The following is a 55,269-nucleotide window of genomic DNA, read 5'->3' on the forward strand; positions in this document are numbered from 1 at the left end:
GGCCACCTTGCCGGAGTCGGCCTCGTAGTGCCGGACGAGCTCGTCGGCCTCCTCGGCGGTGTTCGCGATGAGCCGGTCGGCGGCGGCGACGATCTGGGTCTCGCCGATGACGCGGGCGGCGGGCTCGGGGGTGTCGCCCTCGGCCAGCGACGCGTTCTTGACCTTGGCCATGGTGTGCATGGCGTGCACGAGCGGGACGCCCCAGCGCTCGGCGGCGAGCCACCCGACGTGGCCGGAGAGCCAGTAGTGGGAGTGCACGAGGTCGTAGTAGCCGGGGCGGTGGCCGGCCCAGGCCTGCATGACGCCGTGGGTGAAGGCACACAGCTGGGCCGGGAGCTCCTCCTTGGCGAGGCCTTCGTACGGGCCCGCGTCCACGTGCCGTACGAGTACCCCGGGAGCCAGCTCGACCACGGGCGGGAGGCCGCCCTCGGTGGCCCGGGTGAAGATCTCGACCTCGATGTTGATCGCGGCGAGGCGCTTGGCCAGCTCCACTATGTACACGTTCATCCCGCCGGCGTCGCCGGTGCCGGGCTGGTGCAGCGGTGAGGTGTGCACGCTGAGCATGGCCACGCGGCGCGGCTTGCGGTGGTGGCCGACGGCCGGGAGGCGTAGTCGCGGCGGGTCGTGGAGGGTGGAGCGGGCCGCTGCGATGCGGCCGCTGAGACTGCCGCCGAGGCGGGACACGTACTGGCTCAAGGGAGCAGTTCCTCTCGCTCGGGCGACGCTCGGACGGCCTGGCGGACGGCAGGACGACATGCCGGGCGGCATGACGGCACGAGCGCGGTCGGCGCCCTGCAAGGAGTGCAACCCGGACGGCCGTGCCCCGCATTCCGGCGCGCCTGGTTTTCCTCGATGTTTCTCGGGGGCCGCCGGGGGGAAGCGGGGTTTTCATCCGGCGCGGGCCCTCCGCTTACCCTCGGCTCATGGCCTCCCGCAGCACCCCACCCCCGAGCCGCCCTGTGGGCACGGTGACGCGCGGGACGACGAATCCGAACCGGCTGCGCCGGATGGACCGCTGGATCGCGGCCACGCACGGCGCCGCGCTGCGGCGCGCGCCGGCGCCGGTCGCGGTGGACCTCGGCTACGGGGCCGCGCCCTGGACCGCGGTCGAGCTGCTGGCGCGGCTGCGGGAGGCGGCGCCCCGGGTACGGGTGGTCGGCATCGAGATCGAGCCGGCGCGGGTCGCCGGGGCGAAGCCGTACGAGCGGGAGGGGCTGAGCTTCCGGCACGGCGGCTTCGAGGTGCCGCTGGACGGGCCGGGCGGCGGGGAGCGGCCGGCGCTGATCCGCGCGGCGAACGTACTGCGCCAGTACGACGAGGAGCAGGTCGCCGATGTGTGGCGGCGCCTGTGCGCGCGGCTGGCTCCGGACGGGCTGCTGGTGGAGGGGACCTGCGACGAGATCGGGCGGCGGCACGTGTGGGTCGCGCTGGGGCCGGAAGGGGCGCGCACGGTGACCTTCGCGACCCGGCTGGGCTCCCTGGAGCGCCCCTCGGACCTGGCGGAGCGGCTGCCGAAGGCGCTGATCCACCGGAACGTTCCGGGTGAGCCGGTGCACGCGTTCCTGCGCGACTTCGACCGGGCGTGGGCGGCTGCGGCCCCGTACGCCTCGTACGGGGCGCGGCAGCGCTGGATCCGGACGGCGCGGGCGCTGGCGGCTGACTGGCCGCTGGCGGACGGGCCGGGGCGGTGGCGGCAGGGGGAACTGACGGTGCGCTGGGAGGCGTTGCGCCCGCAGGGGTGAACGCGCGGGAACGTGCGGGAACACGGGTGAACGTACGGGAACACGGGTGAACGTGCGGGAACGAGGGTGAATGCGGGTGAATGCGGCGCGCGGGGGGAACCGGTGCCGGGAGCCGCCCGTTGGGTCGTCAGGGGTGGGCGTGGCGGGGTTCTCCGAGGTGGGCGGACAAGCTCGGACCGGGGGAAGGCGCGGGGGTGTCGGAATGCGCGGACTCGTGGCACCATCCCGATGGCAGTGACAAGTTACTGATGAATAGTCAGATCTGATACCGGCTCTGACCGGGGTGTCTGGGGGGACCATGGGGACCGTAAGGCGACGCCGGGGCGGGAGCACGCTCACACTGCTGTGCGCCCTGGCGATACTGAGCGCCCCGGCCTTCGCGGCGGGCACGGCGCATGCGGCGCCGGCGCTTCCCACGGCACCCGCGGCGCCCGTACTGCCCGCCGCACCGGGGGCGCCCGCGGCGCCTGCCGCACCGGCACCCGAGCCGGGCGTCAAGTCCCTGGATCAGGTCCGCAAGGAGATGGAGGACCTCTACCGCCAGGCGGGCACCGCGACGGACGCCTACAACCTCGCCGAGAGCGAGACCAAGGCACAGTCCGCCAAGATCGTCGAGATCGCCAACCTGGTCGTCGCGGGCCGGGAGCGGATCGTCGCCCTGAAGGACCGCGCGGGCGCCGCCGCGCGCGCCCAGTACCGCTCGGGCGGACTGCCGCCGGGCGCGAAGCTGGTGCTGAGCGAGAGCCCGAGCCAGTTCCTCGACGGGGCGAGCCGGCTCCGCCAGGGCGAGAAGGCCACCTCGGACCTGCTCTCCGAACTGGACCGCACTCAGAGCGACTTGCAGCGGTACGCGCAGGAGGCGAGCGAGCGCTGGGCGACGCTGGAGGCCAACCGGGTCAAGCAGGAGGCCTCCAAGAAGCAGATCGAGGAGAAGATCAAGGCGGCGGAGGAGCTGGAGAACAAGCTGGAGGCCGAGGAGAAGGCCCGGCTGATCCAGCTGGAGCAGGAAGCCCAGTACAAGGCGCAGACGGCGTGGCTGTCGACGGGCGCGATGAAGGACGTCAAGGCCTCGGCGACGGATGCCGGGAAGCGGGCCGTCCAGTTCGCCACCGCGCAGATAGGCAAGCCGTACGTCTGGGGCGCGGAGGGACCGGGCTCGTTCGACTGCTCCGGCCTGACCTCCCAGGCCTGGCGCGCGGCGGGCAAGGGGATCCCGCGCACCTCGCAGGAACAGCTGCGGCTGTTGCCGAAGATCGCGCTGAAGGACATGCGTCCGGGCGACCTGATCATCTACTTCGACGACGCGAGCCACGTCGGGATGTACGTCGGCGACGGCGCGATGGTCCACGCCCCGCGCCCCGGCCGGAACGTGACGATGGCAGGCGCGGGCTCCATGCCGATCAAGGCGGTCGTCCGCCCGGACGCGTAGCCGGGGGCCGGCGGCGCCCTTGGCGGCTCCGGCCTGGCCCCGCCCGGGCCCGCGGGCCGGGCAGCGGGGGCGCCCAAGCCGGGTGCGGCGATCCCGCGCGGGGGTGGCGCCCAGGGCGGCCCCGTGCCCGTACCCGAACTGCGGGGCGGGGGTCGCGGCCGTACCGGAGCGGGGGCGGTGCTCGGCGACGGCCCGGGTTCCTTTTCGCCGGACGGGCGTCACCGGCATGCCTCGCGCTCCGTACCGTTCGGGGCGCTCAGGCAACCAACCGCCCGCCCGCGACGTCTCGCTCCACGGGACGGACCACGGCCCCGCCGTGACGTTGGTCATCCAGGAGACCGATTTTCCCCCGCGATAACGGCATATGACGGAGGCCCTGGCCCAGAACGGCATTCCGCTCGCCGGGTGGGGACCGCTAGGGTCGGCGCACGAGCGCACCCTCGGGGGGAGGGAAGGAACCGGAGACGATGCCCGTACCCGTACCGCGGCAGAGGGACGATCCGGCCCAGGAGGGCGGTCAGGCCGTTCTACAGGCCGCCACCACCACGGCGCCGGCGACCCCGCTGACCCTGCTGGTGATCGAGGACGATCCCGCAGGCGGCCTCACCGTCCCCGAGATCCTCGACGCCGACGGCCACCGCATCCGGCTGCGCACCGCCCGCAACCTCACCGAGGCCGCGCGCCTGCTCACGCAGGACGTGCACTGCATCCTGCTCGACCTGTCCCTGCCCGACGCGGCCGCGCGCCCCTCGGGCAGCACCGCCACAGCGACGCCCTCCGCCACCGGAACGGCGACGGCCACGGCCACGGGACCCGCCGCCGGCTCCGGCACCGCCACCGGAACCGGCACCGCCGGCGACCAGCTGGCCGGCCTCCGCCAGGTCCTCCGTATCGCCCCCGGCCATGCCGTCCTCGTCCTCACCACCGAGGCCGACGCCGAGCGCGCCGCCGAGGCCGTCCGGGTCGGCGCCCAGGACTTCCTCTTCCGGGACGAGCTCGACGGCCGGCTGCTGAGCCGCGCCATCCGCTACGCGGTGGAGAGAAAGCGGGCCGACGTCGCCCAGTACAAGCTCGCAGAATCGAAACTGCGCGCCCAGGAGAACGCCCGCCTGGAACGCGGTCTGCTCCCCACGCCCCTCCTTGAGGGCTCCGACCTCCGCTTCGCCGCCCGCTACCGCCCGGGCCGCAGCCGCGCCCTTCTCGGCGGCGACTTCTACGACACCGTCCGCACCCCCGACGGCACCGTCCACGCCATGATCGGCGACGTCTGCGGCCACGGCCCCGACGAAGCGGCCCTCGGCGTCGAGCTGCGCATCGCCTGGCGCGCCCTCACCCTGGCCGGCCTGAGCGGTGATGATCTCCTCGCCACCCTCCAGCAGGTCCTGGAGGTGGAACGCCCCTGCGACGAGATCTTCGCGACGCTGTGCACCGTCGACATCGCCCCGGACGGCCGCCGCGCGGGCCTGTGCCTGGCCGGGCATCCCGCCCCGCTGATCTCCCGCCCGGGCGGACCCGCACGACTGCTCCCGTACGAGAACAGCGGCCCGGCTCTCGGACTGCTTCCGCGCGCCCGCTGGCCCCGCCGACAGGTGGAGCTCGGCGGCACCTGGAGCCTGATGCTCTACACGGACGGCCTGATCGAGGGCCGCATCGGCGCGGGCAAGGAGCGCCTCGGCCAGGACGGCATGGTCGAGATGATCAACCGCCATCTGGACCGCGGTCTGAGCGGCGAGAGCCTGCTGGAGGCCTCGGTCACCGAGGCGCGCCGCCTCAACGGCGGCGAGCTGACCGACGACGTGGCCGTCGTCCTGCTCTCCCGCGCCGCAGGCTGACCGGTTCAGGGCCCGCATCAGAGCCGGATCAGAGCGCGGAACCGAGCCCAGACCGGAGCGGGATCAGAACGCGGACCCGAGCCAGACCGGAGCAGGTCACAGCCCAGGACGGCTGAGGGACGGCGCGGGCCGAGTGCCGCGACGGCCAGGCGCCGGGCGGAGCGCCTACCGACCGCCGTTGTAGGGCCCGTACGGCCCGTCGCTGCTGCTGCCGCCGCTGCGCCGGCCGCCACCCGCGACCCGCTTGAGGGCCGGGCGCACGTCGACGAAGAACACGATGGTCGCGACCAGGCCGGCGATCTGCAGGAACAGCATCCCCAGGAAGAAGTCCACCAGGACGGTGATGCCGAGGATGACCAGCCAGAAGGTCTTGGTCTGCTTGTCGGCAGCCCGGTACGCGTCCTCGCGCGCCAGCAGCGCGAACACGAAGGCCACCACGGCGAGGACCAGCATGGCGAGCCCGAGCAGCGGGATCACGCCTCGATCGAACCCGTCCATCAACATCGCTTCGCCCGCCTTCTCCTGCTCCGCACGTGCTGCGCACGCCTGATGGCGCCTGCCTCCACGCTACCGGCACAGCAGGCCCTCAAGAACGCCAACGGGCCGGACACCCTCAAGGTGCCCGGCCCGCCGTCGCTCATGCGGTTCAGCTCGCGTCGCCCTCGGAGACGGCGGCCTTCTTGGCCGTGCTCTTGCGCGCGGTGGTCTTCTTGGCCGCGGGCTTCTCCTCGGCGGCGGCCTCGACCGCCGGCGAGGCCGCCGGCTCGGCCTTGGGCTGGGCCACCGGCTCCGCCACCGGCTCGGTCTTGGGCTCGGCGCCGCCCTTGGGCTCGACGGCCACGGCGATGTCCACGATCTCCTCGGAGACCTCGCCCCGCCAGGCCCGTACGGCCTGCTCGCCGTGCTCGGCGACCTTGTCGTAGGTCTCCTTGGCGCGTACGGCGTACTCGGCGGCCACACCGACACCGCGCAGCGCCAGGTCCTGGGCGGTCTCCCCGAGCTTCTTCGGGTCGATCGCGCCGAACACCTCGGCGACCTTGGCGGCGACCGCCTCCTGCGCCTCCTTGGCCTTCTCCTGCACGACCTTCGGGTCGGTGTTCTTCACTGCCTCGATGCGCGCGGGGGCCTCGGCACGCAGCTGCTCGATGAGCCCCGGCACCTTCTTGGCCTGCTGCACGGCGAGGTCGGCGGTGCCGGCGGCGAAGTAGAGCGGCGTCGGGTCGGTGAGGGTCTTCTTCAGGTCATCGGCGATGGCCATGTGCTGGTCCTCCCGGATCAAGTTCAGTTCGTCTTCGACGGCATCTCGTCATCGAGCGCGTTTTCCTTGCGGAACGACTCGTAGATCTGGAGCAGCACTTGCTTCTGCCGCTCGTTGATGGACGGGTCGGCGAGGATGACGGCGCGCGTCTCCACCTCGTCCCGGTCCCGCTCATCCAGGATCCCGGCCTGCACGTACAGCGTCTCCGCGGAGATCCGCAGCGCCTTGGCCAGCTGCTGCAGGATGTCCGCGCTCGGCTTGCGCAGCCCGCGCTCGATCTGGCTCAGGTACGGATTCGACACCCCCGCCGCCTCGGCCAGCTGCCGCAGCGAAAGCTGGGCCTGCCGCCGTTGCTCACGGAGAAACTCGCCGAGATTTCCGACGTTGAGCGATGCCATGCCTCGATCCTGCCGCACCTTGCTAACTATTGCAAGCAGCCGCTTGCAATAGCTCCCACCGCGGTCCGGACCACGGGCTGGCGTCTCTGCCCCGATCGAGGAGAGCGAGGCGGTGGGAGTCAACGCCCAACTGCCAAAGTTGATCAAGGCGATGGCCGACCGCTCGATCGCCGCCGGACACGGTGGGGAGCAGTACCCCGTGCTGATCGAAGAGTTCGGCAAACCCCGCGCGGACTGACTGCCCGAGCAGTCACACGTACGGGCGCCGGGGCGCCACGCCTGCCCAGGCGGAGGCCTCCATGCGGGTCTACGCTGGCCGTGGGATCTTGTCCTCGTCTGGCAGGAGGCCTGCCATGAGGTACTCGCACACGCGGTTGCGCAGGTCATGTGTGGCATGCGCCGCGGCCGGGCTGCTGGCCGTACCGGCGTCCGCGGGGGTGGCGTACGCGGAACGCGCCCCGACCCCCACCCCCACGGCATCGGCACCCGCCACGCCCTCCCCCGACGGCGCCTTCACCGAGCTGACCCCGGCCGTCGCCCGCCAGCTGGACGCGGCCGTGCGGCAGGTCATGCGTGAGGCGCAGGTGCCGGGCGTGATGGTCGGGCTGTGGACCCCGGACAAGGGGAGCTACGTACGGGCGTTCGGCGTGGCGGACAAGAGCACCGGCCAACCGATGACGACCGGGCTCAACATGCGCATCGGCAGTGAGACCAAGACCTTCACCGTGACCGCCCTGCTGGAACTGGTCGATCAGGGCAAGGTGGGCCTCGACGATCCGATCGCGAAGTACGTGGACGGCGTCCCCAACGGGGACGAGATCACGCTGCGCGATCTGGCGGGCATGCGCAGCGGACTCTTCAACTACTCCATGGACGAGGACTTCTTCGAGGCGCTGACCTCCGACCCCCGACGGCCCTTCACCCCGCAGCAGTTGCTGTCCTACTCCTTCAAGCACCCGGTGCAGTTCCAGCCCGGCGAGAAGTTCGAGTACTCCAACACCAACCTGATCCTGGTCGGCCTGGTGGTGGAGAAGGCCGGGGGCCAGCCGCTCCACGAGTTCATCGAGCAGCACGTACTGGAGCCGGCGGGCCTGCACCGCACCGTCTTCCCGGCCGATGCCGCGTTCCCCGAACCGCACGCGCACGGCTACACCAACCAGACCGCCTCCGGCAAGACCGAGGACGCGACGGACTGGAACCCCTCCTGGGGCTGGGCGGCCGGGGCCATGATCTCCGACCTGCACGACTTGCGCAGCTGGGCGCGCACCCTCGCCCAAGGCACCTTGCTCACCCCGGCGACCCAGGCGGAACGCCTGAAGACCGGCCCCACCGAAATCCCCGGCGCCGGTTACGGCCTCGGCATCTTCAACGTGCAGGGCTGGATCGGCCACAACGGCTCACTGCCGGGCTACGAGTCGCTGGTCGTCTACCTCCCGGAGTCGCGGGCCACGATGGTGGTGCTCCTCAACACGGACATCCTCCACGGCGGTTCGGAACCGAGCACCTCCTTCGGCCAGGCGATCACCCGCATAGTGACCCCGGACCACGTCTACAACCTCCCGTCCCAGCCGGTGGCGCGCTGATCGACGCCCGGTCCGGGGGCGTGTCCGTACGCGCTCACGTCCGCGCCCGTACCGGCCTCCGCAGCAGGTAGACGGCCGCGGTCGAGACCAGGGCGGCCATGCAGGCGATGAACACGAGCCCCGCCCCCTCCAGGCCGATGGGACCCGCCAGGACCCCCACACCGATCACCGGTACCGAGATACCCGCGTACGCCACGACGAACAGCGTCGAGATCACCGCCGCGCGCCGGTCCGCGGGAGACGCCTCGGCCACCGCGGCCAGCGCCCCGCGAAACGCCAGCCCCTGCCCGGCCCCGCCGACGAGCGCGCTCAGCACCACCAGCGGCAACAGGTCCCACCGCAGCGCGCCCGCGAGCAGCGCCAGCCCGGCGAAGAGCCCGGCGCAGCCCAGCGGCAGCGACCGCTCCACCCCGACCCGGCCGACCGCCAGCTGCCCGGCGGTCGAGGCGAAGAAGGCCAGTGCGACGACCAGCCCGCTCACGGCGTGGTTGTGGACGTCCAGGGACTGCGCGAGGAACGCCGGGCTGACCGACGTGAACACCCCGAACAGTGCGAACCCCACGAACGACGCGGTCGCCGCGGGCCCGAACACCGGCCGCACCTGCGGCGGCAGCCCGGGCCGCTGCGGCCGTACGGTGCGCAGCGGCCGCCGCTCCCGCAGGGTCTCCGGAAGCCACAGCAGGACGGCGGCCGAGCCGGCCAACAGGGCGAGGTGCACGGCGAACGGCAGGTACAGCGGCCAGGCCGCGTACTGCGCGAGCAGGCCGGCGAGCAGCGGTCCGCAGCCCAGCCCGCCCATGTTGGCGGCCGTCGCCACGAACGTGGCCCGGGAGCCGCCGCCGTACGGCGCCAGCTCCATCACGTACACGGTGGCGGCCCCGGTGAACAGGCCCGCGGACAGTCCCGACAGCAGCCGCCCCGCATACAGCCACTCCAGCCCGGTGGCGCACAGGAAGCAGACGGCGCTCGCCGCAGCGCATCCCAGGCCCGCCAGCAGCACCGGCCGCCTGCCCACGGTGTCCGAGGCGTTGCCCGCCAGCAGCAGCACGCCGATGACCCCGAAGGCGTACACGGCGTACACGACGGTCACCATCAGCTCGGAGAAGCCGAACTTCTCCTGGTAAAGGCCGTAGAGCGGGGTCGGCAGCGTGGTACCGGCCATGCACACCGCGAACACCGCTCCGCCGAGCGAACACTGGCGCCACCCTCGGCGATCACGGTCCATGCCGCCGACGGTAACCCCGCAAGGCGCCCCGGGGCGGGGCAACATGCCCGGCGCGCCGCCGGGAGCGGCCCGGTCCGCGTCGGCAGGGGCAGGCCGCGCGGTCAGCCGGAGCCACCGCCGGATACCCGGCCGACCGCACCGATCGCCACCGTCGCGCACAGCTCCTCCGAGGTGACCACCCGCACCGCGAGGCCCGCCGCCGTCAGGGCCGAAGCCGTCGCCGGGCACTGGCGCGCGCTCGTCTCGATCAGCAGGTGGCCGCCGGGAGCCAGCCACGGCAGGGCGCCCGCCGCCACCCGGCGGTGGATGTCCAGGCCGTCCGCGCCCCCGTCCAGGGAGACCAGCGGCTCGTGGTCGCGGGCCTCGGACGGCATGAGCCCGATCTCCTCCGTCGGGACGTACGGGGCGTTGACCACCAGCACGTCGACCCGGCCCCGCAGGGACGCGGGCAGGGGCGCGTACAGGTCGCCCTCCCACACCGTGCCCCCGTACGGCGCCACGTTGCGCCGCGCGTACGCCAGCGCCGCGGGGTCGATGTCCGCCGCGTGCAGTTCCACCCCGCCCGGCACCCGGGCCGCGACCGCCGCGCCCAGGGCGCCGACTCCGCAGCACAGGTCCAGGACCACCGCGCCGGGCGGGGCCAGCGCCGCCGCCTCCCCGACCAGGAACTCGGTGCGGCGGCGCGGCACGAAGGCCCCCTCCCCCACCTCCATGCGCAGCCCGCAGAACTCCGCCCAGCCGACGACGTGTTCCAGGGGTTCGCCGGCGACCCGGCGGCCCAGCAGGTCCGCCAGGTGGCCGTCGTCCCGGGCGGCGCCGGTGAGCAGTTCCGCCTCCTCCTCCGCGAAGACGCAGCCCGCCGCGCGCAGCCGTTCCACGAGTGACGCCGAATCCGTCAAATACCTCAGTCCTCAGTCGTTTCCGGTCTCTGCTGTCCGCTGTTGCTGTCAATGGTCCGCTGCCAACGGTCCGCTGCCGGGGCTCAGAAGACGTCCGGGCACCACGGCCGGCGCGCGGTATGGAACACCGCGTCCGCGAGCGCGAGCGCCCCCGCCCGCTCCTCCGCCACCCGGCCGAGCGCGGCCAGCCGTACCGCCGACTCGTCGCCGAGGTACAGCGAGCCCAGCGCGCCCACGTCCAGCCGCAGGTCCGCCGCCTCCCCGCTCGGCGCGCACTCCCCGGTGCCCGCGTCCAGCCGGTAGCGGCCGTCCGCCAGGCCCGCCGGGTCGGTCACCTCCAGTACGAGGATCCCGGGTACGGCGTACGTCCGCGCCCGCAGCGCCCGTACGACGTCCAGCAGCCGCACCCACAGGAAGTCCGCGGAGGTCACCGGCCTGGCCGCGCGCGGGTCGGGCAGCAGGTGCGGGACGAGGTCGTCGGGGGCCCGGTAGCCGGTGCGGACCTTCATCACCCAGTCGATGGAGCACAGGAAGTGCCACAGCGCCCGCTGTGCGTCGGGGGTGGCCGCGATCAGGCCCTTCACCTGCACGGTGTTCTGCGGAATCTTCGCATCCGCCCAGTGGTCGTCCGCCTGGTACGCGGCCAGCCCGGCCACCTGGCCCGCCGCCGTGCGGTACACGGCGTGGAACTTCTCCTGGTACGGGCGGTGCGACAGCTCTTCCAGGCCGGTCGCCAGGGACCACCACCGCTCGTCCCGGTTCACCATGCCGTGTGTGACCGCCCGCAGCCGCTCGTGCAGTGCCGGGCCCACCCGCCGGATCTCGGCCGCGTCCACCAGCTCGATCCGCCCGCCGTCCGCCGGCGCCGACCAGCGGGGGTCCAGTCCGGCACGCGGTACGTCGATCTCCCATTCCGAGACGGAGGTGGCGGGCCCGTATCCGTACCGCCCGTAGATCGGGTACTCGGCGGCGATCAGCGTCGACAGCACGTCACCGCGGGCCTTCGCGGCCGCCAGCTCGGCGGCCATCATCCGCGACAGCAGGCCCTGGCGGCGGTGCGTGGGCAGCACGGCGACATTGGAGACCGCGCTGGAGGCGACGGCCGCCCCGCCGGGCACGGTCAGCTCCTGCGCGAAGGAGCGGAAGGCCGCCACGCAGCGGCCGGTGCCGGTGTCGAAAGCGCCCTGGATACGGGCGAGATCGCTGTACTTGGCCCGCTGGGCGACGTCGGACCGCGTCACCGTGGCCGGGCTCAGGAACCCCGTGTTCAGGGCCCGCAGCCAGTCGGGGAGTTCGGATTCGGCGATCGGCCGGACATCAGCACTCATAGCCGGTCACGGTAATGCGCCCGCCCGGCGCCGGTCGCCCGATTTTCCGCCCCCGGGTCCTCACGCCAGCAGGTCGTCCACCTGCGCCTCGCCCTCCCGGTACCGCCTGGTGATCTCCGCGCTGCAGTCGTCCGCCGTGCGCTGGAGCTGCTGCCGCCGCCGCGAGACCTGCTGTTCGTACCGCACCAGCCGGCCCAGCCCGTCGTGCAGTTCACCGTCCGTGCGGGCCGCCAGGTCGGACAGCTCCACGTCGGCCAGCATCTCCGCCGCCAGCAGCCGGTACTCCTCGCTGTGCGGGGTGCCGAGCGTGACGTGACGGGCGGAGGCGCTCCGGCTGGAGGGGGCGTCGGCCAGGATCTCCGACAGCCGGTCCACCACCGGTGCCTCCGGGTCGGTACGCCGGGCCAGTTCGGCGCGCAGGATGTCGATGCGGCCCTGGAGCAGCCGGCGTACATAGCTCAGATCGGCCTCGTCGCGCTGCGCGTCGCGGCGCAGGGCGCGCAGTTCCGGGAGTCCGAGCGCGCTGGTCGGGCTCGCCGGCTCGTGCGTTTCGGCCGTGCGCTGCGCGGGTGGTCGTAGTACCGCAGCGGACATGGAAGCGGGTGATGCAGGTACGGAGGTACCAGAAGTATTCATACGAGCGAGTCCGTCCCCTCGACCGGTGCGGCGCACCCGCACCGCGTGCGTGCATCGTGCCACTCTCCGTGGCCCCGATGCAGTCCTCCTCCACCCGATCGGCCCCGGACGGGTGCACGCCTGGTACACAGGTGGTATGCGAGCAGTGGTGCAGAGGGTGGACGGCGCGAGCGTCGTCGTGGCCGGCGAGACCGTCGGCGAGATCGTCGGCGAGGGACTGTGCGTGCTGGTGGGGGTGACCCACGACGACACGCCCGAGAAGGCGGCGCAGCTGGCGCGCAAGCTGTGGTCCGTACGGATCCTGGACGGCGAGAAGTCCTGCAGCGACAACGGCGCACCGCTGCTGGTGATCTCCCAGTTCACGCTCTACGGGGACGCCCGCAAGGGCCGCCGTCCCACCTGGAACGCGGCCGCGCCGGGCGAGGTCGCCGAGCCGCTGGTCGACGAGGTCGTGGCGCAGCTGCGCGCACTGGGGGCGACGGTGGAGACGGGCCGGTTCGGCGCGGACATGCGGGTCTCGCTCACCAACCACGGCCCGTTCACCATCGTCATCGACGTCTAGGCCGACCAGCGCCGCGGCTGTGACCGGTCCCACCGCTACGGCTGTGACCGGGCCACTGCTACGGCGCTACGACGACCTCCTGCGCGGCGGCCGTGGCTCCGGCCAGCAGCGGGGCGTCGACCGGCACGTTCCGCTTGACCAGCGCGAGCGCGATCGGGCCCAGCTCGTGGTGGCGGACCGCGGTGGTCACGAAGCCCAGCTGGCGGCCCTCCTCCCCGTCGGCCGCGAGCCGGACCGGTGCGCCGTGCGCCGGCAGCAGCACCTCGGAGCCGTCCAGGTGCAGGAAGACCAGGCGGCGCGGGGGCTTGCCCAGGTTGTGGACGCGGGCCACCGTCTCCTGGCCCCGGTAGCAGCCCTTCTGCAGGTGCACGGCGGTGCCGATCCAGCCGAGCTCGTGCGGGATGGTGCGGTGGTCGGTCTCCAGGCCGAGCCGCGGCCGGTGCGCCTCGACGCGCAGGGCCTCGTAGGCGAGGAGGCCCGCGGCCGGGCCGTGCGCGACGGCGAAGGCCTCCAGTTCGGCGCGGGGCAGGAAGACGTCACGGCCGTGCGCGGTCTCCCGTACGGCGTACTCCTTGGGGACCTCGGCGATGGAACCGGCCGGCAGGTGCACGACCGCGAACTCCTCGGAGCGGTCGGCGACTTCGACGCGGTAGAAGAACTTCATGGACTCCAGGTAGGCGATCAGCTCACCCTGGGTGCCCGGCTCCACGTGCGCCCACGTGGTCTCGCCGTCGTCCACCAGGTAGAGCGCGTGCTCGATGTGGCCGTTGGCGGAGAGGATCAGCGCCTCGGTGGCCTGCCCGGCGGGCAGTTCGGTGAGGTGCTGGGTCAGCAGCAGGTGCAGCCAGCTCAGCCGCTCCGGTCCGGTCACGGTGACGACTCCGCGGTGCGAGAGGTCGACGAAGCCGCGACCGGCCGCGAGGGCGCGCTGTTCGCCGTACAGCTCTCCGTAGTGGGCGGCGACGCCCTCGTCGCGGCCTTCGGCCTGCACGGCGCCGGGGAGATGGAGCAAGGGGCTGGTCATGGGACCAAGCCTACGACGACCCTGCTACGCCTGACCGGCACGGTGTTCGGCAGCACACTTCTTGCAGAGTCCGAAGATCGCGAAGTGCTTCATGTCGGTCTCGAAACCGAAGCTGGTACGGAGCTTCGCGGTGAACTCGGCCGCGATGTCCACGTCCGCCTCGATCACCTCGGTGCAGTCACGGCAAACCAGGTGGATGTGGTGGTGCCGGTCGGCGAGGTGGTAGGTCGGAGCCCCGTGTCCGAGGTGGGCGTGCGAGACGAGCCCGAGCTCCTCCAGGAGCTCCAGCGTCCGGTAGACGGTCGAGATGTTGACCCCGGAGGCGGTCTTGCGCACCTGGGCGAGGATCTCGTCCGGGCTGGCGTGTTCCAGCGTGTCGACCGCTTCCAGCACGAGCTGGCGCTGCGGAGTCAGCCGGTAACCGCGTCGGCGCAGGTCGGTCTTCCAGTCGGTGTCGGCGCCCTGGCCGCCCGCAGTGCCTTGGCTGCCTTCGGTGCCTTCGGTGCCCTCTGCGCTCTCGGTGCTCACCACCCGGCCAGTGTAAGCACGCGAAGGGGACCGCGGGGGGCCGCGGTCCCTACTCGCACACCCGGTGGAATGACCTGGTCCGGAGGATCGGCGATCGGCGACCGGCGATCGGCGACCGGCGACCGGCGACCGGCGACCGGCGGAGGGTCAGCGGAAGAAGGCGATGCCGTCGTCCGGCATGTCCGGGAGGTTGCGCGCCATCTCGGCGACCTCCTCGGGCGTGACGACCTTCTTCAGCTGGGCCGACATGTACGGACGCAGCTCGACGTCCGGGGTGGCCTTCTCGCCGACCCACATCAGGTCGCTCTTCACGTAGCCGTAGAGCCGCTTGCCGCCGCTGTACGGGCTCGAGCCGGCGGTGCGGGCGACCGCGTCGGTGGCCACGTCGATCTGGGGCTTCTGATCGGCGAGCTCGCCGTACCAGACCTCGATGACGCCCTGGTCGCGGACCATGACGATCTCGACCTTGCGGTCCTTGTCGATGCGCCAGTAACCCGATTCGGACTCCAGCGGACGCACCTTGTTGCCCTCGGCGTCGAGGACCCAGGTACGGGACGTGTACTCCAGGAAGTCCCGGCCGTCGTGGGTGAAGACGACCTCCTGGCCGAAGTTGCACTTCTCTTCACCGGGGAAGTCGAAGACGCCCGCGCCCTCCCAGTTGCCGAGGAGGAAGGCGAGGGGGACGAGGCCCGGGTTCAGGTCGGACGGGATCTGGATCATGGATGGCTGCTCAGCTCAGGCGATCTGTGGGAGGGGTTCCGGGGCGGTCGGCCGGCCGGCGCTCAGCGCTGGCCCTGGTACAGCTTCTTCACGGCCAGGCCGGTGAAGGCCATCACGCCGACGCAGACCAGGACGAGCAGAGAGGTGAAGACTGCCTCAAGCACGGGGTGCTCCTCGGAGAGGGTTCGGGTTCGGTGGTACGGGACCGGTCCCCAAGCCTACTGGCCCGGGGACCGGTGCACTCTGTGAGGTGGGCCGTACCGATCACCTCCGGCCCCGCGCTCAGCCCAGCAGCTGGTTCTGGAGGATCACCGTCTGGTGGAGGGGGACGGCGGCCACCTCGCCCTTGCGGGTCTGGAGGATCACGGCCTGGACGTCACCGGACTCGACGCAACCCGCCTTGATCTGCTCGTCGCCGACCGGGGTGGACTCCTCGTGGACCGTGATGCCGGGGGTGTCTGGGGCCGTCTGGTTGATCTTGGCCTTGCCCCAGGTGCTGTCCGCCTCGATCCGGTTGACGCCGTTCAGGTTCATGTCGGCGCCGCAGCCCTCGAAGGTGTCCGTGAACCCCGAGGCGTGGAAGCGCAGCAGGTAGATCCGGGTACGGGTGCCGTCCGGGGTGGCCCAGCCGCGGGCCACGATCTGGCGCAGCCCGTTGTCGGTGAACCCCCGCTTCATCTTCTCGCGCGCGGTGGACTCGTACTCCTCCAGGAAGGTGTCGGTGGAGACCACCGAGTCCTTCTCCAGCTTCAGCGTGGTGTCCGGTGCGGATCCCCGGGGGGCCGGCAGGAGGAGCTCGGCCAGACCCGCGTAGTGGACGCCGTCCGGGTTGTCCTCGGCGAACGGCTGGGACGCGCCGGGGGGCAGGGTGGGCTTGGCCAGGGCCGGGTAGGTCCAGCGGCCGTCGTCCCCGGTGGACAGGCCGGGGATCTCCGTGCGCTCGGGCTGGACGATCCCGTACGTCACCCCCGTGCCGACGGCGCCGAAGACGACGACGGCGGCCGTCCACCGCAGGAGGGCGCGCAGCGTACGACGGTCCTTCGGCGGCGCGGCGGGAGCGGCGGGAGCGGGCGGCTCCGCCGGGGCCGGCTGCTCGGCGGGGGCGGCCGGCTCGGCCGGAGCCGCCGGCGCGGCCACGGGGGCCTCGGCGACCGCCGGAGCCGCCGGGACGTCCTGGACCGTCTGGGCCTGGGCCGGCCGGGCCTCCGGCTGAACGGGCACCGCGTCCTTGGGGGCGGTCACGGATTCGGTGGTGTTCTGCTCGGTCACGCGGACTCCCCGGGGGACTTCAGGTGGCTCAGCTGGTTCCTGAAGAAGGCAATGCCGTCGCTTGTCTTGAAGGCCGCCTTGGGCCCGTACGCACGGAAGTTGACCAGCACGTCGCCTTCGACCGCCACGCAGTAGAGGGAGTCGATCTTCTCCTCCTTCTCCGCGCCGACCGGGAGCAGGGAGCACTTGGCGTCCGGGTAGCCGAACACCTTCGGTGCGTCGCGGTCGCCGCCGATGAGGTCGAGCAGCTTCTTGGAGACCTCGGAGAACGTCCCCAGGGCCTGTGGGTCGGCCTGCATGATGCGGATTTCCACGACCATCTGGCCGCCGCTCTTGGTGTAGCTGCGTCCTGCCAGGCCCTTGAGCTTGAGGTCGGCCAGCATGTCGTCGCGCTTCTTGCGCTCGGAGCTGGACAGGCCCTTGCGGGCCTCCTTGAAGCCCTCGACGGCCTTCTCGCCGGAGACGAAGAAGTTGTTGCCGTCGCCGGCGAGGTCGGGGCCCAGCGTGAACGCGCCCGATACGGGGAGCAGCTTGCCCGAGAGTGCGTTCGCGGGAACCGGTTCCGGCTTCTGCGTCTTCTCCGGCTCTGCGCCGGCGGCGACCCAGTACGCGGTGGGCGCGCTGCGGTCGGCGGACGCGATCGCGGCGGACGCCCAGACGCCGCCGCCCACGAGGAGCGTGGCGGCCACGCCCGCGGCGACGAGGGAGGCCGGCTTACGGTTCGCCGTGCGCGCGGGCTTCGCCGGCGCGGCAGCGTCCGCCTCCGTCTGCGTCTGCGTCTGCGTCTGCGTCTGCGTCTGCGGGGCGGGAGCTTCGGCGGGGGCCGCGGGAAGCGGAGCCTGCTCCGTCGCCTCGGCAGCCGGATCCGTAGCCGGAGCCGTAGCCGGGGTCGTGTCGTTCTGCGGCTCGGTCACAGTCGCTCCAGCTGTCGCTTGGCCAGGTCGATGACATCGCCCTCGGCTATCTTGCCGCGCTTGTCGTAGTAGAAGATCTCCAGGACGATGTCGCCCCGGCGGGCGACGGCCCGGGCCTCGCGCACCGGGTGGTATCCCGGCTCCTCGTGGAGCTTCGAGAACACCCAGACGTGCCCGAGTTCCCCGGAGAGGCCGGGAATGGCCACTCCGTCATTGCCCGCGTACTCCTTCTCGGGCAGGTGGGAGGCCTGGCTCCGCTGATAGTCGTCCGCGCCGGAGAAGTCGTTGAACTGCACGAGGTGCACTTCGACGAGGTGGTCGTTCTGCGACCACACCGTCGTCGCGACCCGCCGGAAGCTGGTGTCGGCGAGGTCGCGGAGAGCGACGTCCGGCTCCTCGAAGTACGTCGCGTACGTGTCGAGCGAGTCGTACCCGGTGCCTTCGGACGTCGCCCCGCCCGGTGTCTCGATCAGCAGCTTGCTGAGGTCGTCGTCGGTCTTGTGCCAGCGGTTGGCGTTGATCGTCTTGTTCGTCGTGGCGTCGTCCGGGGCGAGGGCCTTCGGCGTCACGAGGTTCGCCTGCGCCAGCGGCGGCAGCGGGGTGGGTTCGCGGTGGTATTGGATCGCGTAACCGGTGACCGTCCCGGCGAGGACGCCCAGTACGGCCGCGCCCGCGATCAGGAGCGTCGTACGCCTGCGGCCGCGGCGCGGTGCGGCGGTGACGGGGTCACCGGCGACGTCGGCCGGAGAGGCGGCGTCGGCATCGGCATCGGCATCGGCATCGGCGTCGGCATCGACGGCATCCGTGGCAGCAAGAGCCGGGACCAGGTCCGGAGTATTCGCTTCCGGGGTGGTCTCCTCCTCTTTCCGCTGCTCAGGGATGGTCTGTTCGTGTTCCAAGAGGGTCCCCCCACAGGGCTGGAGGCGCCGGATGATTGTCCGCGCGTACCCATGACCGGTTCCGGAGGGGAGCAGTTGTACGAATACTTATTACATTCTTATCTCGCGGCGTCTCACTCCTCGCGACGGCGCTTTCCGTCCAGTTCGTCCCACCACTCGTCGGACTTCGGATCGCCCGAGGGGTCGTCCCACCAGCGGTCGTCCGGGCCGCGCCGGTTGGCGACCACCGCGGCGATCGGCGGAAGGACCATCGCGACCACGCACAGGGCGACCGCGGCCTCCACCGACAGCAGGCGCACGAAGGACCAGGCGGAGACGAAGAGGACGAGGCATCCGCCCATGAGCAGGAAGTAGATGCGCCGACGCCGGGCGTACATGCTTCCAGCGTAGAGCGGCAGCAGCACGGCGCGAAGGGCCGCACCCCGTTCCAGTGGCGTCCAACCCCCGGGGGTGCGGCCCTTCGGCCAGTCGATCAGTGCACGAGCACGGTCGGTATCAGACCGCGATCGCCACGTCCGTCACGCCGCCCGACTCGGCGACCACGACGGCGCGGTCCGCCTGGGCGCCGGGGACGAGCGCCCGCAGCGTCCAGGAGCCGGTCGCCGCGTAGAAGCGGAACTGGCCGGTCGCCGAGGTCGGGACCTCGGCGGTGAACTCGCCGGTCGAGTCCAGCAGCCGCACGTAACCGCTGACGGGCTCGCCGTTCTTGGTCACCTGGCCCTGGATCGCGGTCTCACCCGGCTTGAGCGTCGCGAGGTCGGGCCCGCCGATCTGTGCTCCACACATGTTCTCTGTCCTGTCCTAGAGAGGTCTACTACGGGGCGTCGCGTGCCCGGGACTTACTTGTTGGGGCCCAGCTCGATCGGCACGCCGACGAGCGAGCCGTACTCGGTCCACGAGCCGTCGTAGTTCTTGACGTTCTGCTGGCCCAGGAGCTCGTGCAGCACGAACCACGTCAGCGCGGAGCGCTCACCGATGCGGCAGTAGGCGATGGTGTCCTTCGTGTCCAGCTCGACCTGCTCCGCCTCGTAGAGGGCCTTGAGCTCGTCGTCCGACTTGAAGGTGCCGTCGTCGTTGGCGTTCTTCGACCACGGGATGTTGCGGGCGCTCGGCACGTGGCCGGGGCGCTGCGACTGCTCCTGCGGGAGGTGGGCCGGGGCGAGGAGCTTGCCGGAGAACTCGTCGGGCGAGCGGACGTCGACCAGGTTCTGGGCGCCGATCGCGGCCACGACGTCGTCGCGGAAGGCGCGGATCGAGGTGTCCTGCGGCTTGGCCTTGTAGCTGGTGGCCGGGCGGTTCGGGACGTCCTTGCCGTCGACCAGGTCGCGGGAGTCGAGCTCCCACTTCTTGCGGCCGCCGTCGAGCAGGCGGACGTCCTGGTGGCCGTAGAGCTTGAAGTACCAGTAGGCGTAGGACGCGAACCAGTTGTTGTTGCCGCCGTAGAGGACGACGGTGTCGTCGTTGGAGATGCCCTTGGCGGAGAGCAGCTTCTCGAAGCCCTCCTGGTCCACGAAGTCACGGCGGACCGGGTCCTGGAGGTCGGTCTTCCAGTCGATCCGGACGGCGTTGGTGATGTGGTTCTTGTCGTAGGCGGACGTGTCCTCGTCCACCTCGACGATGACGACGTTGGCGTCGTTCAGGTGGGCCTCGACCCAGTCGGCGTCTACGAGGACGTCGCTGCGGCTCATGGTGTTCTCCTCCGGGGCAGTGTGCGGCGGGGCTGTGCTGGTACCGCGGCGGGCCCGCCGGCTGCGGGCTGTGCTGCGGGGTGGCGTGCTGCGGGGTGCTGCTGGTGCGTGCGTCCGGGTGCGCTCACAAGTCCTGCGCGGGGAGGCGTCAGGGGGCAGGAGGCGGGGGTTCGGTCACGCGGGGAAGGCCGTCGTCCGGCTGATGGAGCGGATGCGCTCACACGTCACATGGATCGACAGAGCATGGCGGCGACGCGACACAGGTCTACTGCCCGCCGCTTCGTGAGGTCCGCCTGCTGATGCTTCATAGCCATGGATCGTAGGGACGAATCGGCCGCCCTGTCACCGGCGTGTCATATACCGAGACGGGATCGTCCGAATAGTGGGATCCGAGAGCCCGGGACGGCCGCCGCGCCGCCTCCGGGGCCCTGCGTACGGCCCGTCCATCTGCGGATCGGACCGCACCGTCTCACGATCCGGCCAGCACCACGTCCGAGCCGCTCAGCGTCAGGTGCACGCCCGACTCGTCCGAGGTCAGGGCGGTCAGCTGGAGTCCGGCCGGCAGTCCGCCGTCGATGCGGCGGTCGAAGTCGGTCTGCTTGCGGACCAGTTTCTCGACACCGGGGATGCCCTCTCCCGGTACCTCGTCGGCGCGCACCCGAACGAGTTTCCCGGACGCGCCCTCCCCGGCGTCCTGGAGGGTGACGGTCGAGATCACGCCGCGCGTCAGCGACCTGCCGAGGACGTCCACCGTCGCGGTGACCTTCACCTTGCCCGGGGTATCGCCGTAGGCGACGGTCACACCGGTCTGCGAGGCCTCGGTCAGATCCGCGTACGTGATGAGCGCGGTGCCCTCCGCGCGCTCGGCGGTGCCGCCGCTGTAGTCCCCGTTCAGCTTCACACCGCGGAAGCTGGCGTCGAGCTGCGAGAGCCGCGTCTTGCGGCCGTCCGCGGTGGCGTCGACGCCCTTGAGCTTCACATCGACCCGGTCCAGGTCGTGGCTGAGCGCCTGCGTCAGGAACGGAAAGCCGTGGATCTCCACGTCCGTGCTGCCGGCCAGACCCTGCCGGGCCTGGATCCGGTCGGCGAGCCGGTTCTCGGCATAGCCGGCCGCCCAGCGGTCGACGCCGACGAACAGCGCCCCCAGAACCACACCCAAGACCACGACGACACGCAGGAAACGCACGCGCCCCTCCCCCTCTAGATCGGTACGTGCGTTCTAGTGGACCACGCCCCGCGTGTGCGGGGCGTCAGCCCACCACCCGCCCGATCAGATACACGGCGGGCGCCGCGGCCGCCAGCGGCAGCGCGACACCGGCCGTCATGTGGACGAACTTCGACGGGTAGTCGTACGCCGCCACGCGCAGCCCGACCAGCGCGCACACCCCGGCCACGAGACCGAGCAGCGCCCCGCCCGCCCCGACGTCGGTCGCCGCGCCGAGCGCGATGCCGGCGCCCGCCGCGGCGGCCAGCGAGACGGCGACCGAGGGCGCGGTCGGCAGCGGCAGCGCACGGGCGAAGACGGCGACGGCGACGGCGGCCGCGCCGACCGTGACGGCGGCGGAATCGGCGGCGAGGTAGCCGGCGCAGACGATGGCGAGGGCGGCCGAGGTCACCGAGGCCATCAGGCCGTACATCCGCTCATCGGGATCGGCGTGGCTGCGCAGCTGGAGGACCAGCGTGAGCAGCACCCAGGCGCCGAGGGTGCCGATGATCGCGCCCGGGCCGTACGTACGGTCCACCGCGAGCACGGCGCCGTCGGCGACGACGGCTCCGGCGAAGGCGAGGGCAATGCCCTGGCGGGCGGGCCACATGCCGTTGAGGCGGAACCAGCCGGCCGCGGTGAGCCCCTGGAGGGCGATCAGCGGCACCAGCAGGGCCAGCTCGCCGAGGGCGGCGGCCACGGCGAGCAGCACGCCGAGGGCGGCGGTCAGTATGGCCGGCTGCGGGCCCGGGTCGATGATCGGCGACCGGCCTTCGGCGCGGGCCTGGGCCGGGTCGACGGCGCGGAGGGTGTTGCCGGCCAGGGTGGGCGGGGAGTACGCGGGCTCCTCACCGGACGCGTCCGGCGCGGGCGCGGGCCCGGTCTCCGCGGCGGCGGGGCCCGGGTACGGCGGCAGGTAGGCCGTTTCCTCGGCCGCGGCGGAATCCGGGACGCCGGGACCCGGGTACGGCGGCAGATAAGCCGTCTCCTCGACCGCGGCGGGGCCGGGGTACGGCGGCAGGTAGGCCGTCTGCTCGGCCGCGGCCGAATCCGGGCCGACGGCCTGCGGCGGGAGGTAGGCGGTGGTCTCCGCCCAGTCCTGCGCGGGGGCCGGCGCGGGAGCCTCCTCGCGGAACCAGCCCTCCGGCACGGCGGGCCGCTGAACCGGCTGCGGGTGCTGCGCGTGCTGCTGCGACTGCGGGTCCGCCGGGCCGGAGTACGGCGGCAGTCCCCCGGCTTCCGCCTGGAGGGGTCCCCGGGCGGTCCCGGCCGCGCCCGCGGAGGCGTCCGGCCACGCCGCGGCCGCACCGCCGTGGGACCAGTCCTGCGCGGGCGGGTGGTGCGGGCCCTGACCCTGGCGCTCACCCTGACCCTGGCCCTGCTCCTGGGCCGGTGCGGGAACCTCGTCCCGGAACCAGCCCTCGGGCGCCACGGGCTGCCCGGGCACCCCGCCCAGCGGCGGATGCACCGGCTGATAACCGGTGTCCCAGGTGTCGGACTGCCAGGTCTGGGTCCCGTACGGATCCGGCGGCTGCTGTTGCTGCTGCGCGTACTGCTGCTGTTGCTGCTGCTGCTGTTGCTGTTGCTGTTGCTGCTGTTCCTCAGGAGTGCTCATCGGTTTCCGCTCACCCGCCCGCGAACGGCGGAAGCACCTCGACGGTGCCCCCCTCGGTCAGCTCGACGGAATCGTGCGGGCGCTTGCCCACGGGCTCTTCGTTCACGAGGAAGGAGCAGCGCAGCAGGACCCGGGTCAGCTCCCCGGGGTGGCGTTCGCGCACGGCGTCGAGCGCCTCGGCGAGGGTCCGCGCCGAGTACGGCTCCTCCGCCGTCTTGGCCGCGGCCTTGGCCGCCGCCCAGTAGCGGATGGTTCCGGTTGCCACTGCAGCTCCTATCGTCGGCTCTCTACCGTCGGCCTCCATGATGGCCCCTCCCGCCCCCTGCCCCGGAGCGCCCCGGGGCAGGGGGCGTGGTGCGAACCACAGAAACGGGATCGGGAGAGGCCTCGGCCGGGAAAGCGCTCGTGGGCTATTCTGCTGGCGAGAGGATCCGGGCAACGTTGCCCCCGGGTCCTTTTGTGCTTTCAGCACGTTGAACGGACCGAGAACAGTGGTATCCATCCGGACCTCAGGGCGCGGGGACCGCATGGACGCCACACCACCCGCACCACGCACCACGTACGAAGCAGTACCGCGCACGTCCTCGACGGGACCGAGGAGGAACCGACGTGATGGACCAGCGAACAGTGTTTGACCGGCCGACCGGAACAGGGCGAGGTGGTCGGGCATGAGCTCACTCCTGCTGCTGACCAATGCCCTGCAGCCGTCCACCGAGGTGCTGCCCGCCCTCGGCCTGCTGCTGCACAACGTCCGGGTGGCCCCGGCCGAGGGCCCGGCCCTCGTGGACACTCCTGGCGCCGACGTCATCCTCGTGGACGGCCGCCGCGACCTGCCGCAGGTGCGGTCGCTGTGCCAGCTGCTGCGCTCGACCGGGCCGGGCTGCCCGCTGATCCTCGTCGTCACCGAGGGAGGCCTCGCGGCCGTCACCGCGGACTGGGGCATCGACGACGTCCTCCTGGACACCGCCGGGCCGGCGGAGGTCGAGGCGCGTCTGCGGCTGGCCACCGGCCGCCAGCAGCTGGGCTCGGACGACTCCCCGATGGAGATCCGCAACGGTGACCTGTCGGTGGACGAGGCGACGTACTCCGCCAAGCTCAAGGGGCGGGTCCTGGACCTCACCTTCAAGGAGTTCGAGCTGCTCAAGTACCTCGCGCAGCACCCGGGCCGGGTCTTCACCCGCGCCCAGCTGCTCCAGGAGGTCTGGGGCTACGACTACTTCGGCGGTACCCGGACGGTCGACGTCCACGTACGGCGGCTGCGCGCCAAACTCGGTCCCGAGCACGAGTCGCTGATCGGTACGGTCCGCAACGTCGGCTACCGCTTCGTCACGCCGGAGAAGGTCGAACGGGCGGCGGCGGAAGCGGCCGCCCAGGCCGCGGCGCAGGCTGCCGCCAAGGCGGCGGCGCAGTCGGCGGCGCAGGCCGAGACGTCCCTTACGGCCGTCGCCCGGACGGAGGAACCACCCGTCGGCATCCACTCCGCAGGACGCCCTGCCCAGAGGTAGGTCACCCCGCGTAGACTTCCGCGCGTGGCCAAGGTGACGCGGGATGACGTGGCGCGACTTGCGGGTACCTCTACCGCCGTCGTGAGCTATGTCATCAACAACGGACCCAGGCCGGTTGCCCCGGCCACGCGCGAGCGTGTCCTCGCCGCGATCAAGGAACTGGGCTACCGCCCGGACCGGGTCGCGCAGGCCATGGCCTCACGGCGCACGGACCTCATAGGCATGATCGTTCCGGATGCCCGGCAGCCGTTCTTCGCAGAAATGGCGCACGCGGTCGAGCAGGCCGCCGCCGAGCGCGGAAAGATGGTGCTGGTCGGCAACTCCGACTACCGCGACGAGCGCGAGGTCCACTACCTGCGGGCCTTCCTCGGCATGCGCGTCTCGGGCCTGATCCTGGTCAGCCAGGGCATGAGCGAGCGCGCGGCCACGGAGATCGAGGCCTGGGACGCCCGCGTGGTGCTGCTGCACGAGCGCCCCGAGGCGATCGACGACGTCGCCGTCGTCACGGACGACATCGGCGGCGCCCAGCTCGCCACCCGCCACCTGCTGGAACACGGACACCCGTACGTCGCCTGCCTCGGCGGCGTCGAGAGCACCCCCGAGGTCGGCGACCCGGTCGCGGACCACGTCGAGGGGTGGCGCCGGGCCATGCTGGAATCCGGCCGCTCGGTGGAAGGCCGCCTCTTCAAGGCCCCGTACAACCGCTACGACGCGTACCGCGTGGCCCTGGACGTGCTGTCCGGCCCGGACCGCCCTCCGGCGATCTTCTGCGCCACGGACGACCAGGCCATCGGCGTCCTGCGCGCCGCGCGGGAGCTGCGCATCGACGTCCCCGAGGACCTGGCCGTCGCCGGCTTCGACGACGTCAAGGAAGCCGCGCTGACGGACCCGCCGCTGACGACGATCGCCTCCGACCGCCCGGCGATGGCCCGCGCGGCGGTGGACCTCGTCCTGGACGACGGCCTGCGCGTGGCGGGCTCCCGCCGCGAACGCCTGAAGCAGTTCCCGTCGGCCCTGGTGATCCGCCGCTCCTGCGGCTGCCGGTAGCCGTCCGGCGGCGGGCGGGGGACAATCGGGCTCCCCGCGCCCGGGGCTCCGCCCAGGACCCGCGCCGCACCGTCCCCAGCCCTGCTGGGGGCCCTGGCGGGCCCGCCGCGCGCACTCGCGCGCCCCATCCCGGCCGCTCCGCCGCGCCGGGGCACCTGCGCGGGGCTGTGCCCCGAGCTGCGCCGCACACGGCAGAACACCGTTCCTTATATCGGGCATACACGGTTCTGTCGGGCTTCTCAGGCCAGACTCAGAAAGCTCTCATGATCGGCGATGACAGTCAGAGCCATGACCGAGAGCTTCCGCCGCGAAGGCGAGTACCCGCAGGAGAACCTCCCGGCCCAGAGCGCGCCCTTCGGCGAGGACTGGGAGCGGGGCCGCGACCGGCTGGCGCGGGACGCCGGGAGCTACCCCCCTCCGCCGTCCTTCCCCCCGGCCGCCCCGGGCTGGCACGAGGCACACCAGCCCCTGGTCATCCAGGGTGAGACCGTGCCGCCCACCCCGGCCCGGGAAACCGGCGGAACCGGCGGAACCGGCGGAACCGGCGGAACCGGCGCTCACTCCGGAGACGGCCGACATGGTCACCACGACGGCGGTGGCACCACCGGTCCCGCCCACGCCGCCCACGCTCCCCGCGCCAGGAAGCCCGTAGCCCTGCTCGCCGCAGTGGCCCTCGCGGCGGCCCTGGTCGGCGGCGGTACCGCAGCCGCCGTCCAGCAGCTGCTGGACGAGAGCGCCGGCGGCCCGGGCGGCGTCAGCGCCGCCAACGTCTCGCGGTCCAGCACCGGTACCGTCTCCGGCGTGGCCGAGCAGGTCAGTCCCTCCGTCGTCCGTATCGACACCCGCACGGCGTCCGGCCAGGGCACCGGCTCCGGTATCGTCCTCACCGCCGACGGCGAGATCGTCACCAACAACCACGTCGTCAGCGGCGCCACCCAGATCCAGGTGACGATGAGCGATGGCAAGCAGTACTCCGCCAAGATCGTCGGCACCGACCCGGACAGGGACCTGGCGCTCATCAAGCTGGAGGGCGCCGGCGGTCTCAAGCCCGCCACGCTCGGCAACTCGGACGGCCTCAAGGTCGGCGACCAGGTCGTCGCCATCGGCTCGCCCGACCGCCTCACCGGCACGGTCACCAGCGGCATCGTCTCGGCACTGAACCGCGAGGTGAACGTACCGAAGTCGGATCAGCGGTCCCCCCAGGGCGGGCAGCAGGGCGGACAGCAGGGCAGTGAGAACTGGCCCTTCTCGTACGGCGGCCGGCAGTTCAACGGGAACACCGGCTCGCAGACCACCTCGTACAAGGCCATCCAGACGGACGCCTCCCTCAACCCGGGCAACTCCGGCGGCGCCCTCGTCAATATGAACGGCGAGATCGTCGGCATGCCCTCCGCGATCTACTCGCCCTCCTCCGACAGCGCCGGCGCGGGCAGCGTCGGTCTCGGTTTCGCCATCCCCGTCAACACGATCAAGGCCGATCTGGACTCCCTGCGCACGGGCGGCCCCGGCGGCGCGGGCTCCGGCAGCGGCGGGAACGGCGTCGGCGGCGGCGCCGGCACCAACGGCTTCGGCACCTCCCTCTGACCCGGCGTGCGACGCTGGAGCGTGCCGTCCGCGGGAGGCATCCCGCGCGTATCACCGAACACGACTGGGGACCCACATGAATCCCGCCGAAGGCGAAGCGCGCATCCTCGTCGTCGACGACGAACCGGCCGTACGTGAGGCCCTGCGCCGCAGCCTCGCCTTCGAGGGATACGCCGCGCAGACCGCGGTCGACGGCCTCGACGCCCTGGACAAGGCGGCCGCGTACGCCCCCGACCTGATCATCCTGGACATCCAGATGCCCCGGATGGACGGCCTGACGGCGGCCCGCCGGCTGCGCGCCGCGGGCAGCGTCACCCCGATCCTCATGCTCACCGCCCGCGACACCGTCGGCGACCGCGTCACCGGCCTCGACGCGGGCGCCGACGACTACCTCGTCAAACCCTTCGAGCTGGACGAGCTGTTCGCCCGCGTCCGCGCACTGCTGCGCCGCAGCTCCTACGCCGCCCCGTCCGCCGGCGCCGAGGACCCCGCGGACACGGACACGCTGACCTTCGGCGACCTGCGCATGGACCTGGCGACCCGCGAGGTGACCCGGGCCGGGCGCCCGGTGGAGCTGACCCGTACCGAGTTCACGCTGCTGGAGATGTTCCTCGCGCACCCGCGCCAGGTCCTGACGCGCGAGCAGATCCTCAAGACCGTGTGGGGCTTCGACTTCGAGCCCAGCTCCAACTCCCTGGACGTGTACGTCATGTACCTGCGCCGCAAGACCGAGGCGGGCGGCGAGCCCCGGCTCGTCCAGACCGTGCGCGGCGTCGGGTACGCGCTGCGCCAGGGCGAAAGCGGGCACGAATGAGCCCGGCCGCGAGATTCCGCGCCCTCCCGCTGCGCTCGCGCCTGGCGCTGCTGGTCACGGTGGCGGTGGCCCTGGCCGTGGCCGCGTGCGCGGCGGTGTCGTGGGTGATGGTGCGGGCGCAGTTGCGCGACCAGCTGGACAGCTCGCTGCGCGCCACCAACGCGGTGGCCCAGGCCAACCAGGTGTTCCGCCAGTTCGGCGGCTGCGTCTCGGGCCGCTCGCTGCCGGACCGGCCGGCCAACAACCTCAGCGCGCAGGTCCAGGTCGTGCTGCCGGACGGCCGCCAGTGCTGGGTCGACGGCAAGAGCACCCTTGAGGTCACCGACACCGACCTGGAGGTCGCCCAGCGCCTGCGGGGCCCCGTCCTCTACGACGCGACCACCTCCGACGGCATCGCCGTCCGGGTCTACACCCAGCCCGCCGTGGTGGGCGAGGTGCCCGCCGCGCTGTCCGTGGCCAAGCCGCTCGCCGACATCGACAAGCCCCTGTCCACCCTCGCATGGGTGCTGCTGCTGGTCTCCGGCATCGGCGTGGTCGGCGCGGGCGCGGCCGGCCTGTGGGTGGCCCGTACGGGGCTGCGGCCGGTGGACGAGCTGACCGGCGCCGTCGAGCACATCGCCCGTACCGAGGACCTCACCGTACGGATCCCCGACGAGGGCGACGACGAGATCGCCCGCCTGTCCCGGTCCTTCAACTCGATGACGGCCGCGCTCGCCTCCTCCCAGGAGCGGCAGGCGCAGCTCATCGCGGACGCCGGGCACGAGCTGCGCACCCCGCTCACGTCCCTGCGCACCAACATCGAGCTGCTCGCGCGCAGCGAGGAGACCGGCCGGGCCATCCCGGCCGAGGACCGCCGGGAGCTGCTGGCCTCGGTCAAGGCGCAGATGACCGAACTGGCTTCGCTGATCGGGGACTTGCAGGAGCTCTCCCGGCCGGACGCGGCCTCGCCCGGCCCGCTCGGGGTGGTGGCCCTGCACGAGATCGCGGCGGCGGCGCTGTCGCGGGTCCGGCTGCGCGGTCCGGAGCTGAGGTTCAGCTCGGAACTGGAGCCCTGGTACGTCCGGGGCGAGGCGGCCGCGCTGGAGCGGGCGGTCGTCAACGTCCTGGACAACGCGGTGAAGTTCAGCCCGCCGGGCGGCTCCGTCACGGTGACCTTGCGGGCGGGCGAGCTGACCGTACGCGACCACGGGCCCGGCATCCCGGCGGAGGACCTCCCGCACGTCTTCGAGCGGTTCTGGCGCTCCCCTTCGGCCCGCGCCCTGCCCGGCAGCGGGCTGGGCCTGTCGATCGTGGCCCGTACGGTGCAGCGCGCGGGCGGGAGTGCCGAGCTGCGGGCGGCGGCCGACGGCGGCCCGGGTACGGAGGCGGTGCTCCGCATCCCGGGAGCCCCGGCCCCGCCACCCTCGGGCGCGCCCGAAGGCGCTTCGGCCGGCACGTCGGCAGGTGCTCCGGCAGACACGTCGGCAGGTGCTCCGGCAGACACGTCGGCAGGCGCTCCGGCAGACACGTCGGCAGGCGCTTCCCGGGAGGCGGCCGCGGGCCCTTCCCCGGCCGCCCCCTCCGAGCGGTCAGTTGTGCCGGATGAGTGAGGTGACCAGGCCGGAGCGGGTGTTGGGGAAGTCCATCGGGACGATCCCGAGCCCGGTCCGCCCGGTCAGTTCCCCGCCGTCGACGAACGAGTGCACCTGTGGGTTGAGCCGGTCGGAGTTCCAGCGGGGCGGCATGTACGCCGAGGTGCTGGTGTAGTTCACGAAGAGCTTGCCGGGCTGCTGGACGGCCCGCCGGAAATGGTTCTCGATCTTGCCGCGCTTGGCGAAGGGTTCGGCCATGTAGTCGTCCTGGATGTCGAAGACGGTGCCGTCGCCGTATCTGAGGCCCGGCAGGCCGCCGTTGTCGGCGAGCAGGACCACCTTCCCGCGGGCCTGCCCGAGCGAGGGCAGCGTGTCGGCGATCCGGAACAGCGGGCGCCAGCCGCGGTGGTCGAGGTAGTCGTCGAAGACGGCTCGGAAGGTGGCGTCGCTGTCCTCGGAGTACTCCTGCTTGAGCCGCATCAGGACGGTCTCCGCGGGGTGCGCGGCGAGGAAGTTCCAGCAGGCGGTGAGCACGTCGCCGAACATCAGGTTCTGGTAGAACGCGCCGTGGTGGATCGCGAAGGATCCTCCCGTGACCCGGCAGCGGACGTCGAGGAAGCGGATGCCGGAGTCGAGCTGTTCGGCGATCGAGGTGTTCTGGCAGGCGACGTAGAGCCCGCCCTGGCGGGCGCCGGAGTCGTGCGTGCCGGGGATGGTCATCCGCTGCAGGGCGGTGGAGTCGGCCAGACCGGCCATCCAGTCCTGGGTGCCGAGCGTCCTGGCGGAGGCCGGCGCCGCCGTCCCGAGTCCCACTCCGACGGCGGCGCTCGTCGCCAACGCCCCTGCCAGAAACGCCCGTCGGTCCAGTCCCACGCCCATGCCCGCCCCTTTGCCGACCCAGTGTTGGGACCGGATTATGGCGTGCGGGACCCACCTTTACTACCCATCGGTAGCGGGCAGTCGTCGAGCGCCGGGCTCCGTCCGCGAACCCGCTAACCGTCGAGCAACTCGGCCAGCCCGCGCAGTCCTTGGGCCAGCTCCCGCCCGTTCGGGGCGTGCTCCGGATCGGTCAGGGCCTGGACCATCACCCCGGTCATCAGCGCCATCTGCACGGACCCGAGGGTCCGGGCGTCGGACTCCGTGACCGCGTCCTGCGGCACTCCGCGCAGCAGCGCGGCGATGTGCGGGCGGCCGGCGCGCTGACCGGCGGCCAGGATCGCGAGCAGCTCGGGCGAGGACTGCGCGTGCACGAACGCCTCTACGGAGGCGAGCCACAGCCAGCGCAGCTCCCCGAAGTTCTCGATCTTCCGGTTCCACATGTCGGCGTACCGCTCCTCGGCGGTGTCGCCCTCCCCGGCGAGGCCGCCGACCGCGTCGCTCCACTCGTCCATGGCGGCGAACAGGGCCTGGTTGAGCAGGGCCTCCCGAGACCCGAAGTGGTAGCCGATCGCGGCCATGCTCACGTGCGAGGCGGTGGCGATGTCGCGCACGGTCGTACGCAGGTAGCCCTTCTCCTCCAGGCAGCGCCGCGCTCCGGCCAGCAGGTCCTCGCGATTTCCCATGCGGGGATCGTAAGCCGCGCCGCGCCCTTTGGGCGATCGCCCTACACGATCGTATTGCGCAAGCGCCCAACCGCTGGCAGGGTGGAGCCATCGGAAGACCCGAAGAACGCGACCTGCCACACGGGGGAGACCGGGCCATGCGCCACGATCTGAAGACCGACGACGACCGCACCCTGTCCTACCTGGACTTCGGCGGCCCCGGCCGCCCGCTGCTCGCCCTGCACGGCGGCCTCTCCGAGGGCGCCCACTTCACCGGCCTGGCCGCCGCACTCGGCGACGAGTGGCGGGTCATCGCCCCCGACCAGCGCGGCCACGGCGACTCCGACCGCGCCTGCGAGTACAGCCGCGCGGGCTACGTCGCCGACGCCGTCGCCCTGCTCGAACACCTCGGCCTCGCCGGCCCGGTGGTCGCCCTCGGCTTCTCCCTCGGCGGACTCAACGCCTACCACCTGGCCGCCGACCGCCCCGACCTGGTCCGCGCGCTCGTCAACGTCGACGCCCCGGTGGAGATCCCGCGCGTCCGCCCGAACCCCGTCGCCTTCCTCTCCGACCTCCCGTACACCGCGCCGACGCGCGAGGAGCTCATCGCCGCCTGCGGCCCCTACGGCAAGTTGGCCGCCCCCTCGCTGCGCCCCCTTCCCGACGGCACGGGCTGGCGCCTGCCCTTCCACCCGCAGGACACCCTGGCCACCGTGGAGGAGGGGTACGGCTCCCACTGGGACGTCTGGCTCGCGAGCCGCTGCCCGGCGCTGCTGATCCACGGCCGGCGCAGCGAGGCGCTGCCGCAGGAGCAGGCCGACGCGATGGTCTCCCGGCGGCCCGGGACCTCGTACGCGGGACTCGACACCGAGCACTTCGTGCCCTTCCAGGACCCCGACGGCTTCGCCGGGGCCGTCAGGACCTTCCTGGCCGGACTCCCGACGGCGGTCTGACGCGTACGACGCCGAAGGGGCGGCGGGCCGATGGCCCACCGCCCCCTCGGGGGTGCCGTACGCGGGTGTTACTTGATCACGGTGATCCGGTCCGCCGCCGGCGGGGCGATCGGAGCGGCAGCCGAGGAGTTGTTCGTCAGGTAGGTGTTGAAGCAGTCCAGGTCGGACGCGCCCACCAGCTTGTTCTTGTGCTCCTTCAGGACGGTGAAGCCGTCACCGCCGCCCGCGAGGAACTCGTTCATCGCGACCCGGTAGGTCTTGGCGGGGTCGATCGCCTCGCCGTTCAGCTTCACCGAGTCCACGACGACGCGGTCCGCGCCCGCCTTCGTCATGTCGAGCGTGTACGTGAAGCCCTTCGACACCTGGAGGATCTTCGGGCTCGCGCCGTTGGCCGGGCCGCTGACCTGCTGCTGGAGCGCGGTGATCAGCTGCGCGCCGGTCAGGTCCACGACGTTCATCATGTTGTTGAACGGCTGGACCGTGAAGGACTCGCCGTACGTCACGACGCCGTCGCCCTCGCTGCCCGAGGCCTTGTAGGCGAGGTCCGAGCGGATGCCGCCCGGGTTCATGAGGGCCAGCTGCGCGCCGCCCTTGTCCGCCGGGGCCAGGGCCGCCAGCTGGGCGTCGGCGATCAGGTCACCGAGCGGCTTCTCGAACTCCGCCGAGCCGCGGCCCGGGATGTCCGCCGAGATGAAGCCCTGCGGGCGGTTGGCGATCGGGGCGGCGAGGGTGTTCCACCGCTCGATCAGATCGGTCATGTCCGCGGCCTTGGGCTGGTCGCGGTTCACGACGTGGTTGACCGGCTTGGGCGAGCTGACCGGGGTACGGACGATGTCCTTGGTCTTCCGGTCGTACGTGAGGGTGGTGTCCGTGTAGAGGCGCCCGATGGAGGCGGCCGAGGTCACCGAACGCGGGTTGCCCGCCGGGTCGGGGATGTTGCAGGCGTAAGCCTGGTGCGTGTGACCGGTCACCAGCGCGTCGACCTTCGAGTCGACGTTCTTGGCTATGTCGACGATGGCACCGGAGATGCCGGCGCCCGCGCCCGGGACGTCGCAGTCGTAGTTGTACGCGCCGCTCGCGGGCAGACCGCCCTCGTGGATCAGCGCCACGATCGACTTGACGCCCTGCCTGTTCAGCTCGGCGGCGTACTTGTTGATCGTCTCGACCTCGTCGCCGAACTTCAGGCCCTTGACGCCCTCGGCGGTCACGACGTCCGGAGTGCCCTCCAGGGTGACGCCGATGAAGCCGATCTTCACGTCGCCCTTCTTCCACACGAAGGTGGGCGACATCATCGGGCGCTGGGTCTTCTCATCCGTCACATTCGCCGCAAGGTACTGGAATTCGGACCCCGTGAATTCCTTGCCGTACTCGTAGCAGCCCTCGACCGGGTGGCAGCCGCCGTACTGCATCCGGCGCAGCTCGGCGCGACCCTCGTCGAACTCGTGGTTGCCGACGCTGGTGACGTCCAGGTCGAGCTTGTTCAGCGCCTCGATGGTCGGCTCGTCGTGGAAGAGCCCTGACAGCATCGGGCTGCCGCCGATCATGTCACCGGCGGCGGCGGTGACGGAGTACTCGTGGCCCTTGCGGGCCTCGCGCAGGCTGGTCGCGAGGTACTCGACCCCGCCCGCCGGAATCGCTTTGGTGGTGCCGTCGGCCTGACGCTCGGTCACATTCCCGGAAGAGCCCTGCGGGGGCTCCAGCGTGCCGTGGAAGTCGTTGAGCGACAGCATCTGCACGTCGACGGTCCGGCTCTTGGCGGCACCGGCACCCTGCACGGCCCCGGCCGGCAGTGCGGCGGCGACCATGGCGCCGGCCCCGGCCGTGACGGCGAGGGCGGTGAAGGCCAACCGGCGGGAGCGGCGGTGCCGTTGCGGCGTCGCTGACATTTAGTCCCCTTTGTGGACAGCGAGACAACTTGGGAGGTGGCTCGCAGCCTAAGGTCAACGCGCGTAGCGCGACAGGGGGTAACGGATATCGAGGTGGTTACGCGCAGAAGGCGGATCACCGCCGGGGCCGCGCTCCCGTGCGCCCGTCGCGGTCGTAGGCTCGTGTCATGACTGACGCAGCAGCGGCCCTGGAGCCGGGACGGCAGATTCAGACCCTCGACGCACTGACGGAGGAACAGGCCGACGCCGTACTCGCCCTGATCGAGGACGCGGCCCGCACGGACGGCACCACCTCCGTGTCCGAACAGGGACGCCTCCAGCTGCGCGGAGGCCCCCGCGAAGGGGTCCGGCACTTCCTGCTCACCGAGCGCGGACGCCTCGCCGGATACGGACAGCTGGAAGACACCGACCCGGTGGAGGCCCCCGCCGCCGAGCTCGTCGTGGACCCGTCGCTGCGCGGACGCGGACACGGCCGGGCACTGGGCATGGCCCTGCTGGCCGCCTCCGGCAAGCGGATCCGGGTCTGGGCGCACGGCGGCAAATCGGCCGCGCGGCACCTCGCGCAGGTGCTCGGCCTGACCCTCTTCCGCGAACTGCGCCAGCTGCGCCGCCCGCTCGGCGCGGAGGCTCCCCCGCTGCCCGAGCCGGTACTCCCCGCCGGAGTCACCATCCGGACCTTCGTACCCGGCGCCGACGACGCGGCCTGGCTCGCGGTGAACGCGGCCGCCTTCGCCCACCACCCCGAGCAGGGTTCGCTGACGCAGCGGGACCTCGACGACCGGATCGCGCAGCCGTGGTTCGACGCCAAGGGCTTCTTCCTCGCCGAGCGCGACGGCGAGCTCATCGGCTTCCACTGGACGAAGGTCCACGCGGCGGAGCGCCTCGGCGAGGTGTACGTGGTCGGCGTCCTCCCGGGCGCCCAGGGCGGCGGCCTCGGCAAGGCGCTCACCGCGATCGGCCTGCGCCACCTGGCGGCCCAGGGTCTGCCCACCGCCATGCTGTACGTGGACGCCGACAACCCGGCGGCCCTCGCCGTCTACGAGGGCATGGGCTTCCGCACCCACGAGGTGGACCTGATGTACCGCACGGAAAGCTGACGCACCCCTCCCCTGGTCACCCCCAGGGCCCTTTCAGCCCCGCCGACGGCACCCCCAGCCCCGCCGGCGTTTGAGGCGCGGGGCCCGGGGCGGAGCCCCGCAACGGCGCCGCACCGGCCCCCGCACCGCGCCACCCCGCGGGCCGCCCCGCCCCCCTGCCGAGCCCGGCGCAGCCGACCGCGCAGCCGACCCGGCAGACACGCTGACCCTGGAGGCCATTCGCCATTCACCGGGGATTAACACGCGCTTGCGACTCTCCCCGCATGTACCCCCGACTCCGACTGACGGCCGACACTTCCGACGCGCCTGTCTTCCCGCGTGCGCGGAAGAATGGAGTCATGAGCCACCAGCCCAGCGCAGGCCCCGCCGAGGTCCCCGCCCAGCAGCCGTCTCACACCTCCGCCGCCGTGACCGGAGCGCACGCCCGCATCGGTTCCATCTCCGCGCACCGCCCCCACGTCGATCTCGAGCCCGACATCGACGCCGACCTGGACGCCTACGACGACAAGGACGGCGGCGAACTCCCCGCCGGGCGCTTCCTCGACCGGGAGCGCAGCTGGCTGGCCTTCAACGAGCGGGTGCTGGAGCTCGCCGAGGACCCGACGACCCCGCTCCTGGAGCGCGCGAACTTCCTGGCGATCTTCGCGAGCAACCTCGACGAGTTCTTCATGGTCCGCGTCGCCGGCCTCAAGCGCCGCATCGCGACGGGCGTCGCCACCCGTTCGGCCTCGGGCCTGCAGCCCCGCGAGGTGCTGGACCTCATCTGGACGCGCTCGCGCGAGCTCATGGCCCGGCACGCCGCCTGCTTCCAGCAGGACATCTGCCCCGCGCTCGCCGAGGAGGGCGTCCACCTCATCCGCTGGCCCGACCTCACGGAGAAGGAGCAGGCCCGCCTCTTCACGCTGTTCCGGAACCAGATCTTCCCGGTCCTCACCCCGCTGGCCGTGGACCCCGCGCACCCGTTCCCGTACATCTCGGGCCTCTCCCTGAACCTTGCCGTGGTCGTACGCAACCCGGTGAGCGGCCACCGCCACTTCGCCCGGGTCAAGGTCCCGCCGCTCCTCTCCCGCTTCCTGGAGGCGTCCCCGCAGCGCTACGTCCCGCTGGAGGACGTCATCGCCGCGCACCTGGAGGAGCTGTTCCCCGGCATGGAGGTGCTGGCGCACCACATGTTCCGCGTGACCCGCAACGAGGACCTGGAGGTGGAGGAGGACGACGCCGAGAACCTGCTCCAGGCCCTGGAGAAGGAGCTCATGCGGCGCCGCTTCGGCCCGCCCGTCCGGCTGGAGGTCGAGGAGTCCATCGACCCCGGCGTACTGGACCTCCTCGTGCAGGAGCTGAAGGTCGACGCCTCCGAGGTGTACCCGCTGCCCGGGCCGCTGGACCTGACCGCCCTCTTCGGGATCTCCTCCCTGGACCGGCCCGAGCTGAAGTACCCGAAGTTCATCGCCGGCACCCACCGGGACCTCGCCGAGGTCGAGTCCGCGTCGGCGCCCGACATCTTCGCCGCCCTGCGCGAGCGGGACGTCCTGCTGCACCACCCGTACGACTCCTTCTCCACCTCGGTCCAGGCCTTCCTGGAGCAGGCCGCCGCCGATCCGGACGTCCTCGCGATCAAGCAGACGCTCTACCGCACCTCGGGCGACTCCCCGATCGTCGACGCCCTGATCGACGCCGCCGAATCCGGCAAGCAGGTCCTCGTACTCGTCGAGATCAAGGCCCGTTTCGACGAGCAGGCCAACATCAAGTGGGCGCGCAAGCTGGAGGAGTCCGGCTGCCACGTCGTCTACGGCCTCGTAGGGCTCAAGACCCACTGCAAGCTGTCGCTCGTCGTCCGCCAGGAGGGCGACCAGCTGCGCCGCTACTCGCACGTCGGCACCGGCAACTACCACCCCAAGACCGCCCGGCTGTACGAGGACCTCGGCCTGCTCACCGCCGACCCGCAGGTCGGCGCCGACCTCTCCGACCTCTTCAACCGGCTGTCCGGCTACTCGCGCCGCGAGACCTACCGCCGGCTCCTGGTGGCGCCCCGCTCGCTGCGCGACGGGCTGATAGCCCGCATCGACAAGGAGGCCGCCCACCACCGGGCCGGCCGGCCCGCGTACGTGCGCCTGAAGATGAACTCGATCGTCGACGAGGCCCTCATCGACTCCCTCTACCGGGCCGCCCAGGCGGGCGTCCCCATCGACATCTGGGTCCGTGGCATCTGCGCGGTGCGCCCCGGAGTCACCGGACTCTCGGAGAACATCCGGGTCCGCTCGATCCTCGGCCGCTTCCTCGAACACTCCCGGGTCTTCGCCTTCGGCAACGGCGGCGAACCCGAGGTGTGGATCGGCAGCGCCGACATGATGCACCGCAACCTCGATCGCCGTATCGAGGCACTGGTCAGGGTCGCCGACCCGGCCCACCGCGCGGCACTGGACCGGATGCTGGAAACCGGGATGTCCGACCTCACCGCCTCCTGGCACCTGGGTCCGGACGGCGAATGGACCCGGCACAGCACGGATCAGGAAGGCCAGCCGTTGCGGCACGTACAGGAGACGCTCATAGACGCCCGGAGGCGCCGGCGTGGCTCAGCCAAAACATGACCTCGTGGCAGGAGCGGGTGACGTGCTCGGCGCGTACCTGCGCTCCCAGGCCACCGCCTTCCTGCGCGCGATGCGCCTGCACGCCGAGAGCACGGCGGGCACGGCGGGCTCGGCGGGCGCCGTCAGCCCGGCGAACGCGCCGAGCGCGGCCGGCTCCGCCGAAGGGAGCGATGCGGCGGCGCGCGGCCTGCGGGGGGCCGCGCGCCGCATCAGCGGCTCCCTGGCCACCTTCCGGGTGGTGACCGAGTCGTCCTGGGCCGACGGGCTGCGCACCGAGCTGGTGTGGCTGTCGTCGACCCTCGCCGACGAGCACGCGTACGCCGCCCGGCTGGCCCGGCTGATGGAGGCGCTGTACCGGCTGTCGGGGTCCCCGGAGGTGCCGGCGCCGAGGGGCTCCGCCGGTGCGCTCACGGTGGGCTCGGCGCGGGCGGGCGCGCTGCTGGAACGGCAGCTGACCCTGGCCCGTACGCGCGCCCGTTCGGCCACGCTCCAGGCGCTCGGCTCCGCCCGCTTCCACGCGGTGGCGGACGCGGTGGCCTTACTGGCCTCGGAGGTGCCGCTGGACCCGGTCGCGGCCCGTGGACGGGTGGCGGAGGTGCTGGTTCCGCTGGCGGAGACGGCGCAGGCCAGGCTGGCGGCGGCCGTCTCGGCGCTGCCGCCGGTGGAGGGCGCCCATCCGTACGACGCGGACCACGACGGTCTGTGGCACGAGGTACGCCGCCTCCTGCGGGTCCACCGGTACGCGCGGGAGGCGCTGGGCGAGGACGTGGCCCGGCTCAAGGAGGCCGGCCGGGCCCTGGACCGCCACCGGGACGCCTCGGAGGCGGCGGCCGCCTCGGCGACGGCCGCCCGCACCCCGCGCATCGCCCCGGCGACGGCGTACGCCCTGGGCGTGCTCCATGCCGACCAGCGCCATGAGGTCGAGGCGGCCCGTCTCGCCTTCCGCCGCCTCTGGCTGCCGGAGCCGGCGGCGACGCCAAGATAACGGGGGGATAACGCCCGCTTACCGCAGGGCACATACGGGCGCAACCGCACCAGGCCGTCCGCCACGGTTCACCCCCCGTTCACCCGGCCCGGTCGGCCGCTTCACCTGTCCGGCCTAAATTCGACTGTGCACGGTGCGAGTCGCCCGCAGGATGAGCCGCTCCCCGCGCGACCCGACGTAGTCCTCTTCGTACGCCGCCCCGAATCAGGAATGCGGCCGGCGGCTTCTGGAAGGAACACCCGAAAGTGAAGCTTCAGCGCAAGAACCGGCTTCGTGCCTCCGCCCTCGGGGCTCTCGTCGTGTCCAGCGCCCTGGTCCTCACGGCGTGCGGCTCGGACGACAACACCAAGACGACCGGTGACGGCACGGCGAAGCCGTCCGTCGCCGCGGGCGACGTCAAGTGCGACGACGCCAAGGGGCAGCTGCTGGCCGCCGGCTCGACGGCGCAGAAGAACGCGATGGACCTGTGGGTCAAGGGCTTCCAGGCCGCCTGCCCGGGTGTGGAGATCAACTACCAGGCCATCGGTTCCGGTGGCGGCATCACCAAGTTCAACCAGGGCCAGGTGGCCTTCGCCGGATCCGACTCCGCGCTCAAGGAGAACGAGGTCGCCGACTCGCAGAAGATCTGCACCGGCGGCCAGGGCATCAACCTCCCGATGGTCGGCGGCCCCGTGGCCATCGGCTACAACCTGAGCGGCGTCGAGAACCTCGTCCTCGACGCGCCCACGCTGGCCAAGATCTTCGACTCGAAGATCACCAAGTGGGACGACGAGGCCATCAAGAAGCTGAACCCGGGCGCCACCCTTCCCGCCACCGCCATCCAGGCGTTCCACCGCTCGGACGAGTCCGGCACCACCCAGAACCTGGGCACGTACCTGAGCCAGGCCGCCCCGGCCGACTGGAAGCACGACCCGAAGGCGAAGTCCTGGCCCGCCGCGGGCGGCCAGGCCGCCAACGGCTCCTCCTCCGTCGCCTCCAACGTCAAGAGCACCGAAGGCGCCATCGGCTACTTCGAGCTCTCGTACGCGAAGTCCGGCAACATCAAGACCGTCAGCCTGAACACGGGCGCCGCCGCCCCGGTCCCGGCCACCAGCGAGAACGCCTCCAAGGCGATCGCGGCCGCCAAGATCAAGGGCACCGGCAACGACCTGGCCCTGAGCCTGGACTACGCCACGAAGGCCGAGGGCGCCTACCCGCTGGTCCTGGTGACGTACGAGGTCGTCTGCGACAAGGGCAACAAGGCGGAGACCCTGCCCACCCTGAAGGCCTTCCTGAACTACGCGATCAGCGACGCGGGCCAGAAGGTCCTCACCGACGCGCACTACGCGCCGGTCCCGGCCGAGATCGCCGCCAAGGTCCGCGCGATCGTCCCCACCCTCTCCTGACCCGTCGCGGCCGGCCCCGCACCCGCGGGGCCGGCCGCACCATCCGGTGCACCGCCGCCTGGAGCGCACGCTCCGCAGACCGGAGAAACCATGGACATAGCTACGCAACCCGCACAGCCGAAACTGCCACCGTCGACACCCCGCGCCTCCCGCGCGCGACGCGGCACGGGCCGTGCCGGCGACCGGATCTTCCTGGGCCTGTCCCGGGGATCCGGCATCACCCTGCTCGTGATCATGGCCGCCATCGCGGCCTTCCTCACCTATCGGACGGTGCTCGCGCTCTCCGAGAACGAGGGGAACTTCCTCACTACCTCCGAGTGGAACCCGGCCGCCAACCCGCCCGTGTTCGGCATCGCCGTGCTCGCGTTCGGCACGGTCGTCAGCTCGGTCATCGCGATGGTCATCGCCGTCCCGGTCGCCATCGGCATCGCGCTGTTCATCTCGCACTACGCCCCGCGCAAGCTGGCCGGGCCGCTCGGCTACCTCGTCGACCTGCTGGCCGCCGTACCGAGCATCATCTACGGCCTCTGGGGCGCGGTCTTCCTGGTCCCGTACCTGGGCGGCCTGAACGAGTGGCTCGACCAGTTCCTCGGCTGGACGTACATCTTCGAGAGGACCTCCGAAGGTGTGGCCCGGAACATCTTCACGGTCGGCATCCTGCTGGCCATCATGATCCTGCCGATCATCACGAACGTCACGCGCGAGGTCTTCCTCCAGTCGCCCAAGGCGCACGAGGAGGCCGCTCTGGCCCTCGGCGCCACGCGCTGGGAAGTGATCCGCATCGCGGTCCTGCCCTTCGGCCGCTCCGGCATCATCAGCGCCTCGATGCTCGGCCTCGGCCGCGCCCTCGGCGAGACGATGGCCGTCGCCGTCGTCCTCTCCCCGAGCTTCGTGATCTCCGGCCACCTGCTGGACCCGGGCGGCGGCACGTTCGCACAGAACATCGCCGCCAAGTTCAACGAGGCGGACGAATTCGGCCGTGACGCGCTCATCGCCTCCGGCCTCGTCCTCTTCCTCATCACCCTGTTGGTCAACGGCGCCGCCCGCCTCATCATCGCGCGCCGCAAGGAGTACTCGGGGGCCAACGCATGAGCCAGCTCGTAGAGGACCGGCGGCCCGCCCCCGCCCTCCCCCAGACCTCCCTGGCCCACGCCCGGCTGCCCCGCTGGGCGCCGGCCGCCATCGCTCTCGCCTCCGTCGCCCTCGCGTCGGGCATCGGCCTGGCAGCGGGCTGGCAGAGCAAGATCCAGTGGGGCATGATCGCCGCCCTGCTCTTCGTGACCGCCAGCTACGCGATCACCAGCAAGGTCGAAGGCCGCCGCCAGGCGAAGGACCGCGTCGCCACCAGCCTCGTGTGGGTCTGCTTCGCCCTGGCCATCGTGCCGCTGCTGTCGCTGGCCTGGATCACGGTGGGCAAGGGCGTCAAGGTCCTCGACCCGTACTTCTTGACCCACTCGATGGGCGGCCTGCTCGACGTCGAAGCGGGCGGCGGCATCTACCACGCCCTGCTCGGCACCCTGGAGCAGGTCGGCATCGCGACGCTCATCGCCGCGCCGATCGGCATGCTGACCGCCATCTACCTCGTCGAGTACGGCCGTGGCAAGCTCGCCAAGGCGGTCACCTTCTTCGTCGACGTCATGACGGGCATCCCGTCGATCGTCGCGGGCCTGTTCATCCTCGCCACGTGGAATCTGATGCTGGGCTTCGGGCCCTCCGGATTCGCGGGCGCCATGGCGCTGGCGATCCTGATGATGCCGGTCGTCGTCCGCTCCACCGAGGAGATGCTCAAGCTCGTCCCGAACGAACTCCGCGAGGCGTCCCTCGCCCTCGGAGTCCCGAAGTGGCGCACTATCCTGAAGGTGGTCATTCCGACGGCCATCGGCGGAATCACCACCGGCGTGATGCTCGCCGTCGCCCGCATCACGGGTGAGACCGCCCCGGTGCTGCTGCTTGTCTTCGGTACGAAGCTGATCAACCCGAACCCCTTCGAAGGCGCCCAGTCGTCGCTCCCGCTCTACGTGTACGAGCAGTACATCGTGGGCACCGACGCCTCGATGGACCGGGCATGGGCAGCAGCGCTCGTCCTGATCGCCTTCGTCATGATCCTCAACCTGGTGGCCCGCGGCATCGCCCGCTGGAAGGCCCCGAAGACCGGTCGCTGACGCGACTCGTACGAAAGCGAAGTGACCCCCTCATGGCCAAGCGAATCGACGTCAGCGGCCTCTCCGCCTTCTACGGCACCCACAAGGCCATCGATGACATCTCGATGACCGTGGAACCGCGCTCCGTGACCGCCTTCATCGGCCCCTCCGGCTGCGGCAAGTCCACCTTCCTGCGCACCCTCAACCGCATGCACGAGGTCACCCCCGGCGGCCGCGTCGAGGGCAAGGTCCTCCTGGACGACGAGAACCTGTACGCCCCCGGAGTGGACCCGGTCGCGGTCCGCCGCACCGTCGGCATGGTCTTCCAGCGCCCGAACCCCTTCCCCACCATGTCGATCTTCGACAACGTGGCGGCCGGCCTGCGCCTGAACGGCAACTTCAAGAAGTCCGAGCTCGGCGAGATCGTCGAGAAGTCACTCAAGGGCGCCAACCTCTGGAACGAGGTCAAGGACCGCCTCAACAAGCCGGGATCCGGCCTCTCCGGCGGCCAGCAGCAACGTCTCTGCATCGCCCGCGCCATCGCGGTCGAGCCGCAGGTCCTGCTGATGGACGAGCCCTGCTCGGCCCTCGACCCGATCTCCACCCTCGCGATCGAGGACCTGATCGGCGAGCTCAAGGAGCGCTTCACGATCGTCATCGTGACGCACAACATGCAGCAGGCGGCCCGCGTCTCGGATCGCACCGCCTTCTTCAACCTCTCCGCGGTCGGCCAGCCCGGCAAGCTGATCGAGCTCGACGACACGGACCGGATCTTCTCCAATCCGTCCGTGCAGGCGACCGAGGACTACATCTCGGGCCGCTTCGGCTAAGCCGCCCGGCGGCCTCACAGAACGTCCTGCGGTGCTGCATGGCGGTGCCACCGCAAGGCGAACGAAGAAAAGGGCCGGCTCCCCCTGGGTGGGGGGAGCTGGCCCTCTTTCGCCTGTCAGCCGTCACACATCACACATCAGCCGCCGGCGTCAGACGTCAGGCGCAGACGTCGCACGGCAGAGGTCAGACGAAGGCCAGATTCACGATCCAGAAGCTGACCGCGGCGACCAGGGCCGCGGCCGGCATCGTGATGAACCAGCCCAGGATGATGTTCTTGGCGACACCCCAGCGGACCGCGTTCACCCGCTTGGTCGCGCCCACGCCCATGATCGCCGAGGTGATCACGTGGGTGGTGGAGATCGGCGCGTGGAAGAGGAACGCCGAGCCGAACATGATCGAGGCACCGGTGGTCTCGGCCGCGAAGCCCTGCGGCGGGTCCAGCTCGATGATCTTGCGGCCGAGCGTACGCATGATGCGCCAGCCGCCCGCGTACGTACCCAGCGACAGCATCACGGCGCACGCGACCTTGACCCAGATCGGGATCGCCGCGTCGGCCGACTGCACATCCGCGATGACCAGCGCCATCACGACGATGCCCATCGTCTTCTGCGCGTCCTGGAGGCCGTGGCCGAGCGCCATGCCGGCCGCGGACACCGTCTGCGCGATGCGGAAACCGCGCTTCGCCTTGTGCGGGTTGGCCCGGCGGAACATCCACAGGATGACCACCATCACCAGGTAGCCGGCCACCAGGCCGACGACCGGCGAGATGAACATGGGGATGACGACCTTGTCGACCACGCCGTCCCAGAGAACCTCGATGCCGCCCGCGAGCGCCGCGCCCACCATGCCGCCGAACAGCGCGTGCGAGGAGGACGAGGGCAGGCCGAAGTACCAGGTGATCAGGTTCCATACGATCGCGCCGACCAGGGCCGCGAACAGGATCCACATGCCCCTGTTGCCGTGGGGCGTCTCGATCAGGCCCTTGCTGACCGTCTTGGCGACCCCGCTGCCCAGAAAGGCACCGGCGAGGTTCATCACCGCGGCCATCGCGAGCGCGGCACGCGGCGTCAGCGCACGGGTCGAGACGGAGGTCGCGATCGCGTTCGCGGAGTCGTGAAAACCATTCGTATACGTAAAGCCGAGCGCGACAGCGATGGTCACGACCAGAGCGAAGGTGTCCACGAGGTTCAGGACTCCTTGACCGCGATGGTCTCCACCGTGTTCGCGACGTGCTCGAACGCGTCGGCCGCCTCTTCGAGCACGTCGACGATCTGCTTGAGCTTCAGCACCTCGATGGCGTCGTACTTGCCGTTGAAGAGCTGCGCGAGCAGTTTGCGGTGGATCTGGTCGGCCTGGTTCTCAAGGCGGTTGACCTCGATCCAGTACTCGGTGAGGTTCTCCATCGTCCGCAGGTGCGGCATGGCCTCGGCGGTCAGCTCGGCGGCCCGGGCCAGCACCTCGATCTGCTGCTCGACGCCCTTGGGGAGCTCCTCCACGTTGTAGAGGACGACCAGGTCGACCGCCTCTTCCATGAAGTCCATGATGTCGTCGAGACACGAGGCGAGGTTGTAGATGTCCTCGCGGTCGAACGGCGTGATGAAGGAGGAGTTCAGCTGGTGGAAGATCGCGTGGGTCGCGTCGTCCCCCGCGTGCTCCGCCGCCCGCATCCGCTCCGCGATCTCGGCCCGGGCGGACATGTCCGCTCCGAGCAGTTCCATCAGGAGCTTCGAGCCCGTGACGATGTTGTCCGCGGATGCGGCGAACATGTCGTAGAAGCTCGTCTCCCTGGGGGTCAGACGAAATCGCACGTGAGGTCCTCGGGGTGCATTGGATTCGGTCAGGCTGATGCTAGGCGCATCCCCCGGCCACGGCTAACCGGCGGTTCCCCAGTGTCCTCCATCAGGCAGAGTGAGGACCACGGGCCCCTGTCCCTTCGGCCGGGGCCCGGTATCCTATACCCAAGAGGGGTATGTCCCCCCTCGTTCCGGACACGGGAGGACGTATGACGACCATCGAGGCGGAGGGCTCCGGAGCCGACGCGGGGACGGCCCCGGTCCACGGCTACCACCACCAGAAGGACGAGCACCTCAAGCGGCTGCGCCGGATCGAGGGCCAGATCCGCGGCCTTCAGCGGCTCGTCGACGAGGACGTGTACTGCATCGACATACTCACCCAGGTCTCGGCGAGCACCAAGGCGCTGCAGTCCTTCGCGCTCCAGCTGCTGGAGGAACACCTGCGCCACTGCGTGGCCGACGCGGCAGTCAAGGGCGGAACCGAAATCGACGCGAAGGTCGAGGAGGCCACCAAGGCCATCGCCCGCCTCCTGCGCACCTGAGGCCCCGGCCCGCCCCGCCGCCGCCTGGCCGCTCCGGCCTCACAGGGGAACCACCCCGCAGGAGCGGGGGAAGTCCGGGGGGCGGGGGTCCGGGGCGGAGCCCGTTGAAACGGCGGGTCAGCCGCGGATCACGAGCCGAGGCCCAGCAGGACCTCGTCGATCCGGTCCAGGCTCATCCGCTCCTCATCGGCCGCGGACGCCGCGATGATCAGCTCACCGCACAGTTCGATCTCGGCGAGAGCCACGTGGTCCTGCACCGTCGTACCGCCTGCGGGAGTCACGCGTGTCACCTCAATCTGCCGTCATGGCAATCGGTCAGGTCAGCGGTCGCCGCCGGCGCTCCGCTGCTCAGCGTAGGGAGCCCGCACCGCACCGCGCATGACACGGATGGACCATTTCCGGCTACCCGGCATGGCCCGATCGCGCCGCTACTCGGCGATCTTCCCGGCGTAAATGTCCCCACTCGGGGGCAATACGACGGTCACCGGCGACCCGAACCCGTACAGCAGCGTGGTCGACGAGACATCGATCACGCCATTGTTGACATACGTGAACCGGTGGCGGACCTTCCGCAGGCGCCCCTCCTCGTCCAGGTAGGCGTCGAACGGCACGGTGTCCGTGCTGAACCCTTTCGCCGCCGCCTCCAGTGCCCCCTTCACCTCCGGCGAGGCGCTCCGCGCGGCCCGCCCGATGTCCGTGGTCCCCCGGTAGTGCCGCACCTTGGTGCCCGCCACCTCGGTCTCCCCGACGTACGTCACCTCCTGCGCGCCCCGCAGCAGCTCGGCCGCGGCCAGCGGGTCGGTGGCGCCGCCCGTCACCAGGTTTCCGTCGGCGAGCGTCGTCGTGTCGATCCGCACCCACTTGTCGGCGGGGACGCCCGCGCCCCGGTTCTTCATGTAGAGCGCACCGGGGGCGAGCAGTTCGGTGATCGGCCGGTGCCCCGGCTTGCCGGTCACATCGGCGGGGAGCATCACCAGCAGCTGGCCCAGCCGGTTCTTGAAGTCGACCCCGCCTTCGCCGCGGATCGTGACCCTGGTCCCGCCCGCGGCCATCTCCATGGACGTACGGGCCTGGGCGCTGCCCGTCGTGACCAGTGCGTCGGCGGCTCCGCGGACCGCCGCCGCCGCGTCCGCCGGGGGCCGGTCGTCGCTGCCGCCGGCGCCTGAGCACCCGCTCATCGCCGCCAGCGTCAGGGTGACGCCGACGGCGAGCACCGCCTCGCCCGCACGCCCGCGCCGCCGCCTGAGCTGGTGCACCACCATCGCCTGCCAACCCCCAACGCATAACCGCTGCTTGCCCGAGGCCCCCACCCGCTCCGGTTAACGAGGTCCGAGGTCTCCCGTCACGGGCCCCGGCCTTCCCCGCCCCGTGCCCGACCCGGGTACCGTGAAGGAGTGGAACCGCACACCGAAGCGACCCTGGTCCCTCCGCTTGCCTCTCTGCCGCTCCCGCGGCCCGTCTCGGGGCCCGTGGAACCGCCGCAGCCACCCGATGGCCACACCACCACCACCGCCGACCGCGGATCGTTCTGCCTGGCCGTCTGCACCTGTGGCTGGGCCGGCCCGGCCCGCCGCTCCCGCGACCTCGCCCGCAGGGACGCCACCCGGCACTCCACGGCGTAGCCCGGGGACAGCGGCAGGCGTGGATCCGCCGGATCCCGTCGAAGCGAGGCAGGTTCGGCGGACGGCCGTGGCGCCCGCGGCGCCGAGCGCGGTGAACCGTGACGCCCCGGTCCCGCCCGGCGGCGGTGCGCCTCTGCTTCGGGGCGGCGGGCCTGTGCCTGATGGCGGCCGCGCTGCTCGCCGTATGGGAGTCGTACGCGCATGCGTGAGCCCGCGTACGGACGCGTACGCGGGCTCAGGTGCGGGGCCGTGGAGACGGCGGGCCGCCCGCAGGACTCGCGCCAGGCGCTCACCGGGCGGGTGCGGGACTCAGGCGGCGAGGTCGCTCTCGGGCGTACGCCGCCCGGCCGGCGGGGTGTTGGCCTGCGCCAGGCCGACCGGCACGGCCAGGCGCCGGCTCTTGGCGCGGACGAGCCGCCCGAGCCGCGGCGAGCCGGCCACCGCCCGGACCAGCGGGGTCAGCAGCGCCATCGCGAGCGGCGCGAGGACCAGGACGACGGCGGTTCCGAGCGCGAGACCGCCGACGACGTCCGTGGGGTAGTGGACGCCCATGTACACGCGGCAGGCGCCCTCGGCGAGGGCGAGCGCGATCCCGGCGAGCCCGAACTTCCGGTTGGCGATGAACAGGCCGACGCCCAGGGCCATCGCGAGGGTGGCGTGGTCGCTGACGAAGGAGAAGTCGCTCTTCGCGAAGCCCGTACCGAGGCCGGTGTCGAGGACTTGCAATCCCTCGTGCTGCCGGAACGGGCGCGGCCGCCCGACGAGTTCACGCAGCGGCACGTTCACGAGGAGGGCCAGGCCGGCCGCGAGCGGGGCCCACGCCAGCGCGGCGAACGCCTCGACGGCCGTGTCCTCGTCCTGGCGGCGGGCGCTGCGCCAGCACCAGAGGACCAGGAGCACCAGGGCCAGCAGGATCCCGTACTCACCGGCCAGGGTCACGGCCCGGTCGAACCAGCCCGGGGCCTGCCGGGCCAGTCCGTTGATCTCGTACAGCAGGCCGACATCCACATTCGGCCCACCGGTCGTGAGTCCAGCCATGGCGATGCGGCCCCTTGCTCTTGCCGTGGTTCCCCTGCGGACGCACGACGATGTGCGTCCCTTGGCCCCCCACTTGATCAAGCTCCGTATCCATGGAACGCCCGTTCTGGCAAGTACGTTCCACTCTCCACCGAATGATCACTCCAACGTTATCGAAGAGTGACTCGTCGTCGCAGCTCAGGGCCTTGGCTTCACGGAGAGTTGCTACGGGGTCCGACCAGGCGCCGACCGCTCCGGAAGAGCCTCCGCGCCATCCTTGGTCACGCGCGTCGCACCGAAGTAGTCGGGTGTGTCGATCTTGTCGAATCGAATCACGGCTCCCGTGTACGGAGCGTTGATCATGTAGCCGCCGCCGACGTAGAGACCGACGTGCCGGATCTCCCGAGAGTTCGTCAGATCGTCGGAGAAGAAGACGAGATCACCCGGGAGCAGCTGATCCCGCGAAGGATGGGAACCGGCGTTGTACTGGTCGTTCGCCACGCGCGGCAGCTGGATCCCCACCGTCTCGTACGCGGCCTTGGTCAGCCCCGAGCAGTCGAACCGCCCGTCCTGGTCGGGCGTTCCGTTGCCACCCCACAGGTACGGCGTGCCCAGCTGCTTCTGCGCGAAGTAGATGGCCCCGGCGGCCTGTTGTGAGGGCGCGACCCGCCCGACCGGCCGGGCGAAGCTCTTGGCCAGCGTCGTGATCGTCTTCACATAGCCCTGGGTCTCCTTGTACGGCGGCACCCCGCCGTACTTGATGACCGCGTAAGCCCCCGCGTTGTAGGCGGCCAGCATGTTGTGCGTCGCGTCCCCGGGCACGCTCGCCACGTCCTGGGCCAGCTCGCAGTCGTACGAGGCCGCCGAGGGGATCGCGTCGTTGGGGTCCCAGATGTCCCGGTCCCCGTCCCGGTCCCCGTCGATGCCGTGGCCGGCCCAGGTACCCGGAATGAACTGCGCGATACCGCGCGCGTCGGCCGGACTGACGGCGCTCGGGTTCCAGCCGCTCTCCGAATACAACTGGGCGGCGAGCAGAGCCGGGTTGATGGCCGGGCAGAGGTTCCCCCACTTCTCCACCAGCGCCTGGTACTTCGCGGGCACCGCGCCCTTCACGAGCCCCACCGCGCCCCCGCCCGCCCCCGTACCGGCCCCCACGAGGCCCGCCGCGGCGGAGTACGTCCCCACGACGAGCAGCACCAGGAAGCTCAAGCACAACCCGATCCCGATCCCGCCGGCCATCCAGAATCTGCGCACCCGCCAACCCTCCCCCATCGCCGTCGCTTTCCGCCGCGATTCGCCCGTGTCGCCTGTCGTACTAGCCCACTTGCTACCCCACGGCCCCCCGCGGCCCGCTACACCACCCCGTGACCGGCACGGGCGATGCCCGCGTACGTCCTCCCGGACTATCCTCGACGCGAGGGAAGACAACCGTCCAGTCCCCCCGGGCGTCGGCGCCCGGAAAGCGCGCCGGAAAGCGCGCCGGAAAGCGCGGGCGGGAAGCGCGGGCGGGAAGTCATCCGGGAAGTCGGCTCCGTGGGACTCCGTGTAGTCGCCGGAGCCTCAGCCCCCCGCCGCCGCGCCGTCCCCGTACGGCAGCGCCCGGTGCCGCGACGAGTTGCCGCCCCGGCGCGCCGAGAAGGACGTTCCGCGGCGTGAGGTCCCGTTGCGTCACCCCGTACGCCCGCCCGCACGCTTCCCGCGCCCCTCCGCGGCGGCGCGCGCCCGTACCCGCGCGTCCGTGAGCGGTTGCGTCGGCCCGAGCCGGCCGTACGACTCGCCCCGCGCAGGCCGGGGTTGGCGACGGGCCGGGCCGGGGGAGGGGCGGCTACCTCGGGGCGACGAAGAGGCTCTGCGCGCTCCGCCCGATGGGCCCCTTCTCGTCGTGCAGCCGCGCGTCGGCGAGCCCGATGCCGGCGGCGTCCACGCTCGTACGGGCTTCCACGCAGACCCACTCACCCACCGGGTGGCGGTGCAGGTGGACCGTGAGGTCACCGTTGATGAAGACGAAGCGGCCGAAGTCCATCACCGAGCTGATCCCGTTGCCCGAATCGGCGGCGATCAGCGCCCGGTCCAGCGGCACGGTGTCCTCACCCACGATGAGCGGGACCTTCATCCGCATCCAGCAGGCGCCCGGACCCAGCTCGACGAACGCGCCCTCGGTGAACCGGGTTTCCATGGCCGAGTGGTATCCGGTCTCCCACGGCACCGGGAAGAACGGCGTCACGCCCACCTCCCCCGGCGGCGGCAGCTGCGGCCCCGGGACCACGCCCGGCACCGGCTCTTCGGCCACCCGGATCCGCAGGGCCCGCGCCAGCATCACCGGAGCGCCCGCGCTCCCGCCGGGGCCCGCGCCGACCGGGGCGAGGGCGGCCTCGACCAGCTCGGTGCCGCGGCCGGCCCGGAGCACGCTCGTGGTGATCTCCAGCGCGCCGATCGGCACCGGGCGCAGGATCTCGTAGGTGATCCGGGCGATCCGCATGTCCGCCCGCGCCCCCGGCCGTTCCTCGACGGCGCGACCGAGCAGCGCGGCCGGCGGCCCGGCGTGCTGCGAGGCCGGGTCCCACGGCCCACGCGTGTACTCCGTGGCGAGGAACCGCCCAGCATCGACCCGCTCGAAGAACCCCTCGGCAGCACCCATGCCCAGCACGCTACCGAGAGGTAACCGCGCGGGCCAGCCCCGGACCCGCTCTGCCCGACCGGCCAAAGGACCTCTCAACGGCCACATCACCAGCCGGAGCAACGGCTGATCAACAGCAGTCAACGGCCATCAGCGGGCATCAATAGCTGCCATGGACACCAACGGGTATCAGCGGGTATCAGCGGGTATCAACGGGCGAACCCCAACCCCACCCCCAACCCCACCAGCACCGACCCGATGGCCCGGTTCAGCGCCTTCTGCGCCTTCAGCATCCGGTCGCGCAGCCGGGGAGTGGAGAAGAACAGCGCCACCGCCCCGAACCAGCCCAGGTGCGCCACCGACATGAACAGCCCGTACCCCGCCTGCTGCCACACCGGGGTCTCCGGCCCGACCACCTGTGTAAAGGTCGACACGACGAACAACGTGGTCTTCGGGTTGAGCACATTGGTCAGGAACCCGGAGCGCATCGCCCCGAGCCGGGTCAGCTGCGGCTTCGACTCCAGATCCACGACGACCTCGGTCCGCGCCCGGAAGGTACGGATCCCGATCCACACCAGGTACGCCGCACCCGCCAGCTTGATCACCGTGAACAGAGTGGTGGACGAGGCGATCAGCAAGCCCACGCCGAGCATCGTGTACGAGACGTGGACCAGCACACCGGCCGCGACCCCGGCGGCGGCGAACATCCCCGTCGGCCGCCCGTAGAGATAGCTGTTGCGGACCACCATGGCGAAATCGGCGCCGGGACTGATCACGGCGAGAAGGGTGATGACGGCGACTGCGATCACTTCTGTCATACGGAGATGCTCACTGCCCCTGCCGCTCGGATCAACTCCGCTCAGGCGCCGGATACTTGACAGATGACCCCACTCTCCACCTCCTCCACCCCCTCCGTCCCCTCCCCGCTCTCCCTGCGCCCCTTCCGCCCGGCGGACGACGCGCCCCTCCTGCGTGAGTGGGTGACCACCCCCGCCGACGTGATCACCTGGGGCGGCTCCGCCTTCTCCTGGCCGCTGGACGACGAGCAGCTCGCCGCCTACGCCGCCGAACCCGGCCGCCACATCTGGACCGCCCTGTCCCCCGACGAACGCCCCGTCGGGCACGTATCGCTCCGCGGCACCCGCCTCGGCCGGGTGCTGATCGCTCCGGAGGCCCGCGGCCGGGGCCTCGGCGGAGCGCTGGTCTCCCTGGTGGTCGAGCGCGCCTTCGGCGAGCTGGGCCTGCGGGAGATCGACCTCGTCGTCTGGGCCCACAACACCGCGGCGCTCCGGGTCTACGAGAAGCTCGGCTTCCGCACGGAACAGGTCCTCGAGGACGTCGAGGTCGACGGCGCCCCCTGGTCCGCCCTGCAGATGCGGCTCGTCTCCCCCGAGGGGTGACAATGGACGACGTGTCCAACCCGTCTGCCGCCCTTCCCGTCCTCCGAGCCGACTGCGCGAACTGCTTCGCGCTCTGCTGTGTCGCCCTGCCCTTCGCCAAGTCCAGCGACTTCGCCGTGAACAAGCCCGCCGGAACCCCCTGCAAGAACCTCCAGCAGGACTTCCGCTGCGGCATCCACACCCGGCTGCGCGACAAGGGATTCCAGGGCTGCACCGTCTTCGACTGCTTCGGCGCGGGCCAGCAGGTGTCCCAGGTCACCTTCGGCGGCCGCGACTGGCGCACCCACTCCGGCACGGCCCGGCGGATGTTCGACGTCTTCCCGGTGATGCGGCAACTGCACGAACTGCTCTTCTACGTCACCCAGGCACTGGCGCTCCCGGACGCCGCCCCGGTCCACGCGGAGCTGCGGCGCGCTCTCGCGCAGACCGAGGAGTGGACCCGCGCGGACGCGCAGTCCCTCGCCGACCTGGACGTCGGAGCGCTCCGCCAGGAGGTCAACACCCTGCTCATGAAGACCAGCGAGCTCGTACGAGCCAAGGTGCCCGGCCGCAAGAAGAACCACCGCGGCGCCGACCTCATGGGGGCCCGCCTCTCGGGCGCGAACCTGCGCGGCGCGAACCTCCGCGGCGCCTACCTGATCGCCGCCGACCTCACCGGCGCCGACCTCCGCACGGCCGACCTGATCGGCGCGGACCTCCGCGACGCCAACCTCCGCGACGCGGACCTGCGCGACGCCGTCTTCCTCACCCAGCCCCAACTGAACGCGGCCCGCGGCAACCCCTCCACCCGCATCCCCCCAACCCTCACCCACCCCACCCACTGGTCCTGACCCACCCACCCCGACCCCACCTGCCCCGCCAGGGGCACCTCCCGGCGGCAGCGAGGGAAGTCCGAGGCCGCCCCCAGCCCCGGCCACCTCCAGCCTCGCCAGGGGGCACCTCCCAGCGGTAGCTGGGGGAGTTTGAGGCGCGTGGGCGCGGGGCGGAGCCCCGGAACTCCCAGCCCCGCCAGGGGACAGCCCCAGCGACCGCCGGCGAAGTCCGAGGCACACCCCCCAGCCCCGCCACCTCCAGCCCCGCGAGGGGGCACCTCCCGGCGGTAGCTGGGGGAGCTTGAGGCGCGGGGTCTGGGGCGGAGCCCCAGGCAGCCCGGGCGCAGCCCGGGGCCGCTCGCGCAGCGGCGCCGCACCGGCCCGCCCGCGGCAGCGGCGCCGCACCGGCCCGCCCGCGGCCGGGATCACACCCGCGCCAAAAACCCCCGCACGGCGGCGACAAACCCCTCCGGGTCCCCCACCCGCACCGCATGCCCCGCCGGCAGCTCGACCAACCGCACCCCCGCCCTCCGCACCGTCATCTCCCGCGCCTGCTCCGCCGACAGAACCCGGCTCCGGTCCCCCCGCACCAGCAGCGTCGGCCTCCGCACCGCCAGCCAGTCCCCCCAGTGGTCCCCGTTCAGCCCCCGCTGGGACTCCACCATGTCCTCGGCCTGGAACTCGGTCCCCCACCCGTCCGGATACTCCCGCAGGGAACCCGCCACGAACGGCGCCGAGCTGCCCACTCCCGCCAGGAACCCGGCCCGGGTGGCGGCCCGCCGCGGCCACTCCCGCGCGAACGACAGGTCGTCGTCGACCACCGCCCCGATGTCTTCGACGACCACCGCCCGCACCAGATCCGGCCGCCGCGCCGCGAGCTGATACGCATTGACCCCGCCCAGCGCATGCCCCAGCACCACCGCGGGTCCAAGCCCCAGGTGCTCCAGGAGGCCCGCCGCATCCGCCACGTACCCGTCCCGCGTGTACTCCCCGGCCCGGTCGGACTCCCCGTGCCCGCGCTGGTCGAGGGCGATCACCCGCCACGCCGGTCCCACCTCCCGGGCCAGCCGCTCGAAGCTCCGACCGTTCTGGAAGTGCCCGTGCAGGGCGAGCAGCGGCGCGCCCGGTCCGCCGAAGTCCGTATACGCGAGCCGCCGCCCGTCCGGCGCCCGGAACACCCCTGGAAGCGGCCCCAGCTTGTCGATGACCCGCTGGCGCAGCAGCTGGTACTCCTCCCAGCGCCTCGGCAGCCGCCCGCCCGGCCGCTTGCCCATCCTCCGGCCCGGTGTGACCGTCTGGCCGCGCCGGAACTGCTCCCGGGTCAGGTCGATCCGTATGCCCCCGGGCAGCACGTTCCAGCAGTGGAAGCCCTGCTGCTCCCCGTCCAGCCAGACCTCGCCGACCATCAGCTCGCCGCCCGCTATGTCCTGGACGACCAAGGACGTGATGTCACAGTGCCCCCAGGCCGGATTGTCGGCCGTCCAGGGCGCCCGCTCGACGTCGTCGGGCGAGCAGGTCTCGGCCGACCATCCTGCCCGGATGGCCGCCTCGATGTCGGCGAGAGTCCACGGAGTCGTCATACCGCAAGCCTGCCGCAGCCCACTGACAACGCAGCGGCCGAGCGGCCGGTGCGGGCTGAGCCCCTTCCCCACCCCCGCGAGTCGCGCAGACCGCGCAGACCGCGCAGACCGCACCCAGCCAGGCCAGGCCCTATGCCTAATACCGGTCCAGGACGTGCGCGTGCGGCAGTGCCAGCCCCAGCGTCCCGCCCCCCGGAAACCAGCGCCCGAACAACCCCTCGTACCCCTCCGCCACCACCAGTCCCTGGACCACCGCGTCCGCCACCGACCAGTGCCCGAGCAGCAGCCGTACGAGCATGCCGTCATCCGGCACCAGCGCCCCGCCCGCCAGCTCCCCCAACGCCTCGGGCCCGTACGCATACCCGTCCGCCCTGCGCCGCAGCTCCGGCTCCAGCTCCCGTACGAGCTCCTTCCGCCGCAGGATCCGCGCCATCATCCCGCCGCCCACCGGGAACCGCTGCCGGTACCCGCACCCCCACGCCCGCGCGATCCGCCCGACGAGGCTGTCGGCAGGCTCCCGTACGGTGAACTCCGCCACCCGCAGTTCCCAGCACCGCGCCGCCAGCTCGGCCAGCAGCCGACGTACGCCTGCCGCGTCGCGCGCCCCCATCTCGTGGACCACCAGCGTGCGCACGCTGTCTCCGAAGGACCGCCCCTTCAGCAGGGCGTAGCCGATCACGTCCCCCGCCGCACCCTCCAGGACCAGCAGCTGCGACCCGGGCTTCCACATCTCCTGCGGCACCCGCCCGTCCCAGTCCGCCTCCCGCACCCGGCTCCAGGGCCGCTGCGCGTGCACGGCATTGAAGATGCGCACGACCTCGGGCAGATCCCCGTCCGTCCCGGCCCGCACCCGCCCCGGTCCCGGCGGGAAAGCGCCGGCCCCTTCCGCTTCCCTCCCCGTTTCCTGCCCGGCTTCTCGCTCCATCCCCCGCTCGACCGCCCGTACGGGCACCACCAGCTCGCCCTCCCCCAGCGCGGTCACGAAGCCCCGTTGCTCGTACGCCCCCTCGATGGCCTCCGACACGAAGCAGACCGCCACCCGCTCGCGCATCCCGGCCACGGCAGCCTCCAGCAGCTGCCGCATGTGGCCGTGGCGTCGGAAGTCCGGCCGGGTCTCCACCCCGCCGATGCCCTCCGCGGCCACGGCGACCGCCCCGAACCGCTGCCGGAAGGCGGTGACTTCGAGCGAGCACACCGGCTCCGGA

56 protein-coding genes and 1 pseudogene (2 of these 57 cut by a window edge) are annotated in these 55,269 nt (G+C 71.9%); 23 read left to right on the forward strand and 34 right to left on the reverse strand.

From position 1 onward, the window contains the following. Positions 1-651, reverse strand: partial view of a D-inositol-3-phosphate glycosyltransferase gene (mshA, locus tag ABZX75_RS09375; protein WP_355409606.1) — the beginning only. It extends 687 nt beyond the left edge of the window; only the first 651 of its 1,338 coding nucleotides appear in the window; its start codon is at positions 649-651; the stop codon falls past the left edge of the window. 272 nt (positions 652-923) lie between these two features. Between mshA and ABZX75_RS09380 the strand changes: the two genes are divergently transcribed. The 3 genes from ABZX75_RS09380 (at position 924) to ABZX75_RS09390 (ending at position 5,003) form a co-directional block, all read left to right on the forward strand. Continuing rightward, positions 924-1,742 carry a class I SAM-dependent methyltransferase gene (locus ABZX75_RS09380; protein WP_355409508.1) on the forward strand — a complete coding sequence of 273 codons (819 nt, stop codon included), beginning with the start codon at positions 924-926 and terminating at the stop codon, positions 1,740-1,742. 298 nt (positions 1,743-2,040) lie between these two features. After that, on the forward strand, positions 2,041-3,171 hold the full coding sequence (locus ABZX75_RS09385) for an NlpC/P60 family protein (RefSeq protein ID WP_355409510.1): 1,131 nt from the start codon (positions 2,041-2,043) through the stop codon (positions 3,169-3,171). 467 nt (positions 3,172-3,638) lie between these two features. Continuing rightward, entirely contained in the window at positions 3,639-5,003 is a 1,365-nt protein-coding gene (locus tag ABZX75_RS09390; protein WP_355409512.1) for a PP2C family protein-serine/threonine phosphatase, read from the forward strand. A 165-nt stretch (positions 5,004-5,168) separates the two neighbouring features. On the opposite strand, the gene ABZX75_RS09395 is transcribed toward ABZX75_RS09390, so the two are convergent. The 3 genes from ABZX75_RS09395 to ABZX75_RS09405 all read right to left on the reverse strand — a co-directional run bounded on the left by ABZX75_RS09395 (position 5,169) and on the right by ABZX75_RS09405 (position 6,659). Next, complete coding sequence (locus ABZX75_RS09395) at positions 5,169-5,507, reverse strand: DUF2516 family protein (RefSeq protein WP_355409514.1); 339 nt, start codon at positions 5,505-5,507, stop codon at positions 5,169-5,171. A 142-nt stretch (positions 5,508-5,649) separates the two neighbouring features. Then, positions 5,650-6,261, reverse strand: a complete 612-nt coding sequence (locus ABZX75_RS09400; RefSeq protein WP_355409516.1) for a hypothetical protein — start codon at positions 6,259-6,261, stop codon at positions 5,650-5,652. 23 nt (positions 6,262-6,284) lie between these two features. Beyond that, the gene (locus ABZX75_RS09405; protein WP_355409518.1) at positions 6,285-6,659 is read right to left on the reverse strand and encodes a helix-turn-helix transcriptional regulator; all 375 of its coding nucleotides are present in this window, start codon (positions 6,657-6,659) and stop codon (positions 6,285-6,287) included. A gap of 91 nt (positions 6,660-6,750) precedes the next feature. Here ABZX75_RS09405 and ABZX75_RS09410 point away from each other — a divergent pair. Beyond that, positions 6,751-6,897 (forward strand): annotated as a pseudogene (locus ABZX75_RS09410) (NAD(P)-dependent oxidoreductase); the annotation flags it as partial. A 115-nt stretch (positions 6,898-7,012) separates the two neighbouring features. After that, positions 7,013-8,242: a serine hydrolase domain-containing protein gene (locus ABZX75_RS09415; RefSeq protein WP_355409520.1), complete on the forward strand. Its 1,230-nt coding sequence runs from the start codon at positions 7,013-7,015 to the stop codon at positions 8,240-8,242. A gap of 34 nt (positions 8,243-8,276) precedes the next feature. Here ABZX75_RS09415 and ABZX75_RS09420 read toward each other — a convergent pair whose 3' ends face one another. From ABZX75_RS09420 to ABZX75_RS09435, 4 genes are all read right to left on the reverse strand, one after another. Then, positions 8,277-9,467, reverse strand: a complete 1,191-nt coding sequence (locus tag ABZX75_RS09420; protein ID WP_355409522.1) for an MFS transporter — start codon at positions 9,465-9,467, stop codon at positions 8,277-8,279. 101 nt (positions 9,468-9,568) lie between these two features. After that, entirely contained in the window at positions 9,569-10,375 is an 807-nt protein-coding gene (locus tag ABZX75_RS09425) for a putative protein N(5)-glutamine methyltransferase (RefSeq protein ID WP_355409607.1), read from the reverse strand. A 74-nt stretch (positions 10,376-10,449) separates the two neighbouring features. Next, the gene (locus ABZX75_RS09430; protein ID WP_355409524.1) at positions 10,450-11,694 is read right to left on the reverse strand and encodes a GNAT family N-acetyltransferase; all 1,245 of its coding nucleotides are present in this window, start codon (positions 11,692-11,694) and stop codon (positions 10,450-10,452) included. A 60-nt stretch (positions 11,695-11,754) separates the two neighbouring features. Then, positions 11,755-12,288 (reverse strand): ABC transporter substrate-binding protein, encoded by a 534-nt coding sequence (locus ABZX75_RS09435; protein ID WP_355409526.1) that lies wholly within the window; start codon positions 12,286-12,288, stop codon positions 11,755-11,757. Between the two features lie 178 nt (positions 12,289-12,466). On the opposite strand from ABZX75_RS09435, the gene dtd reads away from it, so the two are divergent. Then, positions 12,467-12,892 (forward strand): D-aminoacyl-tRNA deacylase, encoded by a 426-nt coding sequence (gene dtd / locus ABZX75_RS09440; RefSeq protein WP_355409528.1) that lies wholly within the window; start codon positions 12,467-12,469, stop codon positions 12,890-12,892. A 58-nt stretch (positions 12,893-12,950) separates the two neighbouring features. Here the strand turns inward: dtd and ABZX75_RS09445 are convergent, their stop codons facing one another. The 13 genes from ABZX75_RS09445 to ABZX75_RS09505 all read right to left on the reverse strand — a co-directional run bounded on the left by ABZX75_RS09445 (position 12,951) and on the right by ABZX75_RS09505 (position 23,018). Then, the gene (locus ABZX75_RS09445; RefSeq protein WP_355409530.1) at positions 12,951-13,916 is read right to left on the reverse strand and encodes a folate-binding protein; all 966 of its coding nucleotides are present in this window, start codon (positions 13,914-13,916) and stop codon (positions 12,951-12,953) included. 24 nt (positions 13,917-13,940) lie between these two features. Then, on the reverse strand, positions 13,941-14,351 hold the full coding sequence (locus ABZX75_RS09450; RefSeq protein WP_355409608.1) for a transcriptional repressor: 411 nt from the start codon (positions 14,349-14,351) through the stop codon (positions 13,941-13,943). Positions 14,352-14,591: 240 nt separating this feature from the next. Further along, positions 14,592-15,164 carry an FABP family protein gene (locus ABZX75_RS09455; protein WP_355409532.1) on the reverse strand — a complete coding sequence of 191 codons (573 nt, stop codon included), beginning with the start codon at positions 15,162-15,164 and terminating at the stop codon, positions 14,592-14,594. A gap of 282 nt (positions 15,165-15,446) precedes the next feature. Continuing rightward, the gene (locus ABZX75_RS09460; protein ID WP_355409534.1) at positions 15,447-16,433 is read right to left on the reverse strand and encodes a hypothetical protein; all 987 of its coding nucleotides are present in this window, start codon (positions 16,431-16,433) and stop codon (positions 15,447-15,449) included. Next, a complete protein-coding gene (locus ABZX75_RS09465; protein WP_355409536.1) occupies positions 16,430-17,347 on the reverse strand; it encodes a hypothetical protein in 918 nt (305 codons plus the stop codon). Before ABZX75_RS09465 ends, ABZX75_RS09460 begins: the two co-directional genes overlap by 4 nt. After that, on the reverse strand, positions 17,344-18,246 hold the full coding sequence (locus ABZX75_RS09470) for a hypothetical protein (protein ID WP_355409537.1): 903 nt from the start codon (positions 18,244-18,246) through the stop codon (positions 17,344-17,346). Before ABZX75_RS09470 ends, ABZX75_RS09465 begins: the two co-directional genes overlap by 4 nt. A gap of 113 nt (positions 18,247-18,359) precedes the next feature. After that, complete coding sequence (locus tag ABZX75_RS09475; protein WP_355409539.1) at positions 18,360-18,623, reverse strand: DUF3099 domain-containing protein; 264 nt, start codon at positions 18,621-18,623, stop codon at positions 18,360-18,362. Between the two features lie 118 nt (positions 18,624-18,741). Next, positions 18,742-19,032 (reverse strand): DUF1416 domain-containing protein, encoded by a 291-nt coding sequence (locus ABZX75_RS09480; protein ID WP_355409541.1) that lies wholly within the window; start codon positions 19,030-19,032, stop codon positions 18,742-18,744. Between the two features lie 53 nt (positions 19,033-19,085). After that, positions 19,086-19,934, reverse strand: coding sequence for a sulfurtransferase (locus ABZX75_RS09485; RefSeq protein WP_355409543.1), 849 nt, complete (start codon positions 19,932-19,934; stop codon positions 19,086-19,088). 224 nt (positions 19,935-20,158) lie between these two features. After that, positions 20,159-20,248, reverse strand: a complete 90-nt coding sequence (locus tag ABZX75_RS09490) for an Ms5788A family Cys-rich leader peptide (RefSeq protein ID WP_350875872.1) — start codon at positions 20,246-20,248, stop codon at positions 20,159-20,161. Positions 20,249-20,403: 155 nt separating this feature from the next. Continuing rightward, entirely contained in the window at positions 20,404-21,120 is a 717-nt protein-coding gene (locus ABZX75_RS09495) for a DUF2993 domain-containing protein (protein ID WP_355409546.1), read from the reverse strand. Between the two features lie 64 nt (positions 21,121-21,184). Further along, positions 21,185-22,753 carry a hypothetical protein gene (locus ABZX75_RS09500; protein WP_355409548.1) on the reverse strand — a complete coding sequence of 523 codons (1,569 nt, stop codon included), beginning with the start codon at positions 22,751-22,753 and terminating at the stop codon, positions 21,185-21,187. A 10-nt stretch (positions 22,754-22,763) separates the two neighbouring features. Next, positions 22,764-23,018, reverse strand: coding sequence for a MoaD/ThiS family protein (locus ABZX75_RS09505; RefSeq protein ID WP_112449116.1), 255 nt, complete (start codon positions 23,016-23,018; stop codon positions 22,764-22,766). 403 nt (positions 23,019-23,421) lie between these two features. Here ABZX75_RS09505 and ABZX75_RS09510 point away from each other — a divergent pair, with 403 nt between their 5' ends. The 5 genes from ABZX75_RS09510 to ABZX75_RS09530 all read left to right on the forward strand — a co-directional run bounded on the left by ABZX75_RS09510 (position 23,422) and on the right by ABZX75_RS09530 (position 29,292). Then, complete coding sequence (locus tag ABZX75_RS09510) at positions 23,422-24,258, forward strand: response regulator transcription factor (RefSeq protein WP_355409550.1); 837 nt, start codon at positions 23,422-23,424, stop codon at positions 24,256-24,258. Positions 24,259-24,282: 24 nt separating this feature from the next. After that, positions 24,283-25,305: a LacI family DNA-binding transcriptional regulator gene (locus ABZX75_RS09515; protein WP_355409552.1), complete on the forward strand. Its 1,023-nt coding sequence runs from the start codon at positions 24,283-24,285 to the stop codon at positions 25,303-25,305. A 288-nt stretch (positions 25,306-25,593) separates the two neighbouring features. Then, complete coding sequence (locus tag ABZX75_RS09520; RefSeq protein WP_355409553.1) at positions 25,594-26,889, forward strand: trypsin-like peptidase domain-containing protein; 1,296 nt, start codon at positions 25,594-25,596, stop codon at positions 26,887-26,889. A gap of 76 nt (positions 26,890-26,965) precedes the next feature. Beyond that, the gene (locus ABZX75_RS09525) at positions 26,966-27,703 is read left to right on the forward strand and encodes a response regulator transcription factor (protein WP_355409554.1); all 738 of its coding nucleotides are present in this window, start codon (positions 26,966-26,968) and stop codon (positions 27,701-27,703) included. After that, positions 27,700-29,292, forward strand: coding sequence for a HAMP domain-containing sensor histidine kinase (locus ABZX75_RS09530; protein ID WP_355409555.1), 1,593 nt, complete (start codon positions 27,700-27,702; stop codon positions 29,290-29,292). Before ABZX75_RS09525 ends, ABZX75_RS09530 begins: the two co-directional genes overlap by 4 nt. On the opposite strand, the gene ABZX75_RS09535 is transcribed toward ABZX75_RS09530, so the two are convergent. Further along, positions 29,272-30,153 carry a phosphatidylinositol-specific phospholipase C gene (locus tag ABZX75_RS09535; protein WP_355409556.1) on the reverse strand — a complete coding sequence of 294 codons (882 nt, stop codon included), beginning with the start codon at positions 30,151-30,153 and terminating at the stop codon, positions 29,272-29,274. The genes ABZX75_RS09530 and ABZX75_RS09535 overlap by 21 nt on opposite strands. A 113-nt stretch (positions 30,154-30,266) precedes the next feature. Beyond that, a complete protein-coding gene (locus ABZX75_RS09540) occupies positions 30,267-30,836 on the reverse strand; it encodes a TetR/AcrR family transcriptional regulator (protein ID WP_355409557.1) in 570 nt (189 codons plus the stop codon). A 137-nt stretch (positions 30,837-30,973) separates the two neighbouring features. On the opposite strand from ABZX75_RS09540, the gene ABZX75_RS09545 reads away from it, so the two are divergent. Further along, positions 30,974-31,768, forward strand: a complete 795-nt coding sequence (locus ABZX75_RS09545) for an alpha/beta hydrolase (RefSeq protein WP_355409558.1) — start codon at positions 30,974-30,976, stop codon at positions 31,766-31,768. Between the two features lie 68 nt (positions 31,769-31,836). Here the strand turns inward: ABZX75_RS09545 and ABZX75_RS09550 are convergent, their stop codons facing one another. Next, positions 31,837-33,654: a bifunctional metallophosphatase/5'-nucleotidase gene (locus tag ABZX75_RS09550; protein WP_355409559.1), complete on the reverse strand. Its 1,818-nt coding sequence runs from the start codon at positions 33,652-33,654 to the stop codon at positions 31,837-31,839. Positions 33,655-33,821: 167 nt separating this feature from the next. On the opposite strand from ABZX75_RS09550, the gene mshD reads away from it, so the two are divergent. The 7 genes from mshD (at position 33,822) to pstB (ending at position 42,680) form a co-directional block, all read left to right on the forward strand. Continuing rightward, complete coding sequence (gene mshD / locus ABZX75_RS09555; RefSeq protein WP_355409560.1) at positions 33,822-34,751, forward strand: mycothiol synthase; 930 nt, start codon at positions 33,822-33,824, stop codon at positions 34,749-34,751. Positions 34,752-35,089: 338 nt separating this feature from the next. Beyond that, on the forward strand, positions 35,090-37,339 hold the full coding sequence (locus ABZX75_RS09560) for an RNA degradosome polyphosphate kinase (protein ID WP_355409561.1): 2,250 nt from the start codon (positions 35,090-35,092) through the stop codon (positions 37,337-37,339). Further along, complete coding sequence (locus ABZX75_RS09565; RefSeq protein WP_355409562.1) at positions 37,320-38,324, forward strand: CHAD domain-containing protein; 1,005 nt, start codon at positions 37,320-37,322, stop codon at positions 38,322-38,324. Before ABZX75_RS09560 ends, ABZX75_RS09565 begins: the two co-directional genes overlap by 20 nt. Before the next feature lie 245 nt (positions 38,325-38,569). Beyond that, a complete protein-coding gene (gene pstS / locus ABZX75_RS09570; RefSeq protein ID WP_355409563.1) occupies positions 38,570-39,709 on the forward strand; it encodes a phosphate ABC transporter substrate-binding protein PstS in 1,140 nt (379 codons plus the stop codon). A 90-nt stretch (positions 39,710-39,799) separates the two neighbouring features. Beyond that, positions 39,800-40,801, forward strand: coding sequence for a phosphate ABC transporter permease subunit PstC (gene pstC / locus ABZX75_RS09575; protein ID WP_355409564.1), 1,002 nt, complete (start codon positions 39,800-39,802; stop codon positions 40,799-40,801). After that, the gene (pstA, locus tag ABZX75_RS09580; protein WP_355409565.1) at positions 40,798-41,871 is read left to right on the forward strand and encodes a phosphate ABC transporter permease PstA; all 1,074 of its coding nucleotides are present in this window, start codon (positions 40,798-40,800) and stop codon (positions 41,869-41,871) included. Before pstC ends, pstA begins: the two co-directional genes overlap by 4 nt. 32 nt (positions 41,872-41,903) lie before the next feature. Next, complete coding sequence (pstB, locus tag ABZX75_RS09585) at positions 41,904-42,680, forward strand: phosphate ABC transporter ATP-binding protein PstB (RefSeq protein WP_355409566.1); 777 nt, start codon at positions 41,904-41,906, stop codon at positions 42,678-42,680. Positions 42,681-42,864: 184 nt separating this feature from the next. On the opposite strand, the gene ABZX75_RS09590 is transcribed toward pstB, so the two are convergent. Continuing rightward, on the reverse strand, positions 42,865-43,863 hold the full coding sequence (locus tag ABZX75_RS09590) for an inorganic phosphate transporter (protein WP_355409567.1): 999 nt from the start codon (positions 43,861-43,863) through the stop codon (positions 42,865-42,867). A gap of 5 nt (positions 43,864-43,868) precedes the next feature. Beyond that, positions 43,869-44,489 carry a DUF47 family protein gene (locus tag ABZX75_RS09595; RefSeq protein ID WP_355409568.1) on the reverse strand — a complete coding sequence of 207 codons (621 nt, stop codon included), beginning with the start codon at positions 44,487-44,489 and terminating at the stop codon, positions 43,869-43,871. A gap of 194 nt (positions 44,490-44,683) precedes the next feature. Between ABZX75_RS09595 and ABZX75_RS09600 the strand changes: the two genes are divergently transcribed. Further along, positions 44,684-45,016 carry a metal-sensitive transcriptional regulator gene (locus tag ABZX75_RS09600; protein ID WP_355409569.1) on the forward strand — a complete coding sequence of 111 codons (333 nt, stop codon included), beginning with the start codon at positions 44,684-44,686 and terminating at the stop codon, positions 45,014-45,016. A gap of 128 nt (positions 45,017-45,144) precedes the next feature. Here ABZX75_RS09600 and ABZX75_RS09605 read toward each other — a convergent pair whose 3' ends face one another. Both ABZX75_RS09605 and ABZX75_RS09610 read right to left on the reverse strand, forming a co-directional pair. Further along, a complete protein-coding gene (locus ABZX75_RS09605) occupies positions 45,145-45,297 on the reverse strand; it encodes a hypothetical protein (protein ID WP_355409610.1) in 153 nt (50 codons plus the stop codon). Positions 45,298-45,444: 147 nt separating this feature from the next. Next, positions 45,445-46,278, reverse strand: a complete 834-nt coding sequence (locus tag ABZX75_RS09610; RefSeq protein WP_355409570.1) for a hypothetical protein — start codon at positions 46,276-46,278, stop codon at positions 45,445-45,447. 132 nt (positions 46,279-46,410) lie between these two features. On the opposite strand from ABZX75_RS09610, the gene ABZX75_RS09615 reads away from it, so the two are divergent. Further along, complete coding sequence (locus tag ABZX75_RS09615) at positions 46,411-46,638, forward strand: hypothetical protein (RefSeq protein ID WP_355409571.1); 228 nt, start codon at positions 46,411-46,413, stop codon at positions 46,636-46,638. Between the two features lie 309 nt (positions 46,639-46,947). Here ABZX75_RS09615 and ABZX75_RS09620 read toward each other — a convergent pair whose 3' ends face one another. From ABZX75_RS09620 to ABZX75_RS09635, 4 genes are all read right to left on the reverse strand, one after another. Beyond that, positions 46,948-47,676, reverse strand: a complete 729-nt coding sequence (locus ABZX75_RS09620) for a phosphatase PAP2 family protein (RefSeq protein WP_355409572.1) — start codon at positions 47,674-47,676, stop codon at positions 46,948-46,950. A 204-nt stretch (positions 47,677-47,880) separates the two neighbouring features. Then, entirely contained in the window at positions 47,881-48,894 is a 1,014-nt protein-coding gene (locus ABZX75_RS09625) for a bifunctional lytic transglycosylase/C40 family peptidase (protein WP_355409609.1), read from the reverse strand. A gap of 586 nt (positions 48,895-49,480) precedes the next feature. Further along, positions 49,481-50,293, reverse strand: coding sequence for a thioesterase family protein (locus tag ABZX75_RS09630; RefSeq protein ID WP_355409573.1), 813 nt, complete (start codon positions 50,291-50,293; stop codon positions 49,481-49,483). Between the two features lie 188 nt (positions 50,294-50,481). Continuing rightward, on the reverse strand, positions 50,482-51,090 hold the full coding sequence (locus ABZX75_RS09635; protein WP_355409574.1) for a LysE family transporter: 609 nt from the start codon (positions 51,088-51,090) through the stop codon (positions 50,482-50,484). Positions 51,091-51,153: 63 nt separating this feature from the next. Here ABZX75_RS09635 and ABZX75_RS09640 point away from each other — a divergent pair, with 63 nt between their 5' ends. After that, positions 51,154-51,672 carry a GNAT family protein gene (locus ABZX75_RS09640; protein ID WP_355409575.1) on the forward strand — a complete coding sequence of 173 codons (519 nt, stop codon included), beginning with the start codon at positions 51,154-51,156 and terminating at the stop codon, positions 51,670-51,672. A gap of 11 nt (positions 51,673-51,683) precedes the next feature. After that, complete coding sequence (locus ABZX75_RS09645; RefSeq protein ID WP_355409576.1) at positions 51,684-52,502, forward strand: pentapeptide repeat-containing protein; 819 nt, start codon at positions 51,684-51,686, stop codon at positions 52,500-52,502. A gap of 407 nt (positions 52,503-52,909) precedes the next feature. On the opposite strand, the gene ABZX75_RS09650 is transcribed toward ABZX75_RS09645, so the two are convergent. Together ABZX75_RS09650 and ABZX75_RS09655 are read right to left on the reverse strand one after the other, a co-directional pair. Further along, complete coding sequence (locus ABZX75_RS09650) at positions 52,910-54,064, reverse strand: alpha/beta hydrolase (RefSeq protein ID WP_355409577.1); 1,155 nt, start codon at positions 54,062-54,064, stop codon at positions 52,910-52,912. A 136-nt stretch (positions 54,065-54,200) separates the two neighbouring features. After that, a protein-coding gene (locus ABZX75_RS09655; protein ID WP_355409578.1) for a GNAT family N-acetyltransferase crosses the window boundary here: on the reverse strand, positions 54,201-55,269 show its 3' portion. The gene runs 74 nt beyond the window's last position; only the last 1,069 of its 1,143 coding nucleotides appear in the window; its start codon lies beyond the right edge, outside the window; the stop codon is at positions 54,201-54,203.

Origin of the sequence: Streptomyces sp. NPDC003038 (assembly GCF_040611115.1) — a bacterium.
In the GTDB taxonomy this organism is placed as follows: domain Bacteria; phylum Actinomycetota; class Actinomycetes; order Streptomycetales; family Streptomycetaceae; genus Streptomyces.

Bases quoted from the DNA above. Each gene is read 5' to 3' on its own strand.
- ABZX75_RS09560 (WP_355409561.1), top strand. From the start codon at position 35,090: ATGAGCCACCAGCCCAGCGCAGGCCCCGCCGAGGTCCCCGCCCAGCAG.
- ABZX75_RS09400 (WP_355409516.1), bottom strand. From the start codon at position 6,261: ATGGCCATCGCCGATGACCTGAAGAAGACCCTCACCGACCCGACGCCG.
- ABZX75_RS09490 (WP_350875872.1), bottom strand. From the start codon at position 20,248: ATGGCTATGAAGCATCAGCAGGCGGACCTCACGAAGCGGCGGGCAGTA.
- ABZX75_RS09475 (WP_355409539.1), bottom strand. From the start codon at position 18,623: ATGTACGCCCGGCGTCGGCGCATCTACTTCCTGCTCATGGGCGGATGC.
- ABZX75_RS09610 (WP_355409570.1), bottom strand. From the start codon at position 46,278: ATGGTGGTGCACCAGCTCAGGCGGCGGCGCGGGCGTGCGGGCGAGGCG.
- ABZX75_RS09525 (WP_355409554.1), top strand. From the start codon at position 26,966: ATGAATCCCGCCGAAGGCGAAGCGCGCATCCTCGTCGTCGACGACGAA.
- ABZX75_RS09390 (WP_355409512.1), top strand. From the start codon at position 3,639: ATGCCCGTACCCGTACCGCGGCAGAGGGACGATCCGGCCCAGGAGGGC.
- ABZX75_RS09510 (WP_355409550.1), top strand. From the start codon at position 23,422: ATGAGCTCACTCCTGCTGCTGACCAATGCCCTGCAGCCGTCCACCGAG.
- ABZX75_RS09545 (WP_355409558.1), top strand. From the start codon at position 30,974: ATGCGCCACGATCTGAAGACCGACGACGACCGCACCCTGTCCTACCTG.
- ABZX75_RS09385 (WP_355409510.1), top strand. From the start codon at position 2,041: ATGGGGACCGTAAGGCGACGCCGGGGCGGGAGCACGCTCACACTGCTG.
- ABZX75_RS09520 (WP_355409553.1), top strand. From the start codon at position 25,594: ATGACCGAGAGCTTCCGCCGCGAAGGCGAGTACCCGCAGGAGAACCTC.
- pstA (WP_355409565.1), top strand. From the start codon at position 40,798: ATGAGCCAGCTCGTAGAGGACCGGCGGCCCGCCCCCGCCCTCCCCCAG.
- ABZX75_RS09395 (WP_355409514.1), bottom strand. From the start codon at position 5,507: ATGTTGATGGACGGGTTCGATCGAGGCGTGATCCCGCTGCTCGGGCTC.
- ABZX75_RS09540 (WP_355409557.1), bottom strand. From the start codon at position 30,836: ATGGGAAATCGCGAGGACCTGCTGGCCGGAGCGCGGCGCTGCCTGGAG.
- ABZX75_RS09485 (WP_355409543.1), bottom strand. From the start codon at position 19,934: ATGAGCCGCAGCGACGTCCTCGTAGACGCCGACTGGGTCGAGGCCCAC.
- ABZX75_RS09600 (WP_355409569.1), top strand. From the start codon at position 44,684: ATGACGACCATCGAGGCGGAGGGCTCCGGAGCCGACGCGGGGACGGCC.
- pstB (WP_355409566.1), top strand. From the start codon at position 41,904: ATGGCCAAGCGAATCGACGTCAGCGGCCTCTCCGCCTTCTACGGCACC.
- ABZX75_RS09435 (WP_355409526.1), bottom strand. From the start codon at position 12,288: ATGTCCGCTGCGGTACTACGACCACCCGCGCAGCGCACGGCCGAAACG.
- pstC (WP_355409564.1), top strand. From the start codon at position 39,800: ATGGACATAGCTACGCAACCCGCACAGCCGAAACTGCCACCGTCGACA.
- ABZX75_RS09625 (WP_355409609.1), bottom strand. From the start codon at position 48,894: ATGGCCGGCGGGATCGGGATCGGGTTGTGCTTGAGCTTCCTGGTGCTG.
- ABZX75_RS09445 (WP_355409530.1), bottom strand. From the start codon at position 13,916: ATGACCAGCCCCTTGCTCCATCTCCCCGGCGCCGTGCAGGCCGAAGGC.
- ABZX75_RS09420 (WP_355409522.1), bottom strand. From the start codon at position 9,467: ATGGACCGTGATCGCCGAGGGTGGCGCCAGTGTTCGCTCGGCGGAGCG.
- ABZX75_RS09415 (WP_355409520.1), top strand. From the start codon at position 7,013: ATGAGGTACTCGCACACGCGGTTGCGCAGGTCATGTGTGGCATGCGCC.
- ABZX75_RS09455 (WP_355409532.1), bottom strand. From the start codon at position 15,164: ATGATCCAGATCCCGTCCGACCTGAACCCGGGCCTCGTCCCCCTCGCC.
- ABZX75_RS09480 (WP_355409541.1), bottom strand. From the start codon at position 19,032: ATGTGTGGAGCACAGATCGGCGGGCCCGACCTCGCGACGCTCAAGCCG.
- ABZX75_RS09530 (WP_355409555.1), top strand. From the start codon at position 27,700: ATGAGCCCGGCCGCGAGATTCCGCGCCCTCCCGCTGCGCTCGCGCCTG.
- ABZX75_RS09640 (WP_355409575.1), top strand. From the start codon at position 51,154: ATGACCCCACTCTCCACCTCCTCCACCCCCTCCGTCCCCTCCCCGCTC.
- ABZX75_RS09620 (WP_355409572.1), bottom strand. From the start codon at position 47,676: ATGGCTGGACTCACGACCGGTGGGCCGAATGTGGATGTCGGCCTGCTG.
- ABZX75_RS09550 (WP_355409559.1), bottom strand. From the start codon at position 33,654: ATGTCAGCGACGCCGCAACGGCACCGCCGCTCCCGCCGGTTGGCCTTC.
- ABZX75_RS09650 (WP_355409577.1), bottom strand. From the start codon at position 54,064: ATGACGACTCCGTGGACTCTCGCCGACATCGAGGCGGCCATCCGGGCA.
- ABZX75_RS09500 (WP_355409548.1), bottom strand. From the start codon at position 22,753: ATGAGCACTCCTGAGGAACAGCAGCAACAGCAACAGCAACAGCAGCAG.
- mshD (WP_355409560.1), top strand. From the start codon at position 33,822: ATGACTGACGCAGCAGCGGCCCTGGAGCCGGGACGGCAGATTCAGACC.
- ABZX75_RS09380 (WP_355409508.1), top strand. From the start codon at position 924: ATGGCCTCCCGCAGCACCCCACCCCCGAGCCGCCCTGTGGGCACGGTG.
- ABZX75_RS09535 (WP_355409556.1), bottom strand. From the start codon at position 30,153: ATGGGCGTGGGACTGGACCGACGGGCGTTTCTGGCAGGGGCGTTGGCG.
- dtd (WP_355409528.1), top strand. From the start codon at position 12,467: ATGCGAGCAGTGGTGCAGAGGGTGGACGGCGCGAGCGTCGTCGTGGCC.
- ABZX75_RS09405 (WP_355409518.1), bottom strand. From the start codon at position 6,659: ATGGCATCGCTCAACGTCGGAAATCTCGGCGAGTTTCTCCGTGAGCAA.
- ABZX75_RS09430 (WP_355409524.1), bottom strand. From the start codon at position 11,694: ATGAGTGCTGATGTCCGGCCGATCGCCGAATCCGAACTCCCCGACTGG.
- ABZX75_RS09630 (WP_355409573.1), bottom strand. From the start codon at position 50,293: ATGGGTGCTGCCGAGGGGTTCTTCGAGCGGGTCGATGCTGGGCGGTTC.
- ABZX75_RS09635 (WP_355409574.1), bottom strand. From the start codon at position 51,090: ATGACAGAAGTGATCGCAGTCGCCGTCATCACCCTTCTCGCCGTGATC.